General features: G+C 56.8%; 47 protein-coding genes, 1 tRNA gene and 1 pseudogene. 38 read left to right on the top strand and 11 right to left on the bottom strand.

Annotated features, from left to right (window positions below; translation table 11 throughout):
• Positions 1-1,022: ribonucleotide-diphosphate reductase subunit alpha (locus GC177_08885; GenBank protein MBI1276071.1), on the bottom strand; the 1,022-nt coding region annotated here is incomplete at its 3' end.
• A gap of 405 nt (positions 1,023-1,427) precedes the next feature.
• On the opposite strand from GC177_08885, the gene GC177_08880 reads away from it, so the two are divergent.
• The 8 genes from GC177_08880 to GC177_08845 all read left to right on the top strand — a co-directional run bounded on the left by GC177_08880 (position 1,428) and on the right by GC177_08845 (position 9,503).
• On the top strand, positions 1,428-2,348 hold the full coding sequence (locus tag GC177_08880; protein MBI1276070.1) for a carbon-nitrogen hydrolase family protein: 921 nt from the start codon (positions 1,428-1,430) through the stop codon (positions 2,346-2,348).
• 56 nt (positions 2,349-2,404) lie between these two features.
• Positions 2,405-4,177, top strand: a complete 1,773-nt coding sequence (locus GC177_08875) for a hypothetical protein (GenBank protein MBI1276069.1) — start codon at positions 2,405-2,407, stop codon at positions 4,175-4,177.
• Positions 4,177-4,443, top strand: a complete 267-nt coding sequence (locus GC177_08870; protein ID MBI1276068.1) for a hypothetical protein — start codon at positions 4,177-4,179, stop codon at positions 4,441-4,443. The genes GC177_08875 and GC177_08870 overlap by 1 nt, the downstream gene beginning before the upstream one ends.
• Positions 4,444-4,554: 111 nt before the next feature.
• Positions 4,555-6,297: a hypothetical protein gene (locus GC177_08865; GenBank protein MBI1276067.1), complete on the top strand. Its 1,743-nt coding sequence runs from the start codon at positions 4,555-4,557 to the stop codon at positions 6,295-6,297.
• Positions 6,237-7,460: a prepilin-type N-terminal cleavage/methylation domain-containing protein gene (locus tag GC177_08860; protein ID MBI1276066.1), complete on the top strand. Its 1,224-nt coding sequence runs from the start codon at positions 6,237-6,239 to the stop codon at positions 7,458-7,460. The genes GC177_08865 and GC177_08860 overlap by 61 nt, the downstream gene beginning before the upstream one ends.
• 3 nt (positions 7,461-7,463) lie before the next feature.
• On the top strand, positions 7,464-8,030 hold the full coding sequence (locus GC177_08855; GenBank protein MBI1276065.1) for an Hsp20 family protein: 567 nt from the start codon (positions 7,464-7,466) through the stop codon (positions 8,028-8,030).
• 90 nt (positions 8,031-8,120) lie between these two features.
• Complete coding sequence (locus tag GC177_08850; protein ID MBI1276064.1) at positions 8,121-8,783, top strand: SCO family protein; 663 nt, start codon at positions 8,121-8,123, stop codon at positions 8,781-8,783.
• A gap of 18 nt (positions 8,784-8,801) precedes the next feature.
• Entirely contained in the window at positions 8,802-9,503 is a 702-nt protein-coding gene (locus GC177_08845) for a copper chaperone PCu(A)C (protein MBI1276063.1), read from the top strand.
• Between the two features lie 68 nt (positions 9,504-9,571).
• Here GC177_08845 and GC177_08840 read toward each other — a convergent pair whose 3' ends face one another.
• Positions 9,572-10,189 (bottom strand): hypothetical protein, encoded by a 618-nt coding sequence (locus tag GC177_08840; protein MBI1276062.1) that lies wholly within the window; start codon positions 10,187-10,189, stop codon positions 9,572-9,574.
• A gap of 351 nt (positions 10,190-10,540) precedes the next feature.
• Here GC177_08840 and GC177_08835 point away from each other — a divergent pair.
• Positions 10,541-10,615 (top strand) — tRNA-Glu (locus GC177_08835).
• Between the two features lie 57 nt (positions 10,616-10,672).
• On the opposite strand, the gene GC177_08830 is transcribed toward GC177_08835, so the two are convergent.
• Positions 10,673-13,459, bottom strand: a complete 2,787-nt coding sequence (locus GC177_08830; GenBank protein ID MBI1276061.1) for a class I SAM-dependent DNA methyltransferase — start codon at positions 13,457-13,459, stop codon at positions 10,673-10,675.
• A 142-nt stretch (positions 13,460-13,601) separates the two neighbouring features.
• Between GC177_08830 and GC177_08825 the strand changes: the two genes are divergently transcribed.
• The 4 genes from GC177_08825 (at position 13,602) to GC177_08810 (ending at position 17,697) form a co-directional block, all read left to right on the top strand.
• Positions 13,602-14,705, top strand: a complete 1,104-nt coding sequence (locus GC177_08825; GenBank protein MBI1276060.1) for a hypothetical protein — start codon at positions 13,602-13,604, stop codon at positions 14,703-14,705.
• Positions 14,706-14,767: 62 nt separating this feature from the next.
• Positions 14,768-16,273, top strand: a complete 1,506-nt coding sequence (locus GC177_08820) for a hypothetical protein (GenBank protein MBI1276059.1) — start codon at positions 14,768-14,770, stop codon at positions 16,271-16,273.
• 3 nt (positions 16,274-16,276) lie between these two features.
• The gene (locus GC177_08815; GenBank protein ID MBI1276058.1) at positions 16,277-16,990 is read left to right on the top strand and encodes a hypothetical protein; all 714 of its coding nucleotides are present in this window, start codon (positions 16,277-16,279) and stop codon (positions 16,988-16,990) included.
• The gene (locus GC177_08810; GenBank protein ID MBI1276057.1) at positions 16,987-17,697 is read left to right on the top strand and encodes an endonuclease; all 711 of its coding nucleotides are present in this window, start codon (positions 16,987-16,989) and stop codon (positions 17,695-17,697) included. Before GC177_08815 ends, GC177_08810 begins: the two co-directional genes overlap by 4 nt.
• Here GC177_08810 and GC177_08805 read toward each other — a convergent pair.
• Positions 17,688-18,623: a mechanosensitive ion channel gene (locus GC177_08805; protein MBI1276056.1), complete on the bottom strand. Its 936-nt coding sequence runs from the start codon at positions 18,621-18,623 to the stop codon at positions 17,688-17,690. The two genes, GC177_08810 and GC177_08805, sit on opposite strands and share 10 nt — an antisense overlap.
• 357 nt (positions 18,624-18,980) lie before the next feature.
• Here GC177_08805 and GC177_08800 point away from each other — a divergent pair, with 357 nt between their 5' ends.
• The 9 genes from GC177_08800 (at position 18,981) to GC177_08760 (ending at position 30,387) form a co-directional block, all read left to right on the top strand.
• A complete protein-coding gene (locus GC177_08800) occupies positions 18,981-19,229 on the top strand; it encodes a hypothetical protein (protein ID MBI1276055.1) in 249 nt (82 codons plus the stop codon).
• 181 nt (positions 19,230-19,410) lie between these two features.
• The gene (locus tag GC177_08795) at positions 19,411-22,878 is read left to right on the top strand and encodes a response regulator (protein MBI1276054.1); all 3,468 of its coding nucleotides are present in this window, start codon (positions 19,411-19,413) and stop codon (positions 22,876-22,878) included.
• A gap of 2 nt (positions 22,879-22,880) precedes the next feature.
• Entirely contained in the window at positions 22,881-23,708 is an 828-nt protein-coding gene (locus GC177_08790; GenBank protein MBI1276053.1) for a protein-glutamate O-methyltransferase CheR, read from the top strand.
• 32 nt (positions 23,709-23,740) lie between these two features.
• Complete coding sequence (locus GC177_08785) at positions 23,741-24,322, top strand: chemotaxis protein CheB (protein ID MBI1276052.1); 582 nt, start codon at positions 23,741-23,743, stop codon at positions 24,320-24,322.
• The gene (locus tag GC177_08780) at positions 24,319-25,902 is read left to right on the top strand and encodes a response regulator (protein ID MBI1276051.1); all 1,584 of its coding nucleotides are present in this window, start codon (positions 24,319-24,321) and stop codon (positions 25,900-25,902) included. The genes GC177_08785 and GC177_08780 overlap by 4 nt, the downstream gene beginning before the upstream one ends.
• A gap of 61 nt (positions 25,903-25,963) precedes the next feature.
• Positions 25,964-28,963, top strand: coding sequence for a PAS domain S-box protein (locus tag GC177_08775; GenBank protein MBI1276050.1), 3,000 nt, complete (start codon positions 25,964-25,966; stop codon positions 28,961-28,963).
• Between the two features lie 57 nt (positions 28,964-29,020).
• The gene (locus GC177_08770) at positions 29,021-29,548 is read left to right on the top strand and encodes a DUF4142 domain-containing protein (protein ID MBI1276049.1); all 528 of its coding nucleotides are present in this window, start codon (positions 29,021-29,023) and stop codon (positions 29,546-29,548) included.
• A 219-nt stretch (positions 29,549-29,767) separates the two neighbouring features.
• Complete coding sequence (locus tag GC177_08765) at positions 29,768-30,031, top strand: hypothetical protein (GenBank protein MBI1276048.1); 264 nt, start codon at positions 29,768-29,770, stop codon at positions 30,029-30,031.
• 134 nt (positions 30,032-30,165) lie between these two features.
• Positions 30,166-30,387 (top strand): CsbD family protein, encoded by a 222-nt coding sequence (locus tag GC177_08760; GenBank protein ID MBI1276047.1) that lies wholly within the window; start codon positions 30,166-30,168, stop codon positions 30,385-30,387.
• A gap of 122 nt (positions 30,388-30,509) precedes the next feature.
• Here GC177_08760 and GC177_08755 read toward each other — a convergent pair whose 3' ends face one another.
• The gene (locus GC177_08755; GenBank protein ID MBI1276046.1) at positions 30,510-31,151 is read right to left on the bottom strand and encodes a hypothetical protein; all 642 of its coding nucleotides are present in this window, start codon (positions 31,149-31,151) and stop codon (positions 30,510-30,512) included.
• 174 nt (positions 31,152-31,325) lie between these two features.
• Entirely contained in the window at positions 31,326-31,814 is a 489-nt protein-coding gene (locus GC177_08750) for a hypothetical protein (protein ID MBI1276045.1), read from the bottom strand.
• A 233-nt stretch (positions 31,815-32,047) separates the two neighbouring features.
• Here GC177_08750 and GC177_08745 point away from each other — a divergent pair, with 233 nt between their 5' ends.
• From GC177_08745 to GC177_08705, 9 genes are all read left to right on the top strand, one after another.
• Entirely contained in the window at positions 32,048-32,320 is a 273-nt protein-coding gene (locus GC177_08745; GenBank protein ID MBI1276044.1) for a hypothetical protein, read from the top strand.
• A gap of 21 nt (positions 32,321-32,341) precedes the next feature.
• Complete coding sequence (locus GC177_08740) at positions 32,342-32,836, top strand: hypothetical protein (protein MBI1276043.1); 495 nt, start codon at positions 32,342-32,344, stop codon at positions 32,834-32,836.
• A gap of 44 nt (positions 32,837-32,880) precedes the next feature.
• Complete coding sequence (locus GC177_08735; protein MBI1276042.1) at positions 32,881-33,909, top strand: DUF2219 family protein; 1,029 nt, start codon at positions 32,881-32,883, stop codon at positions 33,907-33,909.
• Positions 33,910-34,042: 133 nt separating this feature from the next.
• Positions 34,043-34,183: an entericidin A/B family lipoprotein gene (locus tag GC177_08730; protein ID MBI1276041.1), complete on the top strand. Its 141-nt coding sequence runs from the start codon at positions 34,043-34,045 to the stop codon at positions 34,181-34,183.
• A gap of 77 nt (positions 34,184-34,260) precedes the next feature.
• Positions 34,261-36,105: a PAS domain-containing protein gene (locus tag GC177_08725; GenBank protein ID MBI1276040.1), complete on the top strand. Its 1,845-nt coding sequence runs from the start codon at positions 34,261-34,263 to the stop codon at positions 36,103-36,105.
• The gene (locus GC177_08720) at positions 36,102-36,536 is read left to right on the top strand and encodes a response regulator (protein ID MBI1276039.1); all 435 of its coding nucleotides are present in this window, start codon (positions 36,102-36,104) and stop codon (positions 36,534-36,536) included. Before GC177_08725 ends, GC177_08720 begins: the two co-directional genes overlap by 4 nt.
• A 12-nt stretch (positions 36,537-36,548) precedes the next feature.
• A complete protein-coding gene (locus GC177_08715; GenBank protein MBI1276038.1) occupies positions 36,549-38,135 on the top strand; it encodes a response regulator in 1,587 nt (528 codons plus the stop codon).
• Between the two features lie 108 nt (positions 38,136-38,243).
• On the top strand, positions 38,244-38,507 hold the full coding sequence (locus GC177_08710) for a hypothetical protein (protein MBI1276037.1): 264 nt from the start codon (positions 38,244-38,246) through the stop codon (positions 38,505-38,507).
• A 71-nt stretch (positions 38,508-38,578) separates the two neighbouring features.
• Positions 38,579-39,340 (top strand): two-component sensor histidine kinase, encoded by a 762-nt coding sequence (locus GC177_08705; GenBank protein ID MBI1276036.1) that lies wholly within the window; start codon positions 38,579-38,581, stop codon positions 39,338-39,340.
• Between the two features lie 67 nt (positions 39,341-39,407).
• Here GC177_08705 and GC177_08700 read toward each other — a convergent pair whose 3' ends face one another.
• Complete coding sequence (locus GC177_08700; protein MBI1276035.1) at positions 39,408-39,590, bottom strand: DUF1328 domain-containing protein; 183 nt, start codon at positions 39,588-39,590, stop codon at positions 39,408-39,410.
• Between the two features lie 350 nt (positions 39,591-39,940).
• Here GC177_08700 and GC177_08695 point away from each other — a divergent pair, with 350 nt between their 5' ends.
• The 6 genes from GC177_08695 (at position 39,941) to GC177_08670 (ending at position 44,985) form a co-directional block, all read left to right on the top strand.
• Positions 39,941-40,660, top strand: a complete 720-nt coding sequence (locus GC177_08695) for a response regulator (protein ID MBI1276034.1) — start codon at positions 39,941-39,943, stop codon at positions 40,658-40,660.
• Positions 40,661-40,870: 210 nt separating this feature from the next.
• Positions 40,871-41,086, top strand: coding sequence for a hypothetical protein (locus GC177_08690; protein MBI1276033.1), 216 nt, complete (start codon positions 40,871-40,873; stop codon positions 41,084-41,086).
• 50 nt (positions 41,087-41,136) lie between these two features.
• Complete coding sequence (locus GC177_08685) at positions 41,137-41,532, top strand: hypothetical protein (protein MBI1276032.1); 396 nt, start codon at positions 41,137-41,139, stop codon at positions 41,530-41,532.
• A gap of 12 nt (positions 41,533-41,544) precedes the next feature.
• The gene (locus tag GC177_08680; GenBank protein ID MBI1276031.1) at positions 41,545-42,249 is read left to right on the top strand and encodes a hypothetical protein; all 705 of its coding nucleotides are present in this window, start codon (positions 41,545-41,547) and stop codon (positions 42,247-42,249) included.
• Positions 42,250-42,299: 50 nt separating this feature from the next.
• Positions 42,300-44,318, top strand: coding sequence for a hypothetical protein (locus tag GC177_08675; protein ID MBI1276030.1), 2,019 nt, complete (start codon positions 42,300-42,302; stop codon positions 44,316-44,318).
• Between the two features lie 4 nt (positions 44,319-44,322).
• Positions 44,323-44,985: a hypothetical protein gene (locus tag GC177_08670; protein MBI1276029.1), complete on the top strand. Its 663-nt coding sequence runs from the start codon at positions 44,323-44,325 to the stop codon at positions 44,983-44,985.
• A gap of 71 nt (positions 44,986-45,056) precedes the next feature.
• Here the strand turns inward: GC177_08670 and GC177_08665 are convergent.
• From GC177_08665 to lepB, 4 genes and pseudogenes are all read right to left on the bottom strand, one after another.
• Positions 45,057-45,269, bottom strand: a pseudogene (locus GC177_08665) (30S ribosomal protein S16).
• 350 nt (positions 45,270-45,619) lie between these two features.
• Complete coding sequence (locus tag GC177_08660) at positions 45,620-46,519, bottom strand: GTPase Era (GenBank protein ID MBI1276028.1); 900 nt, start codon at positions 46,517-46,519, stop codon at positions 45,620-45,622.
• Positions 46,509-47,201 (bottom strand): ribonuclease III, encoded by a 693-nt coding sequence (gene rnc / locus GC177_08655; GenBank protein MBI1276027.1) that lies wholly within the window; start codon positions 47,199-47,201, stop codon positions 46,509-46,511. The genes GC177_08660 and rnc overlap by 11 nt, the downstream gene beginning before the upstream one ends.
• Before the next feature lie 21 nt (positions 47,202-47,222).
• Positions 47,223-47,981 (bottom strand): signal peptidase I, encoded by a 759-nt coding sequence (lepB, locus tag GC177_08650; protein MBI1276026.1) that lies wholly within the window; start codon positions 47,979-47,981, stop codon positions 47,223-47,225.
• On the opposite strand from lepB, the gene GC177_08645 reads away from it, so the two are divergent.
• Positions 47,932-48,681, top strand: coding sequence for a DUF4405 domain-containing protein (locus GC177_08645; protein MBI1276025.1), 750 nt, complete (start codon positions 47,932-47,934; stop codon positions 48,679-48,681). The two genes, lepB and GC177_08645, sit on opposite strands and share 50 nt — an antisense overlap.
• Positions 48,682-48,881: the final 200 nt, after the last annotated feature.

Raw genomic sequence — 48,881 nt, 5'->3', positions numbered from 1 at the left:
TCCAGCACGTTGTCGAGGAAGCGCATGATGTCCTCGATCATGGTCGGGTGGCCGCGCCATTCGTAGAAGGTCTCGATGTTCAGCGAGGACAGGCAGCAGACGGCCGTGCGGTTCTGGCCCAGATGGTCAAGGCCGGTCGGCAGGGTGATTTCGCTGCAGAGGTTGGACATTTTGACGTACAGGCCCGCGCGCTTGTGGTGCTCGGGGATGGCGCGGTTGACGTTGTCGATGAACAGAAGATACGGCTCGCCGGTTTCGATGCGGGCGGTGAGCAGCTTGATCCACAGCGCACGGGCTTTCAGCGTGTGCACCGGGCGGCCGCTGCGCGGGGAGCGCAGATCGAAATCCTCATCGGCTTCCACGGCTTTCATGAATTCGTCGGTGATGACGACGCCGTGGTGGATGTTGAGAGCCTTGCGGTTGGGGTCACCGCCGGTGGGGCGGCGAAGGTCGATAAATTCCTCGATCTCGGGATGGTGGATCGGCATGTACACGGCCGAGCTGCCGCGACGGAGCGAGCCTTGGGAAATGGCGAGCGTCAGGCTGTCCTGTACGCGAATGAAGGGAATGACGCCCGAGGTTTTGCCGTTGCTGCGCACGGATTCGCCGATGGAGCGCAGGTTGCCCCAGTAGCTGCCGATGCCCCCGCCGCGGGCGGCGAGCCAGACGTTTTCGTTCCAGAGGTCAACAATGCCCTCCAGACTGTCTTCGGCTTCGTTGAGGAAGCAGGAGATGGGCAGACCGCGATCGACGCCGCCGTTGGAAAGGATCGGCGTGGCCGGGGTGAACCATTGCTGGCTCATGTAATCATACAGGCGCTGGGCATGGGCGGCATCGTCGGCATAATAGCCGGCCACGCGGGCGAACATGTCCTGATAGGATTCACCATCCAGCAGGTAACGGTCCTTCAGCACCGCCTTGCCGAAATCGGAGAGATTATCATCGCGCCGACGATCCACTTTAACGGCGAAAGGCTCGCGCTCCGCCTTGCGTACGGAAGCATGTGTCGGCGTTTTACCCATTCGTTTTCTCCCAGATCCTGCTCAGTTGAAGCACCCTGTTTGCCTTAACACGTTTGACCCGTTTCGGGACGAATCATCGGTGCGGTTTCAGCAGGGGGCGCCTCCCCATCATTGTTACCGTAATATTACCATATGGAGAGAAGGGTGTCCATGTAAAACTAACATATCTTGTGTCATTACCCATCCCAAACACTATATATAGTAGGTACGGGCCAAAAAAGCCCTCCCGCCCCAGATGTAGTGCACAGTCTGGAAATGGTAAAAACCGGGCCATGTTCATGATGGTGGAATAGTTATCCACGCTATCCCCATTATCCACAGGGGCTGTGTGGGACCTTAGAGGGTCCAGATTTAGATTTTATTAACGGTCTGCCACCCTATAGTTTAGGTGAAAAGGATACCATGATGAACGCATCCGCCACGCTTCGCATCGCTATTGCCCAAATGACCTCCGGCCCCGACCGGCAGGCCAACCTGGATGCCGTGCTGCGCGCCATGGACGAGGCAGAGGCCCAAGGCGCGGCCTGGGTGCTGACGCCCGAGACCTGCAACGTGATGGATGAGGATTTCGAGCGGGTGTTGAAGGATACCCGCCATGAGGCGGAGGACCCGTTTATCAACCGGCTGAAGGAAGAGGCAAAAGCACGAGGGATGTGGGTGCTGATCGGCTCCGCCGTCGTGAAGCCCGACGAAACCGGTTTACCTAACCTGCCCTCCGGGCAGGATTGCGCCGCAATAAGCGGCGGGGCGCAGTCGCACCCAGTCGCTTCGCTCCAAACACCCGATAATCGCCTGGCCAACCGGTCGCTCCTTATCAATCACAAGGGCGAAGTGGCCGCACGTTATGACAAGCTGCACCTGTTCGATGCCACCGTGGGGGACGGCGTGGGGCGCTACCATGAATCCGCCCGCTACCGCCCGGGAGAGGCGCCGGTGCTGGCCGAAACGCCCTGGGGCAAGCTCGGCATGAGCGTGTGCTATGACCTGCGCTTTCCTTACCTGTATAGTTACTACGCGCAGGCGGGGGCGGATTTCCTGGCCGTGCCGGCGGCGTTCACCCAAAAGACCGGCGCGGCGCACTGGCATGTGCTGCTGCGCGCGCGCGCGATCGAGAACGGCTGTTTCGTCATCGCCCCGGCGCAAACGGGCAAGCATAGCGAGAAGCGTTTTACCTACGGCCATTCGCTTGTGGTCAACCCCTGGGGCGAGGTGCTGGCCGATGGCGGGGAACATGCGCATACGATGATTGCCGAATTGCCGCTGAAGGCGCTGGAAGAAGCCAGAGGCGCCCTACCCTGCCTGACGCATCACCGGGCACTGGGCTAGTTTGTTAAAAAATTAATTTTTTTGGCCTATTCTGCCTCTGTTCGTAAGGGGCGATTATGTATGAATTCCATGCCACTACGGTTCGGCAATTACTGTCATTAAATACCGAAGGCAGCCTGCCGCTCAATGTTTCATCGCTGTTGCAGGATAATATATTCCTGCTTTCCACCGCCTATGCCTCCCCTGACGGCCGAACCGTGCGCACGGACGGCAACCGCGCTTTTCACGGCGAGCTCCACCTGGGAGCACTGCGCAACGGATGGGAGGAAAAACGCTCCCTGGCCGATCTGCCGGAACCGCCGCCTTCTGCTTCTTCCATTCCGTTGAACCAGTTTTTTCATCTGCTGGGCGAATACAGCATCGATTTTCACGATATGTTCTACTCCCAGGCCGACCATCGCGTGCCGGTGGAGGCACAGGTTATTTTCGATCAGTATTTCGAGCAGCGCGGCGAACCGGCGGGATTTTATCTGCGCGAGGATGCGCCGCCCCATATACGCAGGGCGTGCGAGATTTTCCGGGATGTGGGGTATATCAATAAGGATGGGGTCAATGAACAGGTGGACGGCATCGACTTGCCCATTCCCGTTCGGGCGGATGGCACGAATAACACGCCCAACGGCGCGAATAACGGCGGCAATGAGCTGATCAGCGCGGTGTTCGCCGTGCATCAACTCGCATTACTTCATGGGGTGGACGGGCTGGATTCATGGCCTATTTCCTTCGACAATGCCGCCAATACGGTGATTGGCAATATCGCCTCCACGCTGTTTCCCAAACGCGCCGAGTTTTTTGAGCGGCTTCACGATTCCATTGAGGCGCATACGGACCCTGCCTCCTCCATTGAACCGACCGATATTGCCAGGCGCATCTGCCGGGGTGCCGCATTGCTGGGCTTTGACGATGTGTTGAGCATGGCCGGTGGCGAGCGAGCCTATCAGCAAGCGCAGGAAAAAGGCGCCCTGCCCCAGACTGCGGAGGCCATGACCGAGCGTCTGCGCGGCTGCCTGGTCGGCACCTGGGCGCTGGCCGCGGAACAGAGCCCGGTGATCCGCACCGCAATCCACCGCATGAATAATGGCGGCGCGGAATTGAGCACCGCCGAATATTGCCAGTTCGTTCATAAACAATTGAGCATTGGCTACGGCGTGGTGCTGGCGCCTTTGGCGAATACGGGACGGCTGCTGCAATCCTTTGACAATGTGCCGCCCTCATCCGTATGCGCGGTTCTGGAGGAGGCTTTCGCCCTGACCGTGACTGAACTTGCGCCGCTTTATCTGCAATCCAAGCTGGTGTCGGCCAGCATTGTGGATGCGCTGGCGCGGTTCGGCAGCATGGCTTGCATCGTGCCGGACAGCCTGAGCCTTGCGCCCTTCATGAAAGGCGTGGCGGAAAATCTGGCGGCCATGACCTTGCCCGAATCGCCCCTTCCTATGACGGACAATGAAAAAGCGGTGCTCAACGCGCTGCATAACCGCAGCGACGCAGGCGACGGCAACCGCCCCACGCCGAACTGGCGAAACCAGGATAAGGAAGGCTCGCCCATCGCCGCCTGGCTGGCGGAACATATCGGGTTTGACGGGCTAAGGGAAATTGCGGGATTGCTGGATGGTTACGGCGCGCATCTGGACGGCCACACTCCCAGCAAACAGGATGCCGCACAGTTTCTGCAGCAGGTTCATTGCATTTGCGAGAAGCACCAGGCGCCTGACCTGATGAATGCCCTGACGCATGCGATTCCCAGCCTGGAAGCCGCACAGGTGGATATGACCAGCGTGCTGCTTTTCACCGGCCAGGGCATGACACCGCCCGTTACGGAGATTTGCTGATGGGCTGCAGCCTGACATTTGCCGAGAAGCATCTGCTGAAAGACCATAAGGCCGTGGTGGAGGTGCATGCGCATGATAAGCGGGGAACGGCGTTTTATGCTTTTTTGCTTTGCGACGGCGACGGGCTGCTGAAACTGCGCGAAATGGAAGGGCGGGATGATTTTTTTCCGCTGTGGGAAGCGGGCGATGTGATCATCCAGGGGTTTGGAGATCAGGTGCCGGGGCCGGTGAATGACTTTATCCGCGCGGAATACCCGCCTGCGTAAACACCTGAAAAACGGTGTGTCATAAGGATTCTTTAATCCCTTGGGCTTAGCCTGAATTGCATGGGGAAATGCGTCCGGCATCATGGCGGAAGGAACAGTCGCGGCTTCAGCTTGATCGAGCTGGCCGTCCTCATGACCGTGCTGGCCGCCGCCATGGTGGCCACGCTGAGCTGGATCGCCCCGTCTTCCACCGAAAATGCCCAGCGCATCACCACCACGCGGGAGCGGATGGACGTTGTTACCCAGGCGCTGCATGCCTTTCGCAGCAAATACGGCCGCCTACCCTGCCCGGCCAACCCGGCCTATGGCGAAGACCATCAGAATAACGGGATGGAGGATTGCTGGGAACATACGGGCACGCCGAATTTCAGGTATTCCATGCGCGGTAGCATCCCCACGCGCACGCTCGGCATATCACCGGAATATGCGCAGGATGGATGGAACCGGTTGTTCACCTATCAGGTGTCGCGCATGATTTGCGATTTTGACCCCACCGCGCCGATTGCCAACCAGGTGGGACAGCCGATCAATTGCTCCGCCGGGGATTATGAGCAGGGAACGGGGGCGGCGGGTGCCGGGTCCGGCTGGCTCAGCATCAGCACCACCGACCCGACGAGCAACTGTGCCGACGGGGTGAGCTGCGATATTCCCGTTACGGATAGTGCTGCCTATATCCTCATCAGCCATGGCCCGAACGGATTTGGCGCCTGGCTGCCGTCCGGCGTGCAGAAAGGCGTGGGGAGCATTTCCGCCAGGGAAGACCGGAACCGCCATAATGGCGATGGCGATACGGATTTCTGGGACGACCATTTTTCTAACAGTTTTGACGATCTCGTTTATTACGAAACGCGCGACCAGGTGAACCAGTCCACCACCGATTTCGACCGGATTCCCTTCTCGCAGGAGGAGTGCCAGGATATGGCGAGCCTGACGCTCAGCCAGTTTACCAATGCAGAGGCCGGCAGCGTCAATGGAAGCGGGACGCTTACAGCCTTGTTTACCACCGGCATGCAGCCGGATGCCGCGCTGCTGGACCTGCTGTGGGAAACGCAGGAAGTGTGCGCCAAGCTTTATAGCGGGGTGTATAATGGGTCGGGCTTTACCACGCTGTCGCATGGCATGACATTGATCAATGCCAACAGCTTTACCGTTGTTGGCGATAAAACCGATATTTATACGGCGGGCAGAAGCATTCGCTTCACCGATCCGGTCGGCGGGGGGGCCATTACCCGTAACGTGGCGAGTTCAAGCTATGCGGCAGGTACGAACCTCACGACGGTGAACCTTGCCGCAGGAACGGCGCTTACCAGTGCTTACAGCCAGGTTGCCGTCAACGGCGACCCGATGGCATGCCCGGGCTCATCCAGTGCGACGGGGCGGAAGTTTAACCGGACGCTGTGGGATACCGATGATTTTGATGGCGGTATTAACACGGATGTGGATACGGGCGGCGGGGTGATTGTCAGTCAATATGATCCGGGTACTCCACCCGATAGTGGCTTTTATCCCAATTCAGGCAATAGCGCGGGTAGCTATACGGCTTATAAAAACCCCAATCCGATTGGATATAAAGACCCCGCGCTTGCGGATGACAGGGTGAGCTCACCGAACAAACCCGCCGCCACAAGCCATCTGGGCAAGATGAAGGCCAATGACCTGTTCAATGGGCGTATCGGTTTTTGCGCATGCCCCTCGACATTGCCGGTATGGAACAACAATACCGGCGTCTGCCAGGCCGCGTGCGGCGGTGCCACGCCTAACTGGAATACTATCACCTTCACCTGCGACCCGGCATGCGGCGGTGGTCTGGTGTGGGATCCCGTTACCAACTCATGCATTACACCGCCACCATGACCATGAGACATTCCCCATCCCACGGTTACACGCTTCTGGAAATCGCCCTGGTGCTAGCGGTGCTGGGGGTGCTGCTGGGCGGCGCGTTGTCGGTGTATACGCAGGCCAATGATGCGCAGAAATTTGATGAAACGCGCGAGCGGCTCATACAGATCGACCAGGCATTGAAACGGTTTTTTGCCATCAACCGTTACCTGCCCTGCGCGGCGAATGGCGCGGTGCCGGATAATTCCGCCGCGCTGGGGCTGGAGATGGCCACCAACAGCGGCACTGCCACGGCGCCACGGATGACCTGCGTGGCGCCGCAGGGCGGGGCGGAGATGCTCGGCATCGTGCCGGTGCGCACGCTCGGGCTGCCGCCGGAATATGCCTATGACGCCTGGGGACGGCGCATCAGCTATCAGCTGACATCCAATTTACGCCATACAGATAACTGGCTGAACCAGTCCGTCGATGGGGATATCGACGTGCATAAGCTCGACGGGTCGGTGTTGACGGACACCACGGGCGGTGCGGCTTATGTGCTCATCAGCCATGGGCGCAACGGATATTACGCCTATCTGGCCGATGGATCGCGCTTGAGCATCCCCGGCGGCTATACGGGCGCCGACATCGACAATGGCAGCGGGCTGGACGGGCGCTTCACTTATTCCGAAAAGACCGCGAGTTTTGATGATGTGGTGCTGTTCCGCGCCAAGGGGGATATTTATGTGACCAAGCGCTTCGCCCGCGTGGTGGAACCGCGAACGGTGACCTGCACCAATGCACGTAGCATCGTGCGCGTGCCGCGTGACACCTGGGTAGGTTATTTCGCTGCGGCCTACCAGACCCATGCTAACCGTATCTATAACATCGCTCTGAAGATGGACCAGTATTGCAGCAACTCCACCCTGGTGGCGCCGGTGCATTGCCCGCGCAACACGCTGTATCTGGGGCCATGCCTGGCCAGCGAGATTTCCGGCGGAACCTGCACGACCATGAGCTATTCGGACGGGGAGCAATATAACTACGCCATGTCGAATGGAACCATCTATGCGGGGATGGACCGCCGCACGAGCATCGACTGCCAGTGCCCGGGCTTTGTGGACAGCTCCATCAATGCCTATCCCAAATTCCTGAACACCAGCTTCAGCAACCATTATTTCGGCGCCTGCCTGCCATAGGGCATGGGGCTTGAAACGCCGTTTGCGGCACCTACTTTTTTGTATGTAACAATGTTGAACATGCATGAAAGGAGAAATGCCATGTCCTGGTTAGCACCGCTTGCAACGCGCTCCAACCTTGCCCGTTCGAGCAGCTATGACCCATTTGATAATTTTCGCGGCGAGATGGACCGGCTGATGGACCAGTTCTTCGGCCAATCCAGCTTTTTGCCGAGCCCGAGCAACCCGCAGCCGATCGCCCATGTCCGCATGAATATCGCGGAGACGCCGGAGGCATTGACGGTGAAAGCCGAACTGCCCGGCATGGAGGAAAAGGATGTGGAGGTGACACTTCAGGAGCAGGTTCTGACCATACGCGGTGAGAAACGCGCCGAGAAGGAAGACAAGAACACTCAGTATCACCTGATGGAATGCAGCTATGGCAGTTTTTCACGTTCCGTCCGCCTGCCCTATGCGGTGCGGGACGAGGATGTGGAGGCGAGCTTCGCCAACGGCACGCTGACGGTGCGCATCCACAAGCCCAACGAGGCGCGCGGCGAGGCCCGGAAAATCCCCCTCAAAGGCAAATAAGCGCCGATGGAGGCCCCGGACGTTGCGGTCCGGGGCTTTTTTTGTATGGTGCGCCCATGATACACGCATGGCCCTTCAGGGAGCACCGTCATGAAAGCCTTTATCCTGCCCGTCGGCATCATTCTGTTTCTGGTCGCGCTGGGCGCCGTTTTATGGGTTTATGGCCCACAGCCCGGCAGGGAGCGCACCAGCCTGGACGGCATCACCGCAAGCCCGGTGGCCTCGCTTGACCTGGGCGGCCCCTTCACCCTGACCGACCAGCACGGCAAGATACGCAAGGACGAGGAATTTCGCGGCCGCTTCATGCTGGTTTATTTCGGCTATACGTTTTGCCCTGACATTTGCCCAACCGACATGCTGGCCATGAGCCAGGTGCTGGAACGGCTCGGCAAGGACGGGGAGAAGGTGGCCGCCATGTTCATCACGGTGGACCCGGAGCGCGACACGGCGGAGCATCTGGCCAGCGTGATGAGCAATTTCCACCCCGACATGCTGGCGCTGACCGGCAGCCTGGAGCAGGTGGAGGCCGCCAAACAGGCCTATAAGGTTTACAGCGCCAAGGCGACGCCCGAGGGCACCTCGGCCGATTATCTGGTGGACCATTCCACCTTCATCTACCTGATGGGGCCGGACGGGCGCTACATCACCCATTTCAACCACGGTACCCCAGCCGAGACCATCCTTGAGCGTGTTAACAGAGAGCTTGCCAAACAGATAAAAGCAGGCTCTATTGGCCGGAAATCATCCAATTAGATTCACTCCGGGGAGAGCATGTCCATGAACAGCAGCAATAAAACCGCCCTTTTCGCCTGCCTCCTTCTGGTGGCGGTGGCGGCTTACGCCATTCCGAAAATGGCCGATAAACGTGCGGAAATGAGCGGCGCGGAAGAGGCCGCCATCTCGCCCGCCGCCGGCCCGGCCCATGATGTGACCAGCAAAGACCCCGTAGCCGCCGCCATCAAGGACGCCAAAGGCAAAGCCGATGTGACGGTGGTGAAAGCATGGGCTATGGCCTCCAACGGCAAAACGGGCGCGGCCTTTCTGACGCTTGAAAATAAGGGCGCAGGCAATACCATTCTGGTGGCGGCCGAAAGCCCCGTGGCTAAGCGCGTGGAATTCCATACCCACATCATGGATGCCGGCATTGCCCGCATGCGCCCCATCGGCACGGTGGTGTTGCCCGCGGGCCAGACGGTGGAAATGAAGCCGGGTGGGCTGCATGTGATGCTGTTTGATCTGAAACAGCCCATCGTTGCCGGGCAAAGCTTTCCGCTGCGCCTGAAATTCAATGATGGCAAAGTGCTGGAGACGGATGTGAGCGTTCAGGCGGAACCGGAAGCAGCCCCTGCCCCAGCCACGGAAAGCCCGCTGCCTGCCTCTGGCTCGGCTGTACCCGCCGCTGAAGGCACCCCGGTCGGGCATGACATGGACCATATGGACCATGGCGCGCACGGTCAGGCGCCGACCGAGTAAGGAAACGACCATCAACGGAAAAGAGCGCCCGGTTTCCCAGGCGCTCTTTTTTATGCGTTCAGCCGATTCTAGTGCATGGTGCCGTTGTCGTTGGCATAGCGGCAGAGCTCCGGCGGAATATCCGTCAGGCGCTGCGGAATGGCGCGGGCGACGGGGTTGAATTGCTCCTCGCTCTGGCGAACCAGCTCGAGCAGCAGCTTGTCGTGATGGAAATCGCGCAGATCCTGCAGCACAAGATGCAGGTGATCCAGCCCTTCCTGCCAGAACCAGGGGGAGAAGATCACGTCATCCTCGTTGGTTTCGGCATCGATGCTGCCGGGGAATACGTCGTTGGCATTGGCCACCTGCTCCAGGTTGGGGATCAGATCATTGGAGAGCACCTGCTGTACTTCCTCCAGCGACTGAATGACCGTTACCATTTTGCTGTTTACTTCTTCCAGCTGATGCAGGTTCATGCGTTGCGGCTGGGTGAGAAGATCATGAATGTCGCGCACGGCTTCGGTAAATAAGGCGGCAGCCTCGCCGGAAAAACCGGCCAGTGAACGGAACGCGGCCACCAGGTCACGCCGTTTGGAGGCTTCCTTCACTGTACCGGGGCTCAGGTTCTTACCCGCCCGGATACCGTTGACCGCATTGTTGGCCACAATCGTCATGAAACGTTGGGCATTGGCGATATGCAGTGGCATGTTCGTAACTCCCTGTTGGGAATGCGTTGTTTCCCCTTTTCTAGTACCTCTTATTTAAAGCGAGATTAATTTTCTGGTTAATTTTTATGGCAGATCGTTATTTTTGATATTTTACCTAAGCTTTTTATAATTATGGGTTTTATTGCCAATCTTTGGCCGCGCCCTGGTTAATTTCATGCATTTTCTTCAAATTTATTGCGCGCATTTTCTCTATTTATTTTCGCATAATTTATTAACAATTGGTGGATTTTACCTGCCCGCTTGCTTTTGGCCCAATTTGCACTTGATTTTTGCAGCACCGGCCTGTAGAGCCTTCAACCTCACTGAGCGCAGCTTTTGCGCCCGCTTCATGGCCCCTTCGTCTAGCGGTTAGGACATCGCCCTTTCACGGCGGTAACACGGGTTCGAGTCCCGTAGGGGTCACCAAGCACACGCTCCAATAGCGTCCGAATCATTCCAATGCATATTAGAAGGTCTGTTGGGTCAGGCGGCGTTGGTTTTGCGTTTTTTCTTTTGGGTAGGCACGTCCAGCGGGGCGGTGAGGCGTTGATATTCGGCGAAGAGGAACTCTACGCGCTCGCGTTCGTTGGCGAAGGGCTGTTTGCGGTAGGCGGCGTCCACGGCCTTATCCAGCGCCTGATGCGCTTTTAGCAGCGCGGGCGGCATGGTGAGCGGGTCATAGAGATCGGCCATTGTGGCGTGGGGGAATTCTGCTCGTGCATCCAGCACGGCCTGCGCCTTGGCTTCGATGGCCTGTTGCTGTGCCTCGGTGGGTGTTGGCCAGGGGAAATTATTATACACCAGCGTATTGGAGTAGCGATAACGGCTTTCTAGTCTGCCGCACACCTGCCGCATCCAGGCATTGTGCATGAGGGAGGTGAGGATGCCAAAGTGATAGAGGGTGGCGTTTGAAACAATCATAACCAAATCGCTACATAATGTTTCAGGCGCAGAGAGTCCTATGGGAATATAATAGCGTCGCTCAGAAGACACCTTTGGCACGATTAAGAAGTTATTGCTTGGCATGTTTTCTACGTGAAACCTGGTCGGTGTCGCCGCGATCGCATTAGTCGGCTTGCTTTTGCTTTCACTACGAAGCTTCCGAACTTGCTCAACACGTTTGATTGCTTCTGGCATTTGCCTCAATGCTTCTGGTGGGCAATTGCCAAGCCATAAGCACCAACGTTCCCATCCATTTATAAATTCATCTGATCCTAACCAGCGGCGAAAATAAACCGCAGCTTGAGGCTCTTTGACTAAAAACTCCGCTTTTTCCTCTGTAGTGAAAAGGTAATGACCGCCATCAATAGGTTTATTACCAATACCTATTTCTGGAGCATTACAAATCGGTTTGCTGCGCTTTGTAACAACCACATTCACAGCATCCACCAAATAAGGATTAATGTTTGCCGCACGGATGCGGTGCGGTTCAGCTGTGGGTTGATCGTAGTCAAACAGCCAACGCTCTTCGGGTGCATAGGCGGCAAAACCAATGATCACCACATGCACAGCCGCAATATCCAGCCCCTTGATGCGCTTTTCATCAATCGTCCATTTAAACGTGCGGTGGGCAAAGTGAATATGAATGCCCAGACGCTGCAGCATGGGCTGCCATAGCACGCCCACCTGCTCGCCCTGTGTAATGGAGTTGGTTGATACCAGCGCCACAATGATTTTTGTGCCTTGAATAAAATGGGCGGCTTTCCAAAACCAGGCGCTTACATAATCCAGCACACCTGCACCGTGAACACCTGCGAAGATTGTTGCAAGCTCTTCCCTTTGCTCTACTGATTGATATTTTGAGCCCACAAACGGCGGATTGCCGAGCATGTAATTCAGATTCTCCGGTGCAATCACCGTTTTCCAATCAATTTCCAGCGCATTGCCATGCGTGATGTGGGCGGATTTTTTGAGCGGCAGGCGCACCAGGCTTTGCCCGAAGGCGCTGGATAGCAGCATGTTCATCTGGTGGTCCACCAGCCACATGGCGGCCTCGGCGATGCGGGCGGGGAATTCTTCCAGCTCGATGCCGTAGAACTGGTCTACATCCACTTTGCACAGGGCGCGGATATCCAGCACCCGCTGGCGTTCCTTCGCCGGATAAAGCGCTTCCAGCAGCTCGATTTCCAGCAGGCGCAGCTCACGGTAGGCAAGGATGAGGAAGTTGCCGCAGCCGCAGGCCGGGTCCATGAAGGTGAGCGTGCCAAGTTTGGTATGAAATGCTTCCAGCCGCGACTGGCGGCGGCTGCTTTTATCGGCCTTGATGGCGGCCAGCTCGGCCTGCAATTCATCCAGAAACAGCGGATGGATGGTTTTGAGGATGTTCTTCTCACTGGTGTAGTGGGCGCCTTTTTTGCGCTGTTCCTCCGGCAGCATCACGGTTTGAAAGAGCGAGCCAAACAGCGCGGGCGAGACGCGGCTCCAGTCAAAATAGCAGCAGGTCAGCAGGGCCTCGCGCATGGCTGCGTCAAAACTGGGGATGTCGATGCGCTCTGCAAAAAGCTGGCCGTTGACATAAGGGAAGCGTGCGAGGTCTTCATCCAACGATGATGAGCGACGCGCCTCCGGCGTATCCATGATCTGAAACAAATGAATCATGTGCTGGCCCAAGTCGCTACCATCCTCGCTGGTGCGGTCCTCGATGTAACGCAAGAAGCTGTCACGCTCAAAAATGCCGGTGTCATCCGCAAAGAGGCAGAACATTATGCGCACCAGCAGCCGCTCCAGATGGGCGCCTGTGTAGCCCGTTTCGGCCAGCTTGTTGTGCAGGTTGCTCATCAGCCCGGCGGCTTCCACGTTAACCGGGTCCTGGTCCTTATAAGCCTGCTGCTGATAACCGGCGATAAAGCCGAACAGGCGGATTTTCTCCGGCAATGCCGACAGGGTGAAGTGGTGTTCCTCTCCCGTGTCCAGGTCAAGTAGTTCGAATGTCTGAAAGTCGGATAGCAGGATATAGCGTGGCTTTTCACGCTCTTTCAGGCTCAAAAAATAGTCCGTGGCCTGGACGCGGGCGGCGACCAGGTTTTTGCCCATGGATTTTTGTTCCACCAGCAGCACGCCCGGCCAGAAAAGGTCGATAAAACCGCGTTGGTGTTCGCCCAGCTTCAGGCGCTTTTCGAAATAGATGTTCACGTCGCGCCGGGCGCGGCCGAAAACATGGAAAAAATCGTGGTAAAAGCTGGCGGTATCGCCTTTTTCATACCCTTTGCCCTGCCAATCGGCGGCAAAGCGGGCGGCGCGGGCGCGGATTTCATTCCAGCTTAGGGGCATAGGGCACTTTCTGTCTATGGCTAACCACTAGGTTATATTCGACCAAACACCTGACCACAATTGCCTATTGGACGCCTTTTGGCGCTGTCATGGGGCTTTAATAATCTGTGGGCATAATGGGGTATTGGTTTAAGGGCATGGCATGAGCGACGTTACGGCCAGCGAGACCCGGCAGGTTTATGATGCACTGGCGCGGCGGGCGAATACCGGCGCGGCGGGGTTGCCTCTTTTTGCCGACTGCATGCCGGATTTGCGGCAGATTGCGGGCGCTGCCCCGCAGATCGCCAATCTTTCCATCCCACTGCCGCCCAGCGGGCTGCGTGCCAATGATTACATGCATCAGCTGGTGGATATGGCCCGTAATGCCTCCCCCGACCAGGCCGAGGCCTATCATTTTTACCTGCGGGAAGCGGCTTTGCTGGTGAATGCGGAGCTGCTGACCGCTTATCCGGATGCACAAAGCCGCCCGGCGGACGTGCAGGCGGTGATCGACCTCAATAAACGCCTGATGGATGAATATCTCCCCCATGTGCGCGAGGAGCTGGACCTGGCGGAAGACCAGCAGGCATTCGGCCTGCTTGAGCCCCTGTGGATGGCAGAGCAGGTAGTTGACTTGCCCTTCGACATGCCGCTGCCGGATGCGAAGGAGGCCATTGCCCGGTTTGCCGATGCGCTGGGCGACCGGCTGAAGGAACCGGCTTTTGCCGCGTTGAGGGAAACGCTAGAACAGCAGCTCGGCATTCAGGATGCCACCATGATACCGGAATTTCTCCGGGGCATGATGGATACGATCGGTGATATGCCACTTTCGGGCGAAAGCGCAGATACGCTGACGCAGGCATTCGACTGGATGGAATCTATCTCGGAAGATATCGCCGATCTTCCGCCGGAAGAGATGGCGGCATTTCAGGATATCCTGGATCTGGCGTCGGAAATGGGCCTGCTGGATGACGGAGTGAGCATGCCCTCCATCGATATGGACATGCCCATGCCGGAGGGTGAGGCGATCACAACGACCGATGGCGCGGAGGTGACGGAAACCGCCGAACCGGAGACGGATAATGCGGCCGTGCTGGCGTCTGACATTGCGGCGCAGCTTTCACCCGAGGTGACGGCCCTGTTGCAGGCGGTGGGTATTCTGCCGCAGCCGATGGCCTCCAGCCTTGGAGTAAGCGAGAATTTCAGCCCCGACGCAAGCCAGGCGCAGGGCGCCAAGCCGGATATGCCGACGCCATCCCTACGGTAAATTCACGATTCTTTGCCTGCTAAGGGGTCGAAAATTTATTCGGCCCTTGCTTAGGTTGCTCCATGCTGAACGAGACCATGGAGATCATCGACGTGCAGGAACGCTTACCGGTTGCGGATGCTGGCAGCGGCGTGGCGTTTGATCTGCGCCAGCATTGCGAGGCCGTGGCCAAGGCCAGCCATGCCAGCGTGCTGGTGGATTATGCCAATTATTACAGGGCTTTGTATGAATCTATCTGCAAGGCTCGGCATTCCGTGTTCGTGCTGGGATGGGACATTGACAGCCGCATTCGCCTGCTGCGTAGCGATGATGCGAAAAAAACCGAATGCCCCATACGCTTTTTTGACCTGATTCAATGGAAAGCACGGCAAAACCCCGGGCTGAAGATTTACCTTAACCGGTGGGATTACACGCTGCATCTGGCGCTGGAGCGCGAGATGTTCGCCGGATGGAAATGGCGACTCGGCTCACCGGCCAATGTGCATTATTGCGCGGATCATGCCGTGGCCCTTGGCGGATGCCACCATCAGAAAATCGTGGTGGTGGATGATGAGGTGGCATTTTGCGGCGGCATGGATATTGCCCAATGCCGCTGGGACCGGCGCGAACATTACCCCCTGAATCGTCACCGGGTTGACCCCAAGGGAACGCTGGGTTTTGGGTGGAAGCGTTTTGGCCCCTACCACGATGTGCAGATGGTGGTGGCCGGGCCCGCCGTGCGGCCGCTGGCGCAGTTGGCGCGCGACCGCTGGAAACACGCCGCCGGTGAAGAGGCTGCGCCCATACGGCCGCAGACCGACCATGTGCTGCCGGATGCCTGGCCGGATTCCACCGCGCCGCAATTCATCCAGGCGCCGGTGGGCATGGCGCTGACCATGCCGCCGCGCCCCGAGCAGGAGGAAGGCGTTCATCAGGTGGAGAAACTTTACCTGGAACTGGTCGCCCAGGCGGAGCAATTCATTTACATGGAGAACCAGTATTTTTGCTACGAGCCCGTGGCACATGCGCTGAACCGACGCATGAAGGAGCGGCCAGAGCTGCGGGTGCTGCTGGTGGGTTCCTATGAGCCTGAAGGCATTATGGAGCGCAAGGCCATGTGGCACGGCCGGTATCGATTTCGCCGTATTCTGGAAGAAGGCATCACCAACCGTGTGGCTCTCACCTATCCGGTATCGCGCGTCAAGAATGTTGAGAAGCGTGTGCGCATCCATTCCAAAACCATGATCGTGGATGACCGCTATCTGCGCGTGGGTTCTTCCAATCTCAACTGGCGTTCCATGCGGGTGGATACGGAATGCGACCTGGTGGTGGAAGGCGTCGATGCACGCTCACGGCGCAATATCAGCATGGTGCGGGCCGACCTGATTCGCGAGCATACGGGGCATGAGCTTGCCTATATCGAAGCCTGCATCCGCGAGGGCGCGGGCATCGACCGGCTGCTTGAGGAAGTGCCCCATAGCCGCCAGCATCTGCGCCGTGTAAAAGACGAAGCCTACCGTCATGAACGTTTCGCCGGTATCGCCGCCCGCCTTGCCGATCCGAAAGAACCTTTTTTCCATTGGGGTTGAACCATGCCTGCGCTTTCCATTCCACCGCGTTATCGCCGCTGGGTGCGCCTGGCGATGGTGGTTGCGGCCATATGCATGCTGGCGCTGGTGTGGAAGGTGACGCCCCTGGCGGATTACGCCACGCCGGAACATATTCGCCCCCTGCTGGAATCCGTTCGTTCGACCGCATGGGCCGTGCCTGCAGCCATCGGCATTTACACCATCGCCATGCTCTGTTTTTTTCCACATATGGCCATGAGCGCGGCGGTGGTGCTGATTTTTCCACCGCTTGAAGCCATTTGCATCTGCATGGCGGGATCGCTCATCAGCGCCAGCATCGGCTATGGCATCGGGCGCAGGCTCGGTTTGCGTTCGGCGCGCGCGCTGGTGGGGGATGCGGCGCAGAAGGTTTCCGGCTATGCGAAAAAGGGCGGTGTGCTTGGCATCGCGCTGCTCAGGATGCTGCCGATTGCGCCCTATATGGTAGTGAACCTGGCGCTGGCGATGCTGGAAGTGCCGTTTTTTGTGTTTCTCGCGGGGACGTTTTTTGGCGCCTTGCCCGGGGCCATTATCGCTTCCCTGCTCGGCTATTCGGCGCTTGAACTGTGGGAAAATCCATCGCCGGAAAACCTGATGATGGTGGGGGGCGGTGTGCTGGCGTGGCTGGTGGTGGTTGCCGGTTCTCATCTGGCAAACCGGCAATGGCAGCGCCGCAAGTTGCGGAGCGCAGCAAAGTGAACAAGCTGCGCTTCCTGTCGTTCAATATTCACGGGGGGCGCAGCCTCAGGGGTGTGCGTGACCTGAGCCGCCTACACGCACTGATGGAACGGCTGGACGTGGATATCGGCGTGTTTCAGGAGATGGAAACACGCGCTTCACGCGGGGGGCATGAAGGGGATGTGGAACGGCTGGCAGGACCGGGCCGCCCGCACCGGCTGTGCGGGGCCAGCATCCGCGAGGGCAAGGGGTGGTATGGCAATCTTATCGTCAGCCGTTATCCCATCCTGCGCGGGCTGGTACATCATCTGGAAACAAAACCCGACCTTGAACCGCGCAATGCGGTGGACGCGCTGATTGAAACCCCGCGCGGAAAGCTGAGGCTGATCGGCACGCATTTATCGCTATCGGTTTTTGAACGCTGGTGGGAGGCGCGCAACCTGTTGCGGCTGATGCGGGATGTGGAAGAAAAAGAGCCCAACCCGGTGCTGCTGATGGGGGATATCAATGAATGGCAATATCCCTCGCGTTTGATTCGCTACCTCAACAGCGTGATGACCCCCCTGCCCTGTGGGCCGACCTTTCCTTCCTGGCTGCCATTGCTGAAGCTCGACCGCGTGTGGCATGACGCGCCGGGCCTCAATGTCACCGCGCACCGGCTGGGCAGCCGGGGCATACGCGCCCTGTCAGACCATCTGCCGTTGCTGGTGGAAATTGATTACCGCTGAAAATCAGGCAATTTGACGGCCTCATCGCCCACCACACGGTTTTGCGGCAGGGCATGGGGATAATGCCGCTGAAGCCAGCTCATCAGCCCTTCGCGCACATAGCAGCGCAGATCCCAGGTGGTGGGCGAATCCTTGGCGGAAACCAGCGCGCGGAGCTTGATGGCTTTTTCCGTCGTTTCGGTGACCTGCAGCACGTTGGTCCGTTTATTCCAGAGGGGCGAGGCCTCCAGCAGGCGGGTCAACTCCTCGCGCATTTCATCCACGGGAACGGTATAATCGGCATAGATTTCCACCGTGCCGATGATTTCGGCCGTGCGGCGCGTCCAGTTTTGAAAAGGTTTTTCATTGAAATAGGTGATGGGCACGACCAGCCGCCGCAAATCCCAGATGCGAACCACCACATAGGTGAGCGTGATTTCCTCGATCCAGCCCCATTCGCCTTCGATCACCACGGCATCCTCGATGTTGATGGGCTGGGTGATGGCGATTTGAATGCCCGCGAAGATGGAGCCGATGGTCTTTTGCGCGGCAAAGCCGATGAGGATACCGGTGACGCCTGCCGATGCAAGCAGGCTGGTGCCAAGCTTGGTGACACTGTCAAAGGTCATCAGCATGAGCGCGAGGGTGATGATGATGATGAGTACGATGATGACGCGGTAAAGCACATTGAACTGCGTGTGCATGCGCCGGGCACGGTAATTATCCGCCGTCAGCATGTTATAGCGCTGGATAAAGTGCGCCTTGCACACGCTGATGAGCGAGACGGCAAGCCACCCGGTGCAGGCAATGGCGAGAAGGGATGAGACATGGCTCATTGAATCGCGCCATTCGGCATCGCCCGCATTAATCACCAATGCTGATTTGGCAAGGAGCGCGAAGAAAATAAGTGTGAGTGGCTTTTGGGATGAGTGAATCAACTTGGCCATCAGCGCGGAACGCTGCGAACGGCCCAGAATCTGCGTGAGCTTGCCGATGAGAAGATACAGGGCTGTGCAGACGACGACCCAGCCGCCAAACTGCAGGAATGGATTATTCCATAAAGGGTACTTCCACAAGAAACCGGTTATCGCGTGTATCCACTGCATGGTGGGTTCCGATGATGATTCATCAATGACTGGGACCAGTATTCATAAGAAAGTTCATATAAGGAGGCCATGATTTAGCGCGGAAAGGCTGTAAAATTACCGCTTGTTTATCATCCGTTGATACATGTCGCACTATATGACCGCATGATTTGATACGGTGTTGTGTATGCTGCTTATCATCAGCATCAGGGGGTTTTTATGGTCATCGACATCCAGCAGCCCGACCCGCCACGGACCGACAGAAGCAACGGGATGTGGGCCCTTTTCGCCATTGTGCTGCTGGCCATCGCGCTGGGTGGATACGCGGTTTATCATGTTCAAGTGGTTGCCAACGACCGTTTGAACCGTGAAGTGGAACATGAGACGAAGCGCTCGGCCCTTGACCATGAAAATGCGGGGGCGCTGGTATCCTGCGGGAAGCAGTGCACGCTGGCGCTGGTACATTGACACCGCCCATTGTTACGTCCAACAGATTGATTATTATGCTTTAATTTTAAGGCATTACGGGCACATAAAAAATCCATATGTTTCCATAAATAATTCAAATCATGCGTAAATTGATGGATTTCATATGTGAGTGACCTTAAAAATCCTAGGTTTTTAATGTCATTTTTCACCGGATCGCCGAATGCCACATACAAAAATGCCGATTGCCGAGCCGAGCCAGCTCAGAGGAAATCTCTCCGTCAGCATCGGGCTTACCGCCGTATTTTTATTTTTCGTTTTCAGCGGCTACATTACCTATTGGAACACGCGCAACCTAAGTGAGAATGCCCAGGAAGTGACGCGAACGCATGATGTCATCACATCAATCGAACGTTTATTTTCCTTGATGAAAGACGCGGAGACAGGGCAGCGGGGTTATGTCATCACCGGTGATGACCGCTATCTGGAGCCCTACAACGTAGCGCTTTCATTGATCAATGACGAATTCAAGCGCCTGAGCGAGCTGTGCAAAAACAGCCGCGAGCAGTCGGCACGGCTGCCCGAAATTAAGTCCTTCATCGGTTTGAAGCTTCAGGAACTGAAGGAAAGCATCCAGGTGCGACGGACAAAAGGATTCGCCGCCACGCTCGCCATTATCGAAACCGACCGTGGCAAGGCGACGATGGACGGCCTGCGAGACCAGGTGAACACCATGAAACAGGCGGAACGCGAACGCCGCGCCTCACGGTTTGCAGATATGGATAATGCCTATCGCATCGCGGTGGCAGGCGGGATTGTGACGGCTCTGCTTGGGCTTTGCCTTTCAGTGGTGGTGGCCTTTCTGGTGCGACGTTCCACCCTGACCCGGCAACGGCAGGAATGGCTGCAATCCGGGCAGGTTGGCCTTAGCAGCTCCATGTTAGGCGAGCAAAGCGCGATGGAACTGGGCGTTAGCGTCATCACCTTTCTGGCGCAGTATTTCAATGCGCCGGCGGGTGCCTTTTTCATCAAAGAGGGTGGCAGCTTTCAGCGTGTGGCGACCTACGGCATTTCCACCGGCGATGAAACGCTGCAGCATTTTGAAATGGGCGACGGGCTGATTGGCCAAGCCGCGAAGGATAACCGCATCATGAGCTTTAACGAGGTGCCGGACGGGTACCTCACCATCAGCTCGGCACTGGGATATGGCAAGCCTCGCTATCTGCTCATCGCACCGGCGGCCGTGGACGGGGATGTGAATGCGATGATCGAACTCGGCTTCATGAATCCGCTAGATGAAAAAACCATAGAGCTGATGAGGAAAGTATCCGATGCAATAGGCGTTGCCGTGCGATCGGCCAATTATCGGGCCAGCCTGCAGAACCTGCTCGAGGAAACGCAGCGCCAGTCGGAGGAGCTGCAGTCGCAAAGCGAGGAGCTTCGCGTTTCAAACGAAGAACTGGAGGAGCAGAGCCGTGCCCTGAAGGAATCCCAGGTGAGGCTTGAGCAGCAGCAGGCGGAGCTGGAGCAGACCAACTCCCAGCTGGAGGAACAGACGCAACAGCTGGAAAACCAGCGCGACATTCTGGCACGGTCACGCACGGAGGTGCAGCTCAAGGCGAAGGAACTGGAACGCGCCAGCCAGTATAAATCGGACTTTCTGGCGAATATGTCGCATGAATTGCGCACACCGCTGAACTCATCGCTCATCCTGGCCAAGCTGCTGGCGGATAACCCTCAAGGCAACCTGACGGAAGAGCAGGTGAAATTCGCGCAGACCATCCAGTCTTCCGGCAATGACCTGCTGGCGCTGATCAACGATATTCTCGATCTTTCCAAAATCGAGGCCGGGCATATGGAAGTGAGGCCGGAGCCCGTGCTGATCGAGCAGCTGGCCAAGGACATGACGCATAGCTTCAAGCAGGTGGCCGCGCAGAAGAAACTGAAATTTGACGTGCAGGTGGCGCCCAACTGCCCCATGACGGTGGAAACCGACCGGCAGCGGCTGGAGCAGGTGCTGCGCAACCTGATCTCCAACGCGCTTAAATTCACCGAGAAGGGAAAGGTGGAGCTTTCCATCGCGCGCTATCACGTCAACCAGGTGGCCCTGACGGTGAGCGACACGGGTATCGGGATTGCGAAAGAACAACAGCAGCTGATTTTTGAGGCCTTCCGCCAGGCGGATGGCACCATCAGCCGTAAATACGGCGGCACGGGGCTTGGCCTTTCCATCTCGCGCGAGCTGGCGCGTCTGCTGGGCGGCAGTATTGAACTGAAAAGCAAACCCGGCAAGGGCAGCAGCTTCACCGTCATAATTCCTGAAACCTATGATCCGAGCCTGGTGCCGGACCATGTGCGTGTGGTGGCAATCTCCCAAAGCGAACAGGAAATCGAACCAATTGCCGAAACCGCCGTTAAGCCGAAGAAAGGCAAGCAGAAAAAAGGCGAATCTGCCCTTCCTGCGCCGAGTATTGAGGATGACAGGGATCACCTGAAGGGCGACCGGCACACGATTCTGGTGGTGGAGGATGACGAGTCTTTCGCGCGGATTCTGTATGACATGGCGCATGAGCTGAACTTCCAGTGCCTGATGGCCTCCACGGCGGAAGACGCGCTTGCCGTGGCGGACCATTACCGCCCCGATGCGGTGGTGCTGGATGTGGGGCTGCCGGATAATTCCGGCCTTTCCGTGCTGGACAGGTTGAAGCGCAACGTGCGCACGCGGCATATCCCCGTGCATGTGGTATCGGGTAGCGACTATACCCAGACGGCGCTTTCGCTCGGCGCGGTGGGCTACATGCTCAAACCCGTGAAACGGGACGAACTGCTGAAGGCGCTACAGCAGCTGGAGACAAAGCTTTCGCAACGGATGCGCCGCGTGCTGATTGTCGAGGACGATGCCGTACAGCGCGACAGCATGCAGAAGCTGCTTGGCTCGCACGAGGTGGAAACGGTGGCGGTGGGCACCGCCGGGGAATGCCTGAAACGCCTGAAGCAATCCACCTTCGATTGCATGGTGCTGGATCTCTCCCTGCCGGATGCATCGGGCTATTCGCTGCTGGAGACCTTGAGCAAGGAGGACGCCTATTCCTTTCCGCCGGTCATCGTCTATACGGGGCGCGACCTTTCGGCGAACGAGGAACAGAGCCTGCGGCGCTATTCCAAATCCATCATCATCAAAGGGGCGAAATCGCCTGAACGGCTGCTGGACGAGGTGACGCTGTTCCTGCACCAGGTGGTGGCCACGCTGCCGGCCGAGCAGCAGAAAATGCTGGAGAAAGCACGAAACCGCGACGCGGTGCTGGAAGGACGTAACATCCTGGTGGTGGAAGACGATGTGCGTAATGTTTACGCGCTCACCAACATCCTGGAACCACGCGGGGCGGTGGTGCATATCGCCCGGAACGGACGCGAGGCGCTGGATGTGCTGGAGGCGCGCATGGACAAGCCGGATGAGCGTATCGACCTGGTGCTGATGGATGTGATGATGCCCGAGATGGACGGGCTGACGGCAACGCGTGAGATACGCAAGCGCTCCGGCTGGAAAAAGCTACCGGTGATCATGCTGACAGCCAAGGCCATGAAGGACGACCAGGAGCGCTGCCTTGACGCGGGGGCCAATGACTACATGGCCAAGCCGCTGGATGTGGACAAGCTCTTGTCGCTCGTGCGCGTGTGGATGCCGAGGTAGCCATGAACGAAAAGGTGGAGGATATCGAACTGAAGCTGCTTCTGGAGGCGTTGTTCCAGAAGTATCATTACGATTTCCGCGGCTATGCCATGGCCTCCATCAAGCGCCGCCTTAAGCAGGCGAAGGAGCATTTCAACTGCCAGAATTATTCGCAATTGCAGGACATGGTGCTGCATAACGCGCATGCGCTGCCCAAGCTGCTTTCCTTTTTGACGGTGCAGGTGAGCGAGATGTTCCGTGACCCACCTTATTTCAAAGCCATCCGCGAGAAAGTAGTGCCGCATCTGCGCACCTACCCCTCGCTGAAAGTCTGGATAGCCGGATGCAGCACGGGGGAGGAGCTTTATTCCTTTGCCATTCTCTTTCGCGAGGAGGGGCTGGAAGAACGCACCATGTTCTATGCAACCGATATCAACCCCGATGCGCTCAGCAAGGCGGAGGCGGGCGTTTATGGGCTGGACCGCATCAAGCTGTTTACCGAGAATCATCGCCTGTCCGGCGGGAAGACCTCGTTGTCGGAGTATTACACGGCCGCTTACGGCGCGGCGCATTTCGACAAAAGCCTGCGCAAGCGGACGGTGTTTTCCGACCATAGCCTGGTGAGCGATGCGGTGTTTGCGGAAATGCAGTACATCTCCTGCCGCAATGTGCTGAAGTATTTTGACCGTGAGCTGCAGGACCGCGCCATCGGCCTGTTCAAGGACGCCTTGCCGCGCAAGAGCTTTCTCGGGCTGGGGTCTAAAGAGAATCTCCGCTTCTCGGCGCATAATGACGCGTTTGATGAATTCTCACGCGAGGAGCGCATCTATCAGAGGCGGGCCATCGTATGAACAAGCATCTGCTTGAGAATGGTAAAACGGATATGCCCCAGGCCGTTGTCATCGGCGCATCGGCGGGGGCGGTGGATGTGCTGTCGCAGCTGCTGCCAAAGCTGCCGAAGGATTTCCCCTGCCCCGTGATGGTGGTGGTGCATATACCGCCGGATAAACGAAGCATCCTGGCCGAGCTGTTCAGAGATAAATGCAAGGTTTCGGTGAAAGAGGCGGAGGATAAGGAGCCCATCCGAAGCGGCACCGTTTATTTCGCCCCGCCCGATTATCACCTGCTGGTGGAGCCCGATAAACGGGTTTCGCTTTCCACCGAGGAGCCGGTGCTGTTTTCGCGGCCATCCATCGATGTGTTGTTTGAGACGGCGGCGGATGCCTATGGCCCTGGCCTGACCGCCATCGTGCTGACGGGAGCCAACGAGGACGGCGCGCACGGCGCACGCACGGTGGAGGAGGCAGGCGGACGCGTGCTGGTGCAGAAGCCGGAGCTCGCCTTCGCCAGCGCCATGCCGGAAGCCGCGCTGAAAGCCTGCCGTCATGCCCTGGCGCTCAGTCTGGAGGATATTCTCTCAACCCTGAAACATTCCTATCAAAAAAGCATGAAAGCCGCGTTATGAACACTTCCACAGAACCTGTTTATTTTCTGCTGGTGGACGACCTGGAGGAGAACCTCCTGTCGCTGGAAGCGCTGCTGAAGCGCGACGGGCTGGTGCTGCTTAAGGCGCAATCCGGCCCGGAGGCGCTGGAGCTGCTGTTGAAGCATGAGGTGGCGCTGGCGCTGATGGATGTGCAGATGCCCGGCATGGACGGGTTTGAACTGGCGGAGCTGATGCGTGGAACGGAACGCACGCGGCGCATCCCCATTATTTTTCTGACCGCCGGAAGCGCGGACCGGCAAAGGCGCTTTCGCGGTTATGAAGCGGGTGCGGTGGATTTCATCCATAAGCCGATTGAGCCGGATGTGCTGAAGAGCAAATCCCAGGTGTTTTTTGAGCTGTATCGCCAGCAGCAGCTGCTGGCCAACCACCGCGATCAGTTGAAAGCCTATGCCGATGCCCTGAAAGAGGCCGACCGCCGCAAGGATGAATTCCTCGCCACGCTGGCGCATGAGCTGCGCAACCCGCTGGCGCCCATCCGCAATGGATTGCAGATACTCAGCATGTCACCCACCGGCGACGTGGCGGAGAAAATCCGCGACATGATGGAACGGCAGTTGACGCACCTGGTGCGGCTGATCGATGATTTGCTCGATGTGTCGCGCATCAGTCAGGGAAAAATCGACCTGCGTAAGGAGCGCATAACACTGCAGTCGGCCGTGCAGGCGGCGATTGAGGCAAGCAAGCCTTTGATCGAGGCAAGCAAGCACACACTGGTACTTGAGATGCAGGAGGAACCGCTATGGGTGGACGCGGACATGACACGGCTGGCGCAGATCGTCAGCAACCTGCTCAATAACGCGGCGAAATACACACCCGATGGCGGCACCCTTACCCTGAGGGCACGCAAGGATGGGGCATCGGCTGTTCTGGAAGTCGCCGATAACGGGCTAGGCATTCCCGCCGAGATGCTGCCGCGCGTGTTTGATCTCTTCACCCAGATCGACCGTCATCTGGAGCGATCGCAGGGAGGGCTCGGCATCGGGCTGGCACTGGTCAAACGGCTGGTGGAAATGCATGGCGGCACCATTGCGGTGACAAGCAGCGGCCTGAATAAAGGAAGCTGCTTTACCCTGTCTCTGCCTTCGGTAGCGCCACAGGAGCAGCCGGATAGCAAGGATGCCGACGGCTCAACGATGGCGGGGCATTCGCTCTCCGTGCTGGTGGTGGATGACAATGTGGCTTCCGCCAAAACTACGGGCTGGATGCTGGAAATGGTGGGGCATCGGTTTCAACTGGTGCATAACGGCAAGGAAGCGCTGGAGGTAGCGACGACGCTTCTGCCCGATGTTATTCTGCTGGATATCGGCCTTCCGGGCATGAATGGGTATGAGGTGTGCCGCGAACTTCGCAAAAACCCACGGCTGCAGCATACGGTGATGATCGCCCAGACGGGCTGGGGGCAGGAGCGCGACAAGACCGAAGCCCGGGAAGCCGGGTTTCATCACCATTTCGTCAAACCGGTTGACTTCAAGGAACTGTCCAAGCTGCTGGCCAGCATTGAGCCGACGAAAACCAGCGAGCCCAGCAGTGCCGCCTGAGGAAAACCCTATGTATGTAACGATAAATCCTTATTATAAGAGCCGTTGATACGAGAACCCTATGTCATCCAACCTGCCGCTGCCTTTTGATAAAGCGAACGCCTATCTGGCCGCCATCGTGGAGTCTTCCGACGATGCGATCATCAGCAAAAACCTGAACGGCATCATTACCTCCTGGAATAAGGGCGCTGAGCGTGTGTTCGGCTATACGGCGGAAGAGGCAATCGGCCGCTCTATCACCATGCTTATTCCAGCCCAGAGAATACAGGAAGAAGAGCGCATCATCGAAAAGCTGAGAAAAGGCGAACGGCTGGAACATTTTGAGACCGTTCGCATGACGAAAGATGGGCGCGAAGTGATGGTCTCGCTTACCGTATCCCCCATTCGGGATGACGCGGGCCAGGTGATCGGGGCATCTAAAATCGCGCGGGACGTGACGCGTGAGCGACGGCTCGCCATTATCGCGGAAAGTCAGAAGATAGCGCTGGAAATGGCCATGAACAATGCGCCACTATCGGAAACGCTTGGCGTGCTGACGGGCGGCGTGGAAAAGCATATAAGCCAGGCAATGGCCTCCATCCTTCTGGTCGAGCAGCGCGAGGACGGCGCCTATTTCCGGCAAATCGCCGCATCCAGCCTGCCAAAAGCCTATAATGACGCCGTCGATCATTTGCGCATCGAGCCGGAGCTGGGATCCTGCGGGGCGGCGGTTTTTCAGAAGGAAACGGTGATCGTGGAGGATATCGCCACGCACCCGCTCTGGAAGGACTGCAAGGAGGTGGCGCTTGGCAACGGGCTGCATGCCTGCTGGTCGCGGCCCATCATCTCCAGCGATGGCGATGTGCTGGGGACTTTTGCCATTTACTATGCCGAATCGCGCATGCCGAACCAGGACGATATGGAAATCATCGATTATCTGGCCGGTACCGCCAGCGTGATTCTGGAACGCGTTATCAGCGCCGAGCGCCAAAAAGCCATCGAGGCATCGCTGCGGGAGGAAACCAAAACGCTTGAGCTGTTGAACGATCTCAGCAAACAGCTCAGTTCCAGCCTTGACCTTAACCAGGTTGTTCAAAACACCACCGATGTGCTGACAGAGCTGACCGGCGCTGAATTCGGCGCATTCTTCTATAATGTGGTGGATGATGAGGGCGAATCCTACATGCTCTATACGATCTCGGGAGTGCCGAGAGAGGCATTCTCCCGTTTTCCGATGCCCCGCAACACCAGCCTGTTCAGCCATACATTCGGCGGCAAGGGAACGGTGAGGCTGGATGATGTGCGGCAGGACCCGCGCTATGGCAAGAGCGCGCCTTATCATGGCATGCCGAAGGGGCACCTTCCGGTGACAAGCTATCTGGCCGTGCCGGTTATCTCCCGCAATGGGGCGGTGCTGGGCGGACTATTTTTCGGCCATTCCAAGGCGGGCATATTCACCGAACGCGCCGCGCATCTGGTGGAGAGCGCCGCCTCCTATGCCGCGGTAAGCATTGATAACGCCCAGCTTTACACTAAAATGCAGGAAAGCGAGCACCGGTGGCGCGCACTGGCGGACGCCATGCCGCAGCTTGTATGGATGTGCGACAATACCGGCTGGTGCGACTATATGAGCAACCAGTGGCACACCTATTCCGGCGTTGAGGTGAAAGACCTTTTGGGCGAAGGATGGCTGAATATCCTGCATCCCGAGGACCGGATACGGGCCGCCCATGCGTGGAACGAGGCTGTGGCCGATCGCGCGCCATACGACCTGGACTACCGCATTCGCGCCAAGGACGGCCAGTATCGCTGGTTCCGCACGCGCGGGGTGGCGGTGCGGGATGAAAAAGGGCGCATCCTGAAATGGTATGGCACCTGCACGGATACGCAGGAGCTTATCGAATCCCGCAATATGGCGCAGGAGGCCAATATCGCCAAATCGGAATTTCTGGCCAACATGAGCCATGAAATCCGCACGCCAATGAACGCGGTGGTGGGGCTTGCGAATATTCTGGCACAAAGCTCACCCCTCACCGCCAAGCAGGCGGAATTCATCAAAACATTGCAACTCAGCGCCGATTCGCTGCTGGCGCTGATCAATGACCTGCTGGATATCGCCAAGATTGAAGCGCGCAGCGTAGAGCTTGAAAAAACAAGCTTCAGCCTGACGCAGCTTATTCAGGAAGTGATCAGCATGGTGGCGGTGCGGGTGAAGGAAAAAGGGCTGACGCTGACCAGCAATGCCGATAATGCCCAGCGCCTGATGTTTCGCGGCGACCCGGCGAGAATCAGGCAGATTATCCTCAACCTGTGCAGCAATGCCGTGAAATTCACCGAGCAGGGCGGCATTGACATTCAGCTGGCCTGCATCCCCACGCATCATCCATCCATCGAGCAGATTCGCATCACGGTGAAGGATACGGGCATCGGCATCGATAAAAAGAACCTGGCGAATATCTTTCATAAATTCACCCAGGCGGATTCCTCCATCAACCGCAAATATGGCGGCACGGGCCTTGGCCTGGCCATTACCAAAACGCTGACGGAACTGATGGGCGGCACCATCGAAGTGCAAAGCACGCCCGGCGAGGGTTCCAGCTTCATCATTGTGCTGCCGCTTGAGCGGGAAGAGCAGCCGCATGACGCGCCTTCGCAACGGGGAGAGGCTGTCGAAAGCCCCGTTTCGCCCATGCACCGCGCCACGGTTCTGCTGGTGGAGGATTATGCGCCCAACGTGATGGTGGCGACCACGTTTCTGGAACATTTCGGCTTTGACACGGATGTGGCCAGCAACGGCATGGAGGCCATCGAGAAAATCAAGCACGGCCATTACGCCCTTGCGCTGATGGATGTGCAGATGCACGGCATGAACGGGCTGGAAGCCACCCGCATCATCCGCGAATATGAACGGCAGCACGGCAGGCAGCGCCTGCCCATTATCGGCATGACGGCCCATGCGCTGACGGGAGACAGGGAGCGATGCCTCTCGGTTGGGATGGATGATTATCTGCCCAAGCCGTTCAACCCGGATGAGTTCAAACGCAAGCTGCTTCATTACACCGGGGAAAGCAAAGCAGCCTAATCACGGACTGATTTTTTATGGCCAACGGAATAGGCAGGTCTTCTTCCCCTTAGATGAATGGAGAATATCATGAAACGATTCCTAACCGTACTGAGCCTGACCACGGGCCTTTACCTTGCAGGCGCCACCGGGGCATTTGCCAATGACGCCAAAGATGCCTCGGAATTTGTGCAGAAAGCAGCCATGGGCAACCAGTTTGAAATCGCCACCAGCAAACTTGCGCTGGAGAAATCCCAGAGCCAGGATGTGAAAACCTTCGCTCAGAAAATGATCGACGATCATACCGAGGCCAACAACAACCTGAAGGCCGTATTGCCGGAATCCACCGTAAAGACGGCTTCCACCGAGGTGACGCTCGATAAGAAACATCAGAAAATGTATGACGAGCTGAAAGAAAAGCCAGCCAGCAAGTTTGACGATGAATATGTGGATGTTCAGCAGAAAGCGCACAAGGAAGCGGTTGCGCTTTTCAAGGATTACGCCGATGACGGCAAGGATGCCGCGTTGAAAAACTTCGCTTCCAAAACACTTCCAGCGCTTGAGCAGCATAAAGAGAATGTCGAGCAGCTGGATAAGGCTCACTAAGCATTTTCTTCCTAGAATTTTGTTGCGACATGGATGCCGGCCCCCTGCGGGGCCGGCATTTTTGTATGAAATTTATACCCCTCCCCCTATGACGTGCGGCCATTTAAGGATGGGTGCCTTATGGCTTTGGATGAGGCGGTATGCCTGTTTACGGATCGCTGTAATCTTTCCGTCAATTATCCCCGCCTTCATGAACCACTACTGGAAAGGAGAATGACGATGGCCACGACACATCAGAACCAAACCGGACAAACCGAAAACGAGCGAAGCAGCCGCAATATGCTGTGGGGGTTCCTGGCCGTGGTGGTGCTTGCCGTGCTTGCCTATGCAGGCTATGCCAGCTACCGCGACCATGAAGCCGCCATGCCCGAATATAGTGCTGCCAGCCCGAGCGGACGTGCCTTGAACCCGCCTGCAACCAACAGCGGCGCCACCGCACCGGCCGACCGCGTGGGCGGCACCGGTGATGTTGAGGGGCGCTGAGACACAGCACGCATGTCGGCTTACGCGATTCTTATGACTAAGCGTTCAGCCCTAATCGCATGTTGAAAAGGTTTGTGTCATCAATAGGGGCGTAACAGCCGTTTTGGCTGAGCAACGAAAATAGGAGAATGAAGATGAATAAGGAACAAGTGCAAGGTAACTGGAACCAGTTCAAAGGCAAAATCAAGGAAAGCTGGGGCAAGCTGACCGACGATGATATCGCGCTGTATAACGGCCGTGCCGAACAGTTTTATGGCAAGCTGCAGGAAAAATACGGCATTGCCCGCGAAGAAGCTGAGAAACGCGTCAGCGAATTCGAAAAATCCTGCGATTATAAATACAATAAAGCAGCCTAACCTACCCATTGCCTCCCACCCCTATCCCGATGCCTTCACAGGCATCGGGATTTTTTTATGGGTTTTCAGACAATAAAAAACCGCCCGCAACAGGTGCGGGCGGCAGCATATGGCTTAGGTTATTATTGGACCTGGGTCGTTGTCGTCACCTTGGTGGTGGTGCCTGCGGGGAACCCATCGGGCGTGTAGTAATGTTCCTTGGTGGTGGTTTGTTTTACCACTTCGGTTTGTACTTCGGCCACGGGGATGTATTCCAGGCGCACCAGGTTTACCTGTTCCTGCGGGCTGGCAATCACGCCATTGATCTCATAAAGCATGCCCGGGAACTGCTGATAGGTTTTCACGATCTTGTGACCCTCCACCCGGTAACGGCCTTTGCTTGGCTCGGCAATGTTGAGGTGGGTTTTGTCGATGCTGAAGACCGCGCCGACGGAATGGCTGTTAAAATTAATCTCTTGCGGAACAATGTGATTGCGCAGGATGTCGGCGATTTCGGCACCACATTTGCCAGCGTTGAAGCAGGCATATTTATCTACGTTCAGATCCTCCATAGCCTGGTTCGTTGGTGCGAAGATGGTATAGGGAGTGTTACTGTTCAGCTCGTTCAATACGCCGGTTCTTTTCAGCGCCATATAGAATGCCGAAAGCTCCGGACGGGAGGAAAGAGATTTTTCTACCATCTGGTTGGCGGCATGCGCCGGTGCGGCTGCAACCGCCAAGGCAGCAACGGCCGTGGCGGATAAAAGGCGAAGGGACGTTTTCATAGCGGACTCCTGTAATATTATGGCTATATGTCAGCAATTTAATCTTTTTAATATCAACGGGCGATACGGGCAGCGATGGTTGGTATAAAAAGCACGCAAATCCTTTTTTGTGTATAAAAAAGACCCGGCCAAGGGGTTGGCCGGGTCAAGGTGCTCTGGCGAGGAGCGGGGAAACTATTTCCACGACAGGTGGAGATTGGCAGGCTTGCCTTTACCCACCGTAATACGTTGGGTTTTGGTCTGGCCTTCGTAGCTGGCATTAACCGTGTAGCTGCCATCGGGCAATTGCGCGTAGAAAAGCGGGCCGCTTTTGGTGTTGATGACCTCATTGCCTTTTTTATCGGAAATGGCAATCTGCCCATCGGCCACAAAGGCGCCGTCTTTTCCTGCGCTCATAATATGCAGATTGTAATCACCTTTGGTGGCTTCAAGCTGGTTACGCTCGGCTTCGCCTACGCCACCGGTCACATAGGTGGCGCCATTGACGTTAACTGGCGTCAGGGCCATGGTCGTGGACGGAGCGATGGCCGCGCTAAGGCTTGTGGAGGCGTTCACCGACGGCGCTTTCCGGGTAAGATCCTGCACGGTGCCGTTCACATCCAGAGCATATGCCTGGCCCAGCAGGCCAACAGTGATAATGGTTGAGGTAATGATGGTACGCATTGCAATTCTCCCGCGTCATTGCTTTTATCTGAATTAATTGTACTGTTTTTAATCTCCCATGCGTCAAAAGGCCGTATCTTTTCATAAAAAACATATAAACAAGCCATAAATGGCGGAAAAAACGTCATTTTTATGCTTTATGCGCTGTCTTTCATGGCTTTTTGAGATGGGCGGGATTACCATCATACCGTTCGCGTCTGTTTGGCAGACGCCTCACCCTTAGGAGAAAGACCATGTATATGACCCGCAATAAAAAAGAAGCCCTGAGCGCTAAAGCAACGGGCAATACGGTAAATCTGAGCGAGGCAGCCGCCCATATGAAAGAAGACATGTATGAAGTGGCCAATGCCGCAGGCTGCAAAGCACGCCTGCTGCTTGACGATGCAAGTACTGAGCTGGAACATGCCAAGGATGTGGTAACGGCCCAGATCAAGGAAAAGCCGATTCAGTCCAGCCTGATCGCCCTCGGCGTGGGTGTGGTCATCGGCGCGCTGTTGCGTCGTTAATCCTCACGCAGGGAGTTTGTCATGTCGTTTCTGGGTAGTATCCTCGGGCTGTTGACCGTGGGTGAGAGTATGGTCGAAGCACGCCTTATGCGTCGTTTCATCGTCGGCATCGCCATCGGTCTGGGCCTGGTGGTGCTATCCAGCATGATGACCGGCATTTTGATTGTTGGACTGTTCTATCTGCTGTTTCAGCTGATGGTCAGTTACGGCATGGAGGAGCATGCCGCGCTGATTGCCACCGGGTTGCTTGGCGTTTTGTCCACGGCCGGTGTCGTCACCGCCACGGCCTTGTGGTTCCGTCATCTGCTGAAAACGCCCAATCCCTTTACCGCCATGCGCAACCCGATCGATAAATTCCTGCATCAGGGTGTCATCGGGGCATTTGTAGAGGGGTTCAGCGCGTCCGCATCCCGCAAGCCAAAACCCGGAAAAGCGGCTGAAAAGCCCGGGCTAAAACCGGTGACGGTTAAAGGCGCCGCCGCCAATGTCAACATGAAGACCCAAAGGCGCATATGATGAAGCTTTCAGCCCGGCCCATCGCCGCCATTATGGCGGCGGGCATGGTCGCCTGCCTATCGCACGGGAGCGCCTGGGCGGAAGATGCATTGACACCCCTTGGCCCCCCAGACGTCGATACCAGCAAACCCGTGACCCCCGCCGAGGCACGCCCCGTTGATGACAAAGGCATTGTCAGCATCGTGTGGGAAAATGATGTGTTTGCCAACAGGGATAATAATTACACCAACGGGTTTCGCATGGCCTGGCTTTCGCCGGAATATTCCGGCGAGGACCGGTTCAATGACGTTGCGGGCTATCTGTTTCCGTTCAGCCCCAATGGCAAACGGCGTTTGAGCCTGGCCATCGGCCAGAGCATGTTCACGCCGGATAACCTAAAGTCCACGGCTTACATACCCGGCGACCGCCCTTATGCAGGGTGGCTTTACGGTTCGGTCGGCGCGGTTTCCGACACGGGTAAACAGCTGGACAACGTGGTGCTGACGGTGGGCATGGTCGGGCCGTCCTCCCAGGCGGAGGCCGTTCAGAAATTCGTGCATGAAGCCATTGGAAGCCAGGACCCGAAAGGGTGGGATAACCAGCTGCATGACGAGCTTGGCGTTAATCTTACCTATGAGCATAAATGGCGCGGCATGTACCAGTTCTCCCCTTTCGGGCTTGGTCTGGACGCGACGCCTTCGGTCGGCGTGAACCTGGGTAACGTGAATACGGATGCATCGGCAGGCATGATGTTTCGCCTGGGTTATGATCTGCCCTCGGATTACGGGCCGCCGCGCATCCGCCCCAGCCTGCCGGGGTCTGATTTTTTTGTGCCTACCAAGGAACTGGGCGGATATCTGTTCGCCGGGTTTGAGGGGCGGGCCGTGGCGCGCAATATTTTTCTGGACGGGAATACATTTGAGGACAGCCACAGCGTGGATAAGGAAAACCTTATCGGCAGCGTTCAAGCGGGCATTGCCGTTACCTATGGCGATGCGCGGCTTTCCTATACGCATGTGTTTATGACCAAGGAATTCAAAACCCAGGATGAAGCCTCGCAATTTGGCGCGGTTACCCTGTCTTATCGGTTCTAAACCCACGGCCGGTTTTAAATTTATGGGATTTTTATGGAATTTTTATGCGGCGATGCATGTTATGCCGTGGTGTCTTTAGATTAAGGGAAGCTAGTTTCAACTATCAATTCAACCCCTTATAGAGAGTTTTGTTATGAAGAAGATCGCTACACTCGCCGTACTGGCCCTGTTCCCCCTGCTGGCTGCCTGCAACACCATGGCCGGCGCCGGTGAAGACATCCAAAAAGGTGGCCAAAAGCTGGAAAACAGCGCAGAAAAGCATAAGGACTACTAAAAATCGTTCATGATGCGCGATCGGCAAGCTATTCTGGCTTGCCGATTTGCTTTTTCAGACAGATGGTTTGAATATTTATGTACGCCACGCTGCGCGCGCCGCTCTCCGCCCCTAATCGCTATTTTGTGATTATCTTTCTGGTATCGTGCGCCATGCTGGCCGGGTTCACCTACACGTTATACCAGCAGTCCAAGGAGCGTGAGAAATACGACCAGCTCACCATCCAGAGCTATGAAAATATCCGGCTCTTCAAACATATACTTGAACTGACAATCGATATCGAAACAGGGCAGCGTGGTTACCTGCTGACCAAATCACGCGAGTTTCTTCAGCCCTATTATGCGGGACTGGCCAATATCGACCCCACTTTTGCGCTGGTGCGCAAGAAAATCCGCAGTCCCAAGCAGATTGCGCAGCTGGATGACACCATTCAGAAATCACGCGCGTGGCGGCTTTATGTCATTCGGCAGATTCAGGCATTCGAGAATTCCGCCAGCACCGGGCTTACCGTGGGCGACCTGCGGACCTCCAAAGACCTGATGGACGATGTCCGTCTGTCGGTGGATACATTTATCACCAGTGAGCGGGAACTTTTAAAAACCAGAACAGAAATATCCCGCCATAAGCAGAAGCAATATTTCCTCACGCTGTTTCTAGGCGCGTTATTGGCGGTTGGCGGGTTGCTGGTGGCCAATTTCATTATCATGGGACTGGTGGCAAGAAGCCGGAAAACGGATGAACAGCTGGCCCGCATTCTTGAGACCTACGGCCTGCTGCTGGAATCCCTCAAGGATGGGATTTATGATTTTTATCCCCTGAGCGGCACGATCCATTTTTCCAAAAGCTATTGCGAGCTGCTGGGCTATGCCAAGCATGAAATACCCGAGGATGTGGAGATGGTCCGCCGCATGGTGCACCCGGCGGACCTGCCCCGGGCGCTGGAAGTATTGGAAAAATACCAGCGCCACGAAATTACTGATTACTATGCTACGTTTCGCATGCGGCACAAGGACGGCAGCTGGCGATGGATTCTTTCTCGCGGGGTGGGAACATGGAATCAGCAGGACCAGATGACGCGCCTGATCGGCATCCATACCGACATCACCGAGCAGAAACAGCGCGAGGAGGCGTTGCGGCAGGTGAATGAGGAAATGGAGAGCTTTATTTACATTGCCTCCCACGATATGCGCGCGCCACTGGTGAACCTGAAAGGATTCGCCGGGGAAATCGGCACCGTGCTGGAAGAGGCGAAACCCCTTCTGGAACCCTGCATCACCACGCTCCCCAAAAAGGAGCAGGCCAAGCTGCAGCAGGCGTTTGAAGAGGATATACCGGAGGCGCTCACCTTCATCAAATCGGGCGTGGAGCGCATGGATTCGCTCACGAATGCCATTCTCGATCTTTCGCGCATCGGGCGGCGACAGGTGCGGCTGGAAAGCGTGGATACCCAGGCGCTTGTGCAGCGATGCCTGGACAGCCTCGCCTACGAACTCAGCCAGCGCGGCATCGACATGGACGTGGGGCCAATGCCCAATGTGGTGTCCGACCCCATCATCCTGGAACAGGTGTTCGGCAATATCATCGATAATGCCATCAAATATCTAGCCCCGGAACGCAAGGGGCGCATCCGCATCCATGGCCGCAATCTGCAGGATGAGGTGGAGTTTTGCGTTGAGGATAACGGACGAGGCATCGCGCTGGCCGACCATAAGAAAGTGTTCGACATCTTCCGGCGGGCCAGCAACAGCGGCGATGTGCGGGGCGTGGGCATGGGCATGGCCTATGTGAAAGCCTCCATACGCAAGCTTGGTGGCACCATCTGGTTTGATTCCACGCTTGGCAAAGGCACATGCTTTTATTTCACCATACCCGCCTGGGAAGATAAACGGGCCGAATTACATGCAATGGAGGACGCTGCATGATCGCCATCAGTGAACATATCGATATCGTCATGGTGGAGGATGACCCGGGCCATGCAAAGCTGATTGAAAAAAACCTGCGCAGGGCGGGCATCTCCAACCGGATGGTGCATTTCGAAAATGGACGCCAGGCGCTGGATTATTTCCAGAGCGACGGTTTCGACCGGGAAGGTCAGACACTGGTTCTGCTTGATCTCAACCTGCCGGAGGTGGACGGATATGAAGTGCTCCGTACCCTGAAATCCGACAAACGCACACAGGCCATTCCCGTCATCGTGCTGACCACGACGGATAACCCCAGGGAAATTGACCGCTGCTACGCCATGGGCTGTAATGTTTATATTACCAAGCCGGTGGAGTATGAGCAGTTTTCCGAGGCGATCCGGAAATTCGGCCTGATGCTTTCCATCGTTAAACTTCCAGGTGAACAATAAGAGTATCCTACCATGCAGCAAGACGAGCACCGTTTAACGCGCATCCTCTACATCGAAGATGATATGGGACTGGCGCGCCTGTTGCAGAAACGCATGAGCCGAGCCGGCTTCAGCATTGAACTGGCAAGCTCTGCGGAAGAAGGCGCGCAGAGGCTGCAGCAGCAGGATTATGACCTGATCCTGCTGGATTACCAGCTGCCGGGCATGAGTGGGCTGGAAATGCTGGAAAAATGCTCTGAATCCACCACATGCCCCATCATCATTCTCACCTCCACGGGTGATGAGCGCGTGGCCATCAAGGCGCTGGAGATGGGCGCGGCGGATTACGCGGTGAAAGACACGGGGCAGCTTTACCTCGAACTTCTGCCCGCCATCATGCAGGCCGCCTTTACCAAAGACCGGCTGATGAAAGAAAACGAAGTGCAGCGTAAAGAACTGAAAGCCGCAAAAGAGAAAGCCGAAAACGCCAACCGCGCCAAGAGCGACTTTCTGACCACCATGAGCCATGAGATCCGCACGCCCATGAACGCCGTGATGGGGCTTTCAGGCCTGCTGGCATCCACCCCTTTGAACGAGAAACAAAAGGAGATGGTGGATACGCTGCATTCCAGCGCGGAGCTTCTGCTCAAGCTCATCAATGACCTGCTGGACCTCAGCCGCATCGAATCAGGCCAGGTGGAACTGGATGTGCAGCCGTTCCATTTCGCTCCATTGCTCAAACAGGTGGAGGCGATGTTCAGCGGTGAAATGGCGCGCAAAGGGCTGCGCTGGCGCGCGCATAACCATACCGAGGGGATGGACTTCATAGGGGATTCAACCCGCATTCAGCAGATTGTCGTCAACCTGGTGGGCAATGCACTGAAATTCACCGATCAGGGAAGCATTGACGTAACGATTGCCTATCGCAACCTTTCATCCGACCTGTGCGAAGTGACCCTTAGCGTGAGAGATACGGGTATCGGCATCATGCCGGATAAGCTCGGCCAGATATTCGACAAGTTCGTTCAGGCCGACCAGAGCATCACCCGGAGGTTTGGCGGCTCCGGACTGGGGCTGGCCATCAGCCGCCAGCTTTGCCAGATGATGGGCGGCGACATACGGGTGGAAAGCGAAGCCGGAAAAGGCTCAACCTTCCATGCGGTGCTTCAGTTGCCTGTTTCCAAGCAATTATCCCTACCCCATTCGGAAAGCGCCGCCCCCTCCGCCCATGCACCCGCCCAGGGGCGCGTGCTGCTGGTGGAGGATTACGCGGCCAATGTGCTGGTGGCCACGCTGATGCTCGAGCATCTGGGCTATACGGTGGATGCAGTGGAATCCGGCCAACTGGCGGTGGAGCGCGTGCATCGCAGCGCCAGCCCGTATGAGGCCATTCTGATGGATGTGCAGATGAACGGCATGGACGGTTATGAAACCACGCGTCAGGTGCGCCAGATTGAACAGGAGCGCGGCTTTCGTCATGCCATCATCGGCGTAACGGCGCATGCGCTTGCAGGAGACCGCGAACGCTGCCTGGATGCCGGGATGGATGATTACATCACCAAGCCCATTCACCCCGAGGTTCTGGCCAAAACCATGGCCAAACTCAAAAAGGCGGCATAATCCGGCGGCTTTATACAGGGTTTATACGTACAATAAACAGCACGCATGGCGTCCTGATGTAATGTGATTTATGGTAAGCGCATAAGAAAAACATTTTGGAGAATACCAATGAATTCGCCTTCTACTAACAACTCACTCGGCAAATTGCTGCTGGCCCTGGTCGTTATTGCGATTATCGGTTTCCTCGGCTTTGCCATTCTGACCATGCCGGACAACCGCACGACCGGTGAACGAATCGGCGATGCCGTGGATGCACTGCCACAAGGCGTTGGCAAAGCAGCCGAACAGCTTGAAGACCGCACGCCCGGTGAAAAACTGGGTGATGCTGTGGAAGATGCCGGTGAAAAAATCAAAGATAACACCCAGAATTAAATCTACTTCTTCTATGTGCCTGCCGGTGCTATGCATCGGCAGGCTTCCTTTCTTAAACAACAAGATGCCCGATGGACAAAACAAAACCCCCTGCTGATCCTGTATCAACCCCGTCCATCAAGGGGGCAGAATGGGGTATTGAAGGCGGGCGCGAACAAATGCACCGGCAGATGCTTTCATCTGTTTCCCACGATTTGAAAACCCCTTTGGCGGCCATCATCGGCTCGCTGGAAATACATGAGCGCATGCGAAGCATGCTTACGCCGGAAAAGGCGCAAACCCTGCTGGAAACCGCGCTTAAGGAAGCCTATAGACTGGATGGTTTTATCACCAATATTCTGGATATGGCCAAGCTTGAGAATGGCATGGTCAAGGTGCGGCACGAGACCTGCCATGTTCATGCCCTGCTGCAGGATTGCATCGAAAAATCCGGCCATCGCTTCAAGAACATGCGCATTACCGTTGAGCCGATCATACCGGAAATCGTGCTGGAAACCGACAACGCCCTACTCTGCAGAGCTATCTCGCTTCTACTGGATAATGCCTTGAAATACAGCCCGGAAGGCCGCGGAGATATTCGCATCAGCGCCCTGCGCGACGACTCGAATGTGACAATTGTCATCCATGATAACGGCCCTGGAATACCCGAGGAAAAAATAGAGGAAATATTTTCCAAATATACCCGCCTGGGCCGGGGCGATCATCAGAATGCCGGCACCGGGCTGGGGCTGCCCATCGCACGGGCCATCGTCCATCTTCTTGGGGGCGATATCCATGCGGCCAACCATGGAGAGGGCGGCGCAGTTTTCCGGTTGCATCTGCCTCTCCGCTGAGGGTGAATGCTGACCATTGGGCATAAAAAAGGGGCGCTGGCGCCCCTTTTTCAATTATGCTGCTTGCTTAAACCGGTGGATTCACGCGGCGGCCGGATACCAGACCATAAATAAGGCTGGCAAGAAACAGCACCACAAACACCACAGCCAGGAATTTGGCGATCTCAACAAAGGTGCCCGCCAGGCCGCCGAAACCGAAAATGGTCGCCACAACGGCCAGCAGGAAAAAGGTAATGACCCAATTTAACATAAAAATCTCCGTTCTTCTGATGGTAATTTTGGTTCATTTTATGGATTAAGCATGGCGCATCGCCCCTCAAAATTCAGCATTGGGAAGATACCGAATGCATAAAAACGGGATAAATCCTGCGTTTTTTGAACAAAACCCAGGTCAATAATTTGAAATTTATGCGTTTTTTATATCGCTTCCGGCGCCACCTATTCTTTTTTTATGCCGTTTGCGTTTAGTTAAAAAGGACCATTGGCGATACATATCAGAGAGAACACGATGAAAAGCGTATTAATGTGGCTGATCGGGATTCCTATTCCCATCATCATTCTATATAATATTTTATATTAACCAAGGGTTTGAGGACCATCATGCTCGAGAAGAAAAACACCATCCTCATTATTGATGATGAACCGCAGATCCGTAAGATGCTGAATATTTTCCTGGATGCATCGGATTTTAAAATTGAGGAAAGCGAATCCGCCAAACAGGGCATGCGCATGATCGCGTCCCTGAAGCCCGACCTGGTGCTGCTTGACCTCGGCCTGCCCGACATGGACGGCAAGGACGTGATTAAAGGGGTGCGCGAATGGTCGCAGGTGCCGATCGTGGTGCTGTCGGTCCGCGCGGCGGATGACGAGGTTGCCACAGCGCTGAACATGGGCGCCGACGATTATGTCATCAAGCCATTCAACCCGGATGTGCTGATGGCGCGCATTCATGCCAACCTGCGCAAAGCGGCCGTGCGTGAAGTGGGTGAGCCGGATATCGTCAACGGGCCCGTGCGCATGAATCTTGTCCGCCACGAAGTATTTATTCATGATGAGAAGATCGCATTCACGCCCAAGGAATATGAACTGCTGCGGCACTTCCTGGTGAACCGGGGAAAAATGCTTACGCACAAGCAGATCCTCAAGGATGTTTGGGGGCCTGCGCATGCGGAGAACACCCAGTATCTGCGCGTGTATGTGGGCCAGCTGCGTGAAAAGCTGGCCGCCAATAACGGCGCGCCGGAACTGATTGTTACCGAGCCCGGCATCGGTTACCGCATGGAAATGTCGGATGACGGGGTGAGCAAGGAAGCCGCGTAATCCATTTTTTTCGACCGGACGGATTAAGCCGCATGTTCGCATGCGGCTTTTTTCTTAGGCGGCAAGCCATTAAGAGCCTGCTGATTTAGCGGGTTTTTATGCAATGCGGGCGCTTACCATGCTGATGATTGATATGGGCGAGCTTACGCTCGTTTCACACGATCCAAAACAGGAGAAGCAATCATGCTTATTAAACCCATTACTGCATCCATGGCAGCGTTATTGCTGCTTTCCGCATGCGGCCAAACCACGGGCGACCGTGCCCTCAGCGGGGCCGGGCTTGGCGCAGGCGTTGGCGCGGTTGGCAGCGCCGTGACTGGTGGCAGCGCCCTGACCGGGGCCGTTGTCGGCGGCGCCGTTGGCGCAGCAGCCGGTGCGCTCACCAACGAACGCGACGTTAACCTGGGCCGTCCCATCTGGCGTTAAGCCAGGCGGGCCAGCCCATGACTGTTTTATAACCTAGAAAGGACTATCCAATGAAAGCCGTTACCACCATTTCCCTTGCCGCACTGATGTTTGCCGTGGCTAGCCCGGCCATTGCAGCCGACAAGGAAACCTACAAGGCTGAAACCAGCATCGAAAAAGATGCAAAAGGCAATTACGAGAAAAAAGTGACCGAAAAATCCACCGATGCCATGGGCACGGACGTGAAAAACGAAGCCAAAACCGAAGTGGACGTGGACCGCGACGGCAGCAAGGAAGTGACGGTCAAAACGAAATCGGTCAAGGATCCGAAAGGGCTGATGAACAAGTCCACCGTGGAAACCGAAACCCACGTGAAACAGGACGAGCACGGCAACAATACCGAAACCACCCAGAAGAAAAAAGTGGATGGCAAGGTGGTGCTTGACCGCTCCACATCCAAAGAATAACCTGATCTCAGGTTGTTGAACCCAGAAAGCCCGCCCCCATTGGGGCGGGCTTTTTTGTTTCTTTCATATGTTTGCCATATTCGTCGGCTATTTCACGGTTTTCAAAAAAGGCCGGTGGATATGGATATTACGAATTTTCCTGGAGAGTTCCGTGAGCGGGAATTGATCAGAAGCTGCCTGAAAGCCTCCATGGATGTGCTGTTTCAGGATGCCTCCGCCATCATTCATGCGTATCTGCCGCCTGATTCGGTGATGTCGGCCTTATCCTTGCTTCATATGCGCTGCCATACCTTGCTGGATGCCCGCGCCCGATACCATGAGAGCGAAGCGGTGCACCAGCCCGCCCGGCTCGCACGTTTATATGAAGACACGCAACGGGAACTGAATGCATGGTACAAAGCGGTTGAAGCAAGCGGCTTAAAAGGGGATCATGGGCCGTTTCTGGCACGTTTCGGCACCGCCATGCAGCAGTTGGTTTGCCATGCAGTGACGGGTGAAGAAGCGCTTTATCTGCACGCGGTTGCAACGGGCCTTTTCAGCAATCCAGTGGACTATGACACACCGGATGAAGAGGCCGTTCTCAATGTTACCCACCATGCGCCCCTTCAGGACGGCCTGATGGGCAGCCCGCGCATTATGCGCCCTTTCCTGGAACTGAGCGAGCATGAGAGCATTGCAGCTAATATGTATCGTTACGGCTCAATTTTTACCCCTTAAGTCCTGGTAATGGCGGATTTGCGCCATATGGGGCAAGCCTTTCTTTTGTCATGGATTTTTCACAAGGAATGACTATGTTCTGTTCCGGAAACGGAACTGGTGTGATTATGACTCGTGCTTTCAGCAATTTGGAACGTGATTATTTCATCATGCGGGATGAAACCCTGCGTGACGGAAACCAGGGCGAAGCACCGCGCACCGCGGCCATGGGCATTCGGCATATTCAGCAGACACAGCACTGGTATGACATGATGTGCCTGGGCTGGATCTATAGCAGCCCAGTGGATGAGGCGATGGCGGATTACATCCGCAGCCATAACGATATGATGGCGCTGGCGCCTAAATTCTGGGTTTACACCTTATTGCAGCGGTCCGAAACGCTGGACCCCAACAGCCCTTTTACCCGCATGCTGAAGGATATCAGCGCTGGCACGCAGCCGTTCCACACGGTTAATGTGCTGAGTAAGGCGCGGGTGGAAGACCTGCACTATCTCGGCATGGATGAAGATGAAAGTATCGCCAGCCTGGAGCGGACCTTCCGCATGATTCGCGAAGCCAATGCGGATATGCATATGGAAATTGCCATGGAGCATCTGCTGAGTTCCTGGATCGAAGGCCGGGAGGAGGGTTCGCCCAACCATGCGCATATCGTGCGTACGCTGGTGCGGGCATTGGAAATGGGTATCGACCGCATTACCGTGCCGGACACGGACGGGGCGGTGACACCCGACCAGCTCGGCGATATTCTACGCGAGCTGGAAGCGGCGATTGCGGGTGAACTGCAAGCGCGCTACCCGGATGAAGAGACGTGGCCCGGATTTTCCGCCCGTATGTTCAATATCCACACGCATGAAGACCTGGGCATGGGCGGGGGCAATATGATGGTGGCCTATCAGGCGGGTGCGGGCAGTTTTGACTGCACCGTTGGCCCTATCGGCGAACGGCGCGGGAATGTGCAACTTGCCCAGGCAGCCGCGACGCTTGGCAGCCGGGAGGATATTCGCTGCGGCTTCGACAAGGGCCAGGTGCAGGAGATGATCCGGTATCAAAAGGATTTTGAAGCACGCCTGGGTGTACGCCAGGAGGAAAAGGTTATCGGTAATGAAGCGGCTTATGTGGGCACGGGAGGGATGCACGGCGCACGGGTAATGGCCGCGTTCGATGAATTCATGAAACAGGACGGCTCCTATCAGGCCATGCTGGCGCAGATGGATTACGATGCGGCGTTCGACTGGTTTGCACGGCATTATGACCAGTCCTACAATACCGTGCCTTCCGGCATGATGGGGCAGCCGCTGCAGATGGCGCTGTCGCCCGTGGGCGGGGTTTCGAACGTTTATTTCATGCTGGCAGATATGGGGCTGCTGCTCGACCTGCGCAAGGAGCATGTGGAAGCCGCGCGCCATAAGGCGCAGGACGTGATTGAAACCGTGAAACAGGAGGAGCAGGCATTCGGCACGCATTACCGCGGCTGTAATAACGTGAACGCCATGCTGCTGGTGGCCGATAGATTCGGCCTGCGCAACCCCGATGCGACCCCGCTGGCGCTGAACATTGTGCAGGACGGTAATGAGCTGGGGCAGTTTTTGACGCATAGCAGCAACGGCACCTACCCGCTGACGCTGGGTGAAGGGTTTAACACACCGCCGCTTCACGTGACGCTTTATCATGGGCAAAAGGACGGTACCGCGCTTTATAATCTGGAAACCATCATTACCGGCCTTCAGGAATGGCACTATGCACCGGCGAATATCCAAGGAGTAATTCAGATTACGGATTGCCGCGTGGTGCCCATGGAGACAGGTGCCGTGATCGATATGGCGGATGGGGTGCACGGGGAACATCCCCGCTACAGCGTGCGTGCTCATTTCACTATGGATGGCGATAAGCATGTTTACCTGGCGACGGGGTGCGGCGACAATGTGCTAAACGCCACGCTGGATGCTGCCAGCCAGATCATGAATTACACTGCCTTTGCCCGCGGGCCGCAACAATTACCCGGTGATGTAGCCATTTCACGGCATGCTGCCCGCTTTGGCGCAGACCAGACACCACCTATCCAGCAATAGTTCCATGCCGCAGCCACGAGCCATGCCAAACGCGTTTGACGGTGAGGATTACCGCCGGATTGCCATGCATCGGGGGCTGGAAGCGGTGGCGCAGGTTTTGTATCGCGACGGAATGGCGCTTATCCATGAATTTGACGATGAATGTTCCCGCGAGGAACTGAAATGCCGGTTTCAGCAGGTGATGATACAAACGACCTACCTGCTCACCGCGCGCATGATGCCCGGAGCCGCCGAACTTGACTGGGATGAATGGCTAAACCGAATCGGCGCCGATAACACGCGGCTGGAACACTATCTGAATGAATGGAACGACACGGTGGCGGCATTGACCCTTACCGGAGACCAGCGCGCCTATTTAGCCAGCTTTGGCGACCGCATCGCCTGTGTGGGGCGCTTCGATGGCACCGATGTGGAAATGGAGGCGTTTTGCGATTTGGGGAATGAGCTTGAACCCTCTCCCTATCATGCCGAGGATTATGCCCTCATGGGGCTGAGCATGCCGATGAAACAGGAACGCGCCGAATCGCAGGGGCATTCATCCAGCAGTTCCGATATTCCCGGAGCGTTTGGCAATCCGGTTATCCTGTGCCCTATCTGGGACCTCAGCGAAGCGGAAAGCCTGGCGGCCACGCTGTTCCGCCATGGCGGGCCTTATGTTCCTTATTGATGGCGCCCGAAAAGGCGCGCATAAAAAAAGGGCAGCCACTGGGGCTGCCCTTCTTCGTACCGTAGAGGCTCTTAGTGAGCTTCAGCCGGAGCAGCTTCCGTAGCGGGAGCGGCTTCGGGGGTCGGGGCGACGTTCTCAGCAGCCGGAGCAGCCGGAGCGGGCTCAACAGCCGGAGCGGCATCGGTAGCCGGAGCGGCGTCAACCGGAGCAGCTTCAGCAGCGGCGGCGGCATCAGCAGCCGGGGCTTCAGCAGGAGCAGCAGCATCGGTGGCCGGAGCAGCTTCACCGGTGGCTTCCATCGGAGCTTCGCCGGTAGCGGCGGTCGTATCCGTGCCTTGCGGGGCTTTGTTGGAAAGGAACAGTGCACCGGCAACCAGAGCGGCCAGAATCACGATAACGATAATCACTTTATTGGACATGCGGTCCTCCTAGAAAGTTAAGTAACGAAGGGCTGGATGTCTATAGATAGAAGGATCTATATGTTGCGCCCCCCACCCTATCGCGGGGACTATAGACATAAATACGCGAATGCGTCTAGCCATAAATCATTACATATCGGTAAGGTTTTTTGTCTCGGCTTCGCATCTATCGGCAGCGGCGCTTACCCTGAAAGTTTACGCCTGAAACGGGCAAGTTAAAATTCCAGCCCCATGCTCTGATAATATTCGGGACGGTCTTTCCAGTCCTCTTTCACTTTCACGTGTAAAAACAAATGAGCCTTGCGGCCGAGCTGCGCGCCGATGGCCTCACGTGCGCTTTGTCCGATCTCTTTCAACTTGCTGCCGCCCTTGCCGAGGATGATGGCCTTATGGCTTTCGCGCTCCACCACAATCTGCTGATAGATTTTCACGCCGTTTCGGTTCTCTTCCCATTTTTCGGTTTCCACCGTCAGGCCGTAGGGGACTTCCTGCTGAAGCGCCATGAAGAGCTGCTCGCGCGTGAGTTCGGCGGCGAAGAGGCGTTCGTTGATATCCGTCAGCTGGTCGGCCGGGTAGAGCCAGGGGCCGGGCTTTGCCTGCGCGCAGAGATGCTGTTCCAGCTCCCTCACGCCGTCGCCTTCCAGCGCGGAGATCATGAAGACATGGTCGAACGCATGCAATGCGGCCAGCGCCGCCGTCAGCGGCAGAAGCTTTTCCTTGGCGACCTTGTCCACCTTGTTCAGCACCAGCGAGATGGGCGCCTTGTTGCCGCCCTGGCTGGCAAGCAGCTTCTGCGCCGTTTCCACCGCATTGGCGCGGGAGGCGTCCAGCAGCAGCAGCACGTGGTCGGCCTCTGCCACTCCGTTCAAGGCGGATTGCACCATTGCTTTTCCCAGCCGTTCGTTTGCATCGAACATGCCGGGTGTATCCACCAGCACCAATTGCGCCTTGCCGATGGTGCGGATGCCGCGCAGGGCGAAGCGCGTGGTCTGCGCCTTGGGCGAAACAATGGAAAGCTTGGCCTGCACCAGACGGTTGACCAGGGTGGATTTGCCCGCGTTGGGCGCGCCGAGCATGGCCACCACAAGGGAGGATTGGTTGTCGCTATTCGCCATGACGGCTTACCTTTTCAAATAATGTTTCCGCAGCACTTGCCCATGCGGCTTTCTTGGATTTGCCTTCGGCCTCAGCCGCGTCATGCCCGTTTACGCTGACGCGCACGCGGAAGATGGGCTGATGCGCGGTGCCGCTTTGTGCCACCACCTCGTAATGCGGCAAGGGCAGGCCCCTGCCCTGCGCCCATTCCTGAAGCGCGGTGCGTGCATCCTTGGGCGGGGTGACGATCTCACGCGCAAGGGGCGTCCACGCCCGCAGCACCAGCTGCCTGGCTGCTTCGTAGCCGCCATCGAGAAACACTGCTCCTATCACGGCTTCGCAGGCGTCTTCAATGGTGGTGGCGGTGGAACGGCCGCCGCGCGCTTCTTCCGCGCCGGAAAGACGGAGGGCTTTCGGCAGGTGCCAGGCGGTCGCCACTTTCACCAGCGTGGCGCGGGCCACCAGCAGGGCCTTGCGGCGCGCAAGCTCGCCTTCGCGCTCATCGGGGTAGAGATCAAACAGAAGATGCGCAACCACCAAGCCGAGCACCGCATCGCCCAAAAACTCCAGCCGCTCGAAATCATGCGCATGCTGGCGCGCTTCGCGGTGGCTCGGGTGTGTCAGGGCTGCCGAAAGCAGGCCTGTTTGTGTAAAGCGATAGCCTAAGGCGGATTCCAGTTCCTGAATGGAGGCGTGTTTCATGCTGGCCTGCCGGGTTGCATTCTACTGAATGGGTTTGAACAGCCGCTCCGTCCGCAGGGCGCTGAACCATTTCCACGGCTCCCAGATGCGGGCGGTGCCGTCGGTGGAGAAGAAAATCACCTCCGCCCGGCCGATAAGGTTGGCGATGGGGATGTAACCCACTTCCTCCAGCACGCGGCTGTCGACCGATTCGTCACGGTTATCGCCCATGCAGAAGATATGGCCTTCGGGCACGGTGTAGATGTCGGTATTGTCCAATGGCCCATTGGGATCGAGGTTGAGGATGGAATGCTCCACCTCGTGTCCGCCCTCGCCGGCGGGCAGCGTTTCGAGATATTGCGGGACGAAACGGCCGGGATTATCCGGCGATTTGTCCATGAAGTTCTTCATTTCCACTTCTTTCACCGCCGTGCCGTTGACCAGCAGATGGCCATCGAGCACCTGGATCTTATCCCCCGGCAGGCCGATGACGCGCTTGATGTAATCGATGCCGGGCTTGCTGGGCGGGCGGAAGACCACCACATCCCCCCGGTTCGGCATGGTGAGCCAGGCGCGGTCTTTGATGACGGGCGGGGCGAAGGGGAAGGAATAGCGGCTGTAGCCATAGCTGAATTTGGAGACCCAGATGTAATCCCCCACCAGCAGGGTGGGTTTCATGGAGCCGGAAGGAATATGGAAGGGTTCGTAAGCAAAACTGCGGAAGGTGAGCGCTATCAGCACTGCCCAGAAAATGGTTTTCACCGTTTCCCAGTCCTGTTTTCTTCTTTCGGCTTTGTCCATAGGGCTCTCGCTGGTTCAGAGCCGCCCTCATAGCATAGCATGGCGCGAGTTCCTAGGTTTGACTTTTACCACGGACGGACGCACAGTATTTAGAGGTTCATGGAGGACTGACATGGTTAAACCCACCATATCGACGAAAAGCAACGCCACGAACGAGGCCCCGCTTGAGGGGGCAAGAATCGACGATCTGGGCCGTTACCCCTCCGCCATACGGCTGCTGCACTGGCTGATGGCGCTGTTTATCATCTGCCTGCTGGCATCGGGGTTGCTGATGGATGAGCTGCCCAAAGAGGTCCGCGGGGATATCATGCCGCTGCATAAAAGCTTCGGCATTACCGTGCTGATGCTCTGGTTCGCCCGGATATGGCTGCGGCTGACGAAAGGCGTGCCGCCCTATCCCCCCAGCATGCCGGTTGCGGAGCGGCACATGGCCAAGGCGACGGTGTTCGCCTTTTATACCTTCATGATCGTGATGCCGCTTTCCGGCTGGCTGATGAGCAACAGCAAGGGCCGCGCGGTGGAGTGGTTCGGCGTGCCCATGCCGCAGCTGACGGGTGAAAGCGAGATCGTCAACAATCTCGCCCATATGGTGCATGAATGGGTGGGCTATGCGCTGCTGGCGCTGGTGCTGCTGCATGTGCTGGCGGTCATCAAGCATCATGTGAAGGATAAGCTGCCGATCATTCGGCGGATGGTCTGATTTATAGGGTTTGTTCCCTGCTCACGTTATTCGCAATGAAACAGCGCCGTGCGCGGCGCGCTGCTCACGTTGTTCGCAATGAAACAGCGCCGTGCGCGGCGCGCTCACGGCTGTGGCTTTAGGTTTCGTTTCCTGCTCACGTTGTTCGCAATGAAACAGCGCCGTGCGCGGCGCGCTCACGGCTGTGGCTTTAGGTTTCG

The organism is bacterium (assembly GCA_016124905.1).
Lineage (GTDB): Bacteria > Pseudomonadota > Alphaproteobacteria > Rickettsiales > RI-342 > RI-342.
The sequence above is the reverse complement of the archived record's forward strand: the minus strand, read 5'-3'. Positions and strand labels throughout refer to the sequence as shown.

Bases quoted from the DNA above. Each gene is read 5' to 3' on its own strand.
- GC177_08770 (MBI1276049.1), top strand. From the start codon at position 29,021: ATGGAGAATATCATGAAACGATTCCTAACCGTACTGAGCCTGACCACG.
- GC177_08755 (MBI1276046.1), bottom strand. From the start codon at position 31,151: ATGAAAACGTCCCTTCGCCTTTTATCCGCCACGGCCGTTGCTGCCTTG.
- GC177_08700 (MBI1276035.1), bottom strand. From the start codon at position 39,590: ATGTTAAATTGGGTCATTACCTTTTTCCTGCTGGCCGTTGTGGCGACC.
- GC177_08750 (MBI1276045.1), bottom strand. From the start codon at position 31,814: ATGCGTACCATCATTACCTCAACCATTATCACTGTTGGCCTGCTGGGC.
- GC177_08785 (MBI1276052.1), top strand. From the start codon at position 23,741: ATGCCCCAGGCCGTTGTCATCGGCGCATCGGCGGGGGCGGTGGATGTG.
- GC177_08735 (MBI1276042.1), top strand. From the start codon at position 32,881: ATGGTCGCCTGCCTATCGCACGGGAGCGCCTGGGCGGAAGATGCATTG.
- GC177_08740 (MBI1276043.1), top strand. From the start codon at position 32,342: ATGTCGTTTCTGGGTAGTATCCTCGGGCTGTTGACCGTGGGTGAGAGT.
- GC177_08855 (MBI1276065.1), top strand. From the start codon at position 7,464: ATGGGGCTTGAAACGCCGTTTGCGGCACCTACTTTTTTGTATGTAACA.
- GC177_08695 (MBI1276034.1), top strand. From the start codon at position 39,941: ATGCTCGAGAAGAAAAACACCATCCTCATTATTGATGATGAACCGCAG.
- GC177_08690 (MBI1276033.1), top strand. From the start codon at position 40,871: ATGGCAGCGTTATTGCTGCTTTCCGCATGCGGCCAAACCACGGGCGAC.
- GC177_08880 (MBI1276070.1), top strand. From the start codon at position 1,428: ATGAACGCATCCGCCACGCTTCGCATCGCTATTGCCCAAATGACCTCC.
- GC177_08685 (MBI1276032.1), top strand. From the start codon at position 41,137: ATGAAAGCCGTTACCACCATTTCCCTTGCCGCACTGATGTTTGCCGTG.
- GC177_08725 (MBI1276040.1), top strand. From the start codon at position 34,261: ATGTACGCCACGCTGCGCGCGCCGCTCTCCGCCCCTAATCGCTATTTT.
- GC177_08645 (MBI1276025.1), top strand. From the start codon at position 47,932: ATGGTTTTCACCGTTTCCCAGTCCTGTTTTCTTCTTTCGGCTTTGTCC.
- GC177_08760 (MBI1276047.1), top strand. From the start codon at position 30,166: ATGAATAAGGAACAAGTGCAAGGTAACTGGAACCAGTTCAAAGGCAAA.
- GC177_08675 (MBI1276030.1), top strand. From the start codon at position 42,300: ATGGATTTTTCACAAGGAATGACTATGTTCTGTTCCGGAAACGGAACT.
- rnc (MBI1276027.1), bottom strand. From the start codon at position 47,201: ATGAAACACGCCTCCATTCAGGAACTGGAATCCGCCTTAGGCTATCGC.
- lepB (MBI1276026.1), bottom strand. From the start codon at position 47,981: ATGGACAAAGCCGAAAGAAGAAAACAGGACTGGGAAACGGTGAAAACC.
- GC177_08870 (MBI1276068.1), top strand. From the start codon at position 4,177: ATGGGCTGCAGCCTGACATTTGCCGAGAAGCATCTGCTGAAAGACCAT.
- GC177_08660 (MBI1276028.1), bottom strand. From the start codon at position 46,519: ATGGCGAATAGCGACAACCAATCCTCCCTTGTGGTGGCCATGCTCGGC.
- GC177_08730 (MBI1276041.1), top strand. From the start codon at position 34,043: ATGAAGAAGATCGCTACACTCGCCGTACTGGCCCTGTTCCCCCTGCTG.
- GC177_08815 (MBI1276058.1), top strand. From the start codon at position 16,277: ATGCCTGCGCTTTCCATTCCACCGCGTTATCGCCGCTGGGTGCGCCTG.
- GC177_08670 (MBI1276029.1), top strand. From the start codon at position 44,323: ATGCCGCAGCCACGAGCCATGCCAAACGCGTTTGACGGTGAGGATTAC.
- GC177_08860 (MBI1276066.1), top strand. From the start codon at position 6,237: ATGCGGCGGTGGTCTGGTGTGGGATCCCGTTACCAACTCATGCATTAC.
- GC177_08775 (MBI1276050.1), top strand. From the start codon at position 25,964: ATGTCATCCAACCTGCCGCTGCCTTTTGATAAAGCGAACGCCTATCTG.
- GC177_08715 (MBI1276038.1), top strand. From the start codon at position 36,549: ATGCAGCAAGACGAGCACCGTTTAACGCGCATCCTCTACATCGAAGAT.
- GC177_08795 (MBI1276054.1), top strand. From the start codon at position 19,411: ATGCCACATACAAAAATGCCGATTGCCGAGCCGAGCCAGCTCAGAGGA.
- GC177_08705 (MBI1276036.1), top strand. From the start codon at position 38,579: ATGGACAAAACAAAACCCCCTGCTGATCCTGTATCAACCCCGTCCATC.
- GC177_08820 (MBI1276059.1), top strand. From the start codon at position 14,768: ATGCTGAACGAGACCATGGAGATCATCGACGTGCAGGAACGCTTACCG.
- GC177_08710 (MBI1276037.1), top strand. From the start codon at position 38,244: ATGAATTCGCCTTCTACTAACAACTCACTCGGCAAATTGCTGCTGGCC.
- GC177_08805 (MBI1276056.1), bottom strand. From the start codon at position 18,623: ATGGCCAAGTTGATTCACTCATCCCAAAAGCCACTCACACTTATTTTC.
- GC177_08845 (MBI1276063.1), top strand. From the start codon at position 8,802: ATGTCCATGAACAGCAGCAATAAAACCGCCCTTTTCGCCTGCCTCCTT.
- GC177_08830 (MBI1276061.1), bottom strand. From the start codon at position 13,459: ATGCCCCTAAGCTGGAATGAAATCCGCGCCCGCGCCGCCCGCTTTGCC.
- GC177_08850 (MBI1276064.1), top strand. From the start codon at position 8,121: ATGAAAGCCTTTATCCTGCCCGTCGGCATCATTCTGTTTCTGGTCGCG.
- GC177_08790 (MBI1276053.1), top strand. From the start codon at position 22,881: ATGAACGAAAAGGTGGAGGATATCGAACTGAAGCTGCTTCTGGAGGCG.
- GC177_08745 (MBI1276044.1), top strand. From the start codon at position 32,048: ATGTATATGACCCGCAATAAAAAAGAAGCCCTGAGCGCTAAAGCAACG.
- GC177_08780 (MBI1276051.1), top strand. From the start codon at position 24,319: ATGAACACTTCCACAGAACCTGTTTATTTTCTGCTGGTGGACGACCTG.
- GC177_08800 (MBI1276055.1), top strand. From the start codon at position 18,981: ATGGTCATCGACATCCAGCAGCCCGACCCGCCACGGACCGACAGAAGC.
- GC177_08765 (MBI1276048.1), top strand. From the start codon at position 29,768: ATGGCCACGACACATCAGAACCAAACCGGACAAACCGAAAACGAGCGA.
- GC177_08720 (MBI1276039.1), top strand. From the start codon at position 36,102: ATGATCGCCATCAGTGAACATATCGATATCGTCATGGTGGAGGATGAC.
- GC177_08825 (MBI1276060.1), top strand. From the start codon at position 13,602: ATGAGCGACGTTACGGCCAGCGAGACCCGGCAGGTTTATGATGCACTG.
- GC177_08875 (MBI1276069.1), top strand. From the start codon at position 2,405: ATGTATGAATTCCATGCCACTACGGTTCGGCAATTACTGTCATTAAAT.
- GC177_08840 (MBI1276062.1), bottom strand. From the start codon at position 10,189: ATGCCACTGCATATCGCCAATGCCCAACGTTTCATGACGATTGTGGCC.